The organism is Pantoea sp. GM_Pan_4 (assembly GCF_026541005.1).
Lineage (GTDB): Bacteria > Pseudomonadota > Gammaproteobacteria > Enterobacterales > Enterobacteriaceae > Pantoea > Pantoea dispersa.
This window is the reverse complement of record NZ_JALNUZ010000001.1, coordinates 849671-907341: the sequence shown is the minus strand read 5'-3', so window position 1 is coordinate 907341 and position 57671 is coordinate 849671. Positions and strand designations below refer to the sequence as shown.

Below are 57671 nucleotides of genomic sequence, written 5' to 3'. Positions count from 1 at the left end.
CGATGGCACTGGCGCTGCCAAAAATGGCATCCGCGCTGTCGCGCACGTTATTAATGGTACCAAGCAGCGCCTGCTGCATATGATTCAGGCTGGCGGCAATGGCCGCCATTTCACTGCGGCCTGCCACCTGCAGGCTGGCTGACAAATCGCCTTCGGCAAAGCGCTCGATCTGCTGCTGCACCTGCTGCATCGGTGCCAGCAGCACGCGGCGTACCAGCGTCCATACCGCCGCCACCATCAGCACCACCACCAGCGCGATGACGGCAATCATGATCAGCACCTGCTGATAGTTGCTGTCATTTTGCAGGCTGCGCTGATTAATCAGCTGCATGTTTTCATCGCGCCACTGCTGATAAGCCTGTTCCAGTTCATCCTGCGCCTGCTGCGCATCGAGGTTGCCGTAGGCCGCGTAGTTATTGGCTTTCAGAAACACGGCGGACTGCTGCAGCAGCGCGGCAAACGCTTTGAATTTATTGTCGATCAGATCGGCGGTCGACGCACTCTGGCCGTCGATGCGCGGATAGCTTCTATACTGATTGAAGTGCTGCTGCGCCGCTTCCAGCGAGGCACCGGCTGCCAGCAGCAGCTTGTTGATCGCCGCCAGCGACTGCTCGTCAGTCTGATTTTTCAGAATACGGATCGCCACGCGGTTGATGGTGACGCGGGTTTTCACCAGCGTTTGCCAGCCGTCGCCCAGCTCGCGCTGCTGATGAGACAACTGATTGCTGGCGGTGAAATTATGTTGTCCCGCGCGCAGCGAGGAGAAAAAGAGCGAGCCGGATATGGCCTGCATGGCTGTGAATACCACCAGAATAACCACAATGGCGGTCACAATTTTCATCTTGTTGAACATGTGAGCATCTCTTAGCAAATGAGCCGGTAGTTATGTTATCGGTGGAAAAAAGCATCACTAAAGTGCGGCAGCGAAATAATTCACCGCAGTAATGGTTACGGACAGGAGGCCAGGGGATGAAACCCTTCAATTACCAGCAGGATTTTAAACAGCTCGACTTCCGTCAGCATCCGGAGCTGTATCAGGTCGGGCGCGGCGAGCAGGGGGTGCTGATGGTGGAACCTTATAAGAGCGAAATTCTGCCGCACTGGCGCTTTCGCACCGTCGAGCTGGCGCAGCAGTCATCAGAAAAAATCATGCAGCTGTTCGAGGCGTATCGCGCGCAGGATGATTTTGTCGGTATGGATATGGCGCGCAAATTTATTCAGATGGGTTACACCCGCGCGCGCCGCTACAGCAATCATCAGGGCGGACGGAAATACGGTGCCGACGGCAAAGAGCTGCCGCGTACGGTAGAAAAAGAAAAGGCCGCTGCGGCGGCCGTGTTCAAAGCGTGCTGGGACCGGCTGCGCGCCGATAACGATTATCTGGCGCGCAAAAAAGCGCACCAGCAAAAGTACGGTTAAACGCGCGTGCCCCACAGGTCGTATTCGTCGGCGTGTTCGACTTTGACCCGCACCACCTCGCCGACCTTCACCTGGCGATCGCCATTCAGGTACACCGCACCGTCGATTTCCGGGGCGTCGGCCATGCTGCGGCCGACCGCGCCTTCTTCATCCACTTCATCGATGATCACCAGAATCTCGCGACCGATTTTCTCCTGCAGACGCTCTGCGGAGATCTGCTGCTGCAGCTGCATGAAGCGATCAAAACGCGCCTGCTTGACGTCGTCCGGAACCTGATCCGGCAGCTGGTTAGCCGTGGCGCCTTCAACCGGGCTGTACTGGAAGCAGCCAACTCGATCGAGGCGCGCTTCACGCAGGAAGTCGAGCAGCATCTGGAAATCTTCTTCGGTTTCGCCCGGGAAACCCACGATGAAGGTGGAACGCAGCGTCAGCTCCGGACAGATTTCACGCCAGCGTTTGATGCGCTCCAGCGTGCGCTCAACCGCGCCCGGACGCTTCATCAGCTTCAGGATGCGCGGACTGGCGTGCTGCAGTGGAATATCGAGGTAAGGCAGGATTTTGCCTTCGGCCATCAGCGGGATCACGTCATCCACGTGCGGATACGGATAAACGTAGTGCAGACGCACCCAGACGCCGAGTTTCGCCAGCTGCTCACACAGGCTGACCATGCTGGTTTTCACCGGCGAACCGTTCCAGAAACCGGTGCGGTGTTTAACATCGACGCCGTACGCGGAGGTGTCCTGCGAGATCACCAGCAGCTCTTTTACGCCCGCTTCCACCAGACGTTTAGCTTCATCGAGTACTGCGCCAATCGGACGGCTGTCCAGATCGCCACGCATTGACGGGATGATGCAGAAGGTGCAGCGATGGTTACAGCCTTCGGAAATTTTCAGGTAAGCGTAGTGGCGCGGCGTCAGTTTCACGCCCTGTTCCGGCACCAGGCTGAGGAACGGGTTGTGCTCGGGTTTTGGCACGTAAGTGTGCACGTGCGACAGCACCTGCTCGTAACTGTGCGGGCCGGTGATCTCCAGTACTTTCGGATGCACTTCGCGGATCTGATCCACTTTGGCGCCGAGGCAGCCGGTGACGATCACTTTGCCGTTCTCGTTCAGCGCTTCACCAATCGCTTCCAGTGATTCCTGTACGGCACTGTCAATAAATCCACAGGTGTTAACGATGACGATCTCCGCATCATCGTAGCGTGGCACCACGTCGTAGCCTTCTGTCCGCAGCTCCGTCAGGATGCGTTCAGAGTCGACGAGGTTTTTTGGGCAGCCGAGAGAGACGAAGCCTACACGCGGCGGATTTTTGACATGGCTCATAAGGATAAAAATTCATCATAATTAAGGTGGACAGGAGCGCGATTGTACAGAGGTTGACGGGGAAAATGTATAGGGAAGCGCTGTCGAAATCAGAGAAAAAGGCCACGCAAACGGTGGCCGGGGGAATTACAGCAATAATTGTTCCGGACGGCAGCTGTAGAGTCGGGCTAAGCGCTCGCGCGTTTTTTTCTGTGGTTTACTCTCTTTGCGTTCCAGTTGGGAAATTGCACTTTGCGTGGTCCCTAATTGTTCGGCAACATACTGCTGCGAGAGGTTACGGTAAACACGCCAGGCCGCCTGCAGACTGATATCCTGGCTGAGCATAATGCCAACCACGTCATGCGGCACGGTTTCATCATCATGTTCATCCGCTTCAATTGCGAGGGTTGTCCAGTTGCTTTCCGCATCTGAAAGCAGCTTTTCATACTCCGCGACAGGCAGAACCACGAATTGCGGTTCGCCTGCTTCATCATAAATATACTGTTTTGACATACGTTATCCGGGTAGCGTCAGGTCGCGGCCAATGTCATCAGGTACATAGCTGCGGGGTTTCCCCCGCAGAGTATCAGTAAGTATGAGAGGTTCTGCGTGCAACTTCTACAATCTCAAGAACGACAGGCTCTCCCTCTATCAACGCAAAGATAACCCGATAATCGCCCACCCGCAGACGGTAACGATTATCACTCTGCTGCAGCTTCCTGATGTCCAGGGCGACGGCCGGAAAGGCGATCAGCTGGGATGTCTTTTCAAAGATGCTTTTTTGATAGCGTTTGTCGATCTTCATCAGGTGTTTCAGGGCACGTTTAGACCAGGATACTTCAACCACAATGCACCTCTTTTCACCTGCCATCCCTGCAAGGGATAATTAGAAAATAAAGAGTAAATCTAATATTGTCAATCTAATAATCTTATATATAAGGGCAGGGCGTTTACCTGGCGCAACATTTTGTTTGGTGTACGCTTAGTGAGCATGGCGGACATCCGGGTTGTGCAAGCGGGTCGATTTTGCTTAAATATCGGGTTGGTAATTGTAAGTTATTATCGACATTACAGAATTTTAAAGCGCGCCAGCGGTGAGTTTCTCTCTGCCGGGGCTGAAGTGGATAATGTGAGAGCAGACAAATGCAAGAGATCGTCAAAGGTTTTCTGAATTTTCAACAGAATGTGTTTCCTGAAAGGAAGGATCTTTTCAAGAGTCTGGCGTCCAACCAGAATCCTAAAGCTTTATTCATCTCCTGTTCGGATAGCCGTCTGGTGCCAGAGCTGGTGACGCAGTCGGAGCCGGGCCAGCTGTTTGTGATCCGTAACGCCGGTAATATCGTCCCGCCGTTTGGTCCGGAGCCGGGTGGCGTGTCGGCAACCATTGAGTATGCGGTGGTCGCGCTGGGCGTAACCGAAATTATCATTTGTGGTCACTCCAACTGCGGTGCGATGAACGCGATTGCGTCCAACGCCGATCTCGAGAGCATGCCGGCGGTTGACCACTGGCTGCACTACGCCAATGCGGCAAAAGCGGTGGTGGAAGAGCGCAACTACGAATCGGTCGAGAAACGCCTCAACGAAATGGTGAAAGAGAACGTGATTGCCCAGCTCAACAATATCAAAACGCATCCTTCCGTTTCGGTCGCGCTGCGCAAAGGTAAGCTGCGCCTGCACGGCTGGGTTTATGATATTGAAAGCGGCGGCATTATTGCCCTGACCAAAGGCGGTGAATCCTTCATTTCACTGTCGGAAAACCCGGAAACCTGCTTCGAATAATCCTGCCTGCTACAAGCCCGGCCACTGCGGCGGGCTTAATGTTTTGTAAATCCTGCACATCCTTTCTTACTGGCTGACTACCCTTAACGGCAGACTGTGAAAAGGAGAATCCCATGCGTTTATGGCGTGTTGCGCTGCTGGCTGGCGCGCTCAGCGGTTCCTTTACCGCGCTGGCGGCTGATGTCCAGGTACAGGTGTTACAGGACAAGCTCGATCATCCGTGGTCGGTGGCGTTTCTGCCCGACCAGCAAACCCTGCTGATTACCGAACGTTCCGGACAGCTGCGCAGCTGGCAGCCGGGCCGGGGGCTATCGCAGCCGATTAGCGGCGTACCCGACGTGTGGGCCAACCGCCAGGGCGGTCTGCTGGATGTGGTGCTGGCGCCGGACTTCGCGCAAAGCCGTCGGGTGTGGCTCAGTTATACCACCGCCGATGACACCGGCCGCGCGGGCGGCGTAGTGGGTTACGGCACGCTCAGCGCAGATCTCCGTCAGCTGCAGGATTTTAAGGTGGTGCTGGAGCAAACGCCGAAACTCTCCGGCGGTGCCAACATCGGCACGCGGCTGGCGTTTGATCGCCAGGGCTATCTGTACATCGCGTTCGGCGATAACTTTGCCAGCCGCAGCGCGCAGCAGCTGGACAAACTGTCGGGCAAGATTGTCCGTCTGACGCAGGACGGCAAGGTGCCGGCGGATAATCCGTTTAACCATCGTCAGGGCGCACGCGCGGAGATCTGGTCTTACGGCGTGCGCAACCCGCAGGGGCTGGCGCTCAATCCGTGGACGCAGCAGATGTGGGAGAGTGAACACGGCCCGCGCGGCGGCGATGAGGTGAATCTGGCGGCGAAGGGCAAAAATTACGGCTGGCCGCTGGCGACGTATGGCATTGATTACAGTGGGCAGAAAGTGCCGGAAGCGCAGGGCAGCGCCGTTGCCGGCACTGAGCAGCCGCTGTTTTACTGGCAGCAATCGCCGGCCATCAGCGGCATGGCGTTTTACAATAGCGCGCGCTTTCCCCAGTGGAAAAACTCGCTGTTTATCGGTGCGCTGAAAGATAAAAGTCTGATCCGTCTGCGCGTTAACGGCGAGAAGGTTGAAGAGGCGCAGCGGCTGCTGGGTGACCGTGGCGAACGCATCCGCGATGTTCGCCAGGGGCCGGATGGTTATCTGTATGTGCTGACCGATGAGGCCAATGGCAAGCTGCTGAAAGTCGGGCTGGCGGATGCCGCCAGCGCCGCGCGCGGTTAATCAGCGCACCCAGTTACACACCTGCCAGCCGCGCTGCTGCGCTTCCTGCTGCAGCAGCGCATCCGGGTTAATCACCCATGCATGATCGGCATGCGACAGCAGCGGCAGATCGTTCATCGAATCGCTGTACGCCCAGGTGCGCTCAAAGCGTCGATCCTGCTGCAGCGCTCGCCAGTCGCTGAGTCGTGAAACTTTGCCTTCACGGTAAGTGGCGGTGCCGTAAATCTCACCGCTGTAGCGTTCATCGACCACTTCCACGCCAATCGCCAGCGCGCCGTGTACGCCCAGCCGTTCCGCAATCGGCACGGCGAGGTGATCGCCGCTGGCGGTAATAATCATTACCGTGTCGCCACGCTGCTGATGCCACTGAATGCGTTCGCGCGCGGCGGGAAAGACGCGCGGCAGGATATCGCGATGAATAAAGCGCCGCACCCAGCCTGCGACGGTGAGCGTCGCCATGCCGGTGAGCGGTGAGAGCGTGGTGCGCATGTACTCTTCAATCGACAGGCTGCCGGCGTGGTATTGCGCCATCAGCGCCTGCTCCTGACGAATGATCTCTTCCGGTGCAAACCCCTGCGAAACCAGCCAGCGCAGCCAGAGGCTGGTGCTGTCTTCACAAATCAGGGTTTCATCAAGATCGAAAACGGCTAAGTCCATCATGATTCTCCTCGGGCTGACTGGCATCAGGTTAGCGGAATTTTGTGACTGGCTTAACTGTTCTGCGAAAATTCGGAATTTCTCGCAATTTTTCCTCTGCCCTGACGCCCGCGCACTGGCAGCGCAGCGGCCTTAATGCCAGGGTTACTCTAACAAACTCTAAAAAACTTTACGGTTTGGCGGTTTTTTTCACCGGCGTGAACCGTTAGCGTTTGGTAAGACATGTCTTACCTGCACAAATCCGTGATTTTACAAGGACAATTGGGTCACGCTCATGAGAAAAACATCCCTGACTTCAGTCTGGCGGCCACTGGCGGCCAGTTCATTATTGTTGCTTTTCGTCCCTGTCACCACTCAGGCCGAGCAGGCACCCGCGGCACCGCAGATTGAGGCAAAGGCCTGGATTCTGATGGACTACAGCAGCGGTAAAGTGCTGGCAGAGTCCAATGCCGACCAGCGTCTTGATCCCGCCAGTCTGACCAAAATGATGACCAGCTACGTGGTCGGCCAGGCGCTGAAATCCGGCAAAATCACCAGTAACGACATGGTGACCATCGGCCAGGATGCGTGGGCCACCGGCAATCCGAAACTGCGCGGGTCGTCGCTGATGTTCCTCAAGCCGGGCGATCGCATCCCGGTCTCGGAACTGAATAAGGGCGTGGTGATCCAGTCGGGGAATGATGCCTGTATCGCGCTGGCGGACTATGTCGCCGGCAGTCAGGATGCCTTTATTGGCCTGATGAACAATTACGTTAAAGCCTTTGGCCTGCAAAACACCCACTTCATGACGGTGCACGGTCTGGACGCCGAAGGCCAGTACAGCACCGCTCGTGATATGGCGATTATCGGCCAGCGCCTGATTGGTGATGTGCCGGAAGAGTATGCGCTGAACAGCGAAAAAGAATTTACCTTCAATAATATCAAACAGATGAACCGCAACCGCCTGCTGTGGAGCAGCAACCTCAAGGTTGACGGCATCAAAACCGGGCATACCTCGGGGGCGGGCAATAATCTGGTTGCTTCAGCGGTGGACGGCGATATGCGCCTGATTTCGGTGGTACTGGGCGCGCAGACCGATGCCATTCGCTTCCGCGAGAGTGAGAAGCTGCTGACGTGGGGCTTCCGTTTCTATGAAACCGTTACGCCGATTAAAGCGGATAAACCGTTTGCCCAGCAGCGCGTGTGGTTTGGCGAAAACAGCCAGGTCAACCTCGGCGTGGCGAAGGATGCGGCGATCACTATCCCGAAAGGGCAGATGAAAAATCTCAAGGCCAGCTTTACCCTCAACGCACCGCAGCTGGAAGCGCCGCTGAAAAAGAACCAGGTAGTAGGCACTATCGATTTCCAGCTGGATGGCAAAACCATTGAGCAGCGTCCGCTGGTGGCGATGGAGGATGTACCGGAAGCCGGCTTTGTTGGCCGCATCTGGGATTTCATTATGATGAAATTCAACGGCTGGTTTGGTAAGTGGTTCAGTTAATCTCAGGACGGCGGGTCAGCCCGTGGCTAACCCGCCTGCCGGCTGAGTTTATCCGCGCACCCAGCCTTTTTTAATCGGCATCGCGAACAGGGCGCGGTAGAGTTGATGCGTCAGCGCCAGCATGCGCTGACCGTACAGCTGCCACGCCAGATGCGAAGCCAGACAGCCAAGCAACCCCACCAGAAAACCGCCCAGCATATCCAGCGGCCAGTGCACGCCGAGATACACGCGTGACCAGGCAATAGCGCTGCCAATCGCCAGCAAAACCACCCCGGACCACAGACGGTGCCAGAAAATAAACGCCAGCGCGAAGGTAAAAATCGTGGTGCCGTGATCGCTGGGATAGGAGTCATCAGCAGCGTGTGACAGGAACTGGTGACCGAAGCCAATGGCGAACGGGCGCGGGTGTGGCAGTAGCTGGCCCACGCACCAGGAGATGCTCAGCGCATAAATCAGCGCCATGCCGGTTTTCAGCACCAGCGCGCGCTGCGACTGCAGCTGATCGCGCGGTCCCCACAGCCACAGGGCGACAATCAGCAACGGCACAATCGCAATCACATCTTTGGCGATAAAGGTCGCCAGGCTGAGCAGCCACGCGGGTGAATCCGGCGTGGCGTTAATCCATAAAAAGAGGGTGTGGTTAAGAGCTTCCATCACGTTTCCTCGTCCTCGTCTTGTTTACCCAAAAAGAAATTGCGGCAAAAATCAGCAGCTGGCTGAGCCACACCCACCAGCCCGCCCACAAATTGTGGGAGAAAAAGTGCGCACCACGCATCACCTGGCCATAGCCCATCAGCAGGCCACAGGCGATACCCACTGCCAGCGCCAGCAGCGCGCGGCGTGGACGCTCCGGCCACCACAAAAAAAACAGCGCCATCAGCGCAAAGCCGCTGGAAGCATGGCCGCCCGGAAAGCACTGGCCGGGGCCACTGTTGGCCGGCACCGCCGCCAGCAGTGGAAAGCTCGCGGCATTGCCGCCGAACAGCGCCAAATCCCACGGACAGGAGTGCGCGCTGTGCGCCTTTAGCATGCCCACCACCAGCGGCCCCATACCAAACAGCAGGACCACCAGCACACGTCGGGCGTCGCGCTGTTGCAGACCGCGCAGTAACAGCAGCACCGCGCCAGCGATAATCACATCCTTCATCAGCCGATGGTTAATCAGATCCAGCCAGCGGTTGTGCTGCCACGGAAAACGCCGGGTGAGCGGATCAAACCAGCGCTGGCTGATGGCGATGTCGAGGCTTTCGTGGCGCGACCACCACAGAAACGCCAGCGCCAGAATTGCCAGCAAAATAAGGTTGATAGCGTAGAAGCGCGCGGACAGAGAATAAATAGCCGCGCTCCGAATCTCACTGCGGGTTGTTGGAGTGTTTAACTTTGATGAAAGTTGCATGAATATTTGCAAATAGCGAAACCAGAGTCACAGGGTGGCAAATCACGCTTAGGGAAACCTTAAGGGCGCGCGCGGCAGGCATAAAAAAACCCGCTAGCAGAAGGCTAACGGGCTCCTCAATTTGGGGATTTCAAAGAAAAGCAGTGGCACTTATTCAGACTGCATCGCGTCCGATTAGTTCTGACGCGTGTAAAAATATTTTTAAACAGGCAAAAGCGGCCAGATGATGACGATTAGCGTCCCCGCCAGCGTTAGCAAGACGTTGGCAATGGCGTAGGTGCCGGCATAGCCGAGCGCCGGAATGCTGCTGCGCGCGGTATCGCTGATGATCTCCATGGCCGGTGCGCAGGTGCGTGCGCCCATGATGGCACCAAACAGCAGCGCGCGGTTCATACGCAGCACGTAAGCGCCGAACAGATAGCAAATCACCACCGGTAACAGACTCACCAGCAGGCCGCTCAGCAGCATCAGCGCGCCCGCACTGCCGAGACCGTGCTGCAGCCCGCTGCCGGCGCTCAGGCCAACTCCGGCCATAAACACCATCAGGCCAAACTCTTTCACCATGGTCAGTGCGCCCTGCGGGATGTAGCCGAACGTCGGGTGGTTGGCGCGCAGGAAGCCGAGCATGATGCCGGCAAACAGCAGCCCGGCGGCGTTGCCCAGGCCAAAGCTGAAGTTACTGAACTGGAAGGTGATCATGCCGATCATCAGGCCGATGATAAAGAAGGCGCAGAACGCCAGCAGATCGGTCATCTGGCTGTGAATAGCAATGAAGCCGATGCGATCGGCCAGGCTTTTCACCCGGCGCGCTTCGCCGCTCACCTGCAGCACATCGCCTTTGTTGAGCATAATGCTGTCGTCGATCGGCATCTCAATCTGGCTGCGAATCACCCTGTTCAGGAAGCAGCCGTGATCGGTCAGTTTTAAATGGCTCAGGCGTTTATTCACCGCGTTGTGGTTTTTCACCACGATCTCTTCGGTGACGATGCGCATGTCGAGCAGATCGCGATCGAACACCTCTTTACCATTACGGAAACTGGCGTCGAGACGCGCATGGGCATCCGGATAGCCCACCAGAGAAATTTCGTCGCCGAGCTGCAAAACTGCATCACCGTCCGGGCTGGCGAGAATGCCGTTACGCCGCAGGCGCTCAATGTAGCAGCCGGTCTGACGGTGAATCCCCAGCTCGCGCAGGTTTTTGCCGCCGCTCCACTCAACCAGCTCCGGACCAACGCGGTAGGCGCGAATCACCGGCAGGAACACTTTACGCTGGCTGTCCGCATCCAGACCGCGCTCGCGCGCGATTTGCTGGGCGCAGGTCGGCAAATCCTGATGCTGCAGGCGCGGCAGGTAGCGTGCGCCGAAAATCAGGCTGACCAGCCCAATCAGATAGGTGAGGGCGTAACCCAGGCTGAGGTTATCCTGCATGCGACCCAGCAGCTGCGTGTCGCTGATGCTTTGCCGCAGCGTATCGCCTGCGCCCACCAGCACCGGCGTTGAGGTCATCGAGCCGGCCAGCATGCCGGCGGTGAGGCCGATATCCCAGCCAAACAGTTTGCCGAGCGTCAGCGCAATCAGCAGGGCGCTGACCACCATGACGATCGCCAGAAAGAAATAGTTCTTACCGTCGCGGAAAAAGATGGAGAAAAAGTTGGGACCGGCTTCCACCCCGACACAAAAAATAAACAGCATAAAGCCCAGACTTAAAGCGTCAGTATTAATCGCGAAGTGTTGCTGACCCAGAATCAGCGAAACCACCAGCACACCAATAGAATTACCGAGTTGTACGGAGCCAAGGCGTAATTTACCCAGGCACAGGCCGAGGGCTAATACGACAAATAATAACAGAACGTCATTTCCGCTTAACAATTCTGCGACGTTAATGTTCACGGTTTAACTTCTTATTTACCTGTAACGGGTTGATGGGAGGGGATTTTTTCGCTATCTTGTGACGGCAGTGCACGGCCCGGTCACCGAATGTTCTTAATCTGTGACCCACATAAAGCGGCGCCATTCTAATCATAATTAACACCCTCAGCTATCAGCAGTTTTCATTCCTTCTGCCTTCAGCTGTTTCTTTTTATTTCCACGTAAGCGCATCAGGGCAGTTAAAAGTTTCAATATTGTTAACGTCAAAGTTGAGGAGAAGTATGTTGCAGCGCAATAATCGCTGGCCAGCATCGGTTCTGGGCGTGATGCTTTATACGCTGGTGTTTATTTTTGCACATCATTTTTGGTCCGCCGCCGCGACGCAGGCGGTGCGTGGACAGCCGGAACTGCTGCTGTTTCTGCTGCCGGGCATCGTGATGGCGCTGCTGCAGCCGGACAGTCCGCTGATCGGTACATTGTGGATCGCGCTGGGCGGGACGCTGCTGGGCATGATGTGGGTGTGGCTGGTGATGCCGATGACGCACAGCTTGCTGCTGGTGACGGCGTGGAGCCTGAGTGCTCTATTCTGGGCGGGGTGCGGTGCGCTGCTGGTGCGCCTGTTGCGCATTATGCTGGCGATGCGCACCAGCTGAGTGAAGCGAAGACGGGCCCGCAGGCCCGTCAGGTCAGGCTTCGATGCCGAGGTTTTCTTTGGTCCACGCCGCAAATTCGGTGTAACCACCGATGTGCTGGTCGTCGAGGAAGATCTGCGGCACGGTAGAAACCGGTTTGCCGGCACGCGCTTCCAGGTCGGCTTTGGTGATGCCGGTCGCCTGGATATCGACGTACTGATAATTAAAATCGTCGCGCTCGCTGGTTAACTTCGTGGCTAACTCTTTTGCTCGTACGCAGTAAGGGCAGCTGGAACGGCCAAAAATCACTGCAATCATTGCTTCTCTCCTTCCGCTGCTGTTTTGTGACTTGTCTCACATCACAGCGTGAATAATGCGTCACATCATGCCCGCCCATCCTGCTTAAGAAAAGCAGAAATTGCCTGTTACTCTAATGCGCGCTGTCTATACCCGGTCACAATGCCGTACTACAGTATTCGGGTATCACCTGCAGCAGAAACAGATGAACACTGAGGAGCTCTGAACCATGCGTAATCTGGCGACGTTGCCCAAACCCGTGCTACTGCTGGAAGCGCTGGGCGTGCTGGCAGTGATTGGCGCGCTGCTGCTGGTCAACGACTGGCTGGCGGCACCGGCATTCATGGCGAAAAAACCGCTGGCAACGCTGCTGTTTTTCCTCGGCATTGCGCTGATGTTGCCGGCAGCGTGGCTGATGATGTGGCGCACCGCAAAGGCGATGGCACCGCAGTTGTTCAATCACAACCACAAAAAGAAGTAACCGGAGAGGATTATGACGCCGACTATTGATTTGCTTTGCAGCCACCGTTCCATTCGCGCCTTTACTGAGCAGGGGATTGATGACGCCCAGCGCAGCGCGATTATCGCTGCGGCGCAGGCGGCCTCGACCTCCAGTTTTTTACAATGTTCTTCCATTGTCCGTATCACCGACCGCGCCCTGCGCGAGCAGCTGGTGCAGCTCACCGGCGGCCAGCCGTGGGTCAGCGCCGCAGCGGAGTTTTGGGTATTCTGCGCCGACTTCAACCGCCACCAGCAAATCTGCCCTGAGGCCCAGCTGGGCCGTGCCGAACAGCTGCTGCTGGGTTGTGTCGATACCGCGCTGATGGCGCAGAACGCCATGGTGGCTGCGGAATCGCTCGGTTTAGGCGGCGTGTTTATTGGCGGCATTCGCAACAGCATCGCGCAGGTGACGGAGCTGCTGGGGCTGCCGAAGTTTGTGCTGCCGCTGTTTGGTTTCTGCATCGGCCATCCCGACGCGTCACCGGACGTCAAGCCGCGCATGCCGCAGGCGATGCTGGTGCATGAAAACCGCTACCAGCCGCTGGATAAAGCAGTGCTGGCGCAATATGACCAGCAAATCACCGCTTACTATCAGCAGCGCGACAGCAATCAGCGCTCGGAAAACTGGAGTGAACTGATTCAGCGTTTGATCATTAAAGAAACGCGACCGTTCATGCTGGATTACCTGCATCAGCAGGGCTGGGCAACGCGCTAAGCACAGGGACCGCTGCAATGAAGATGGCCATTCTCACCCGTGACGGCGCGCTCTACTCCTGTAAACGCCTGCGTGAAGCCGCGGAAGCGCGTGGCCATCAGGTGCAGATGATCGATCCGCTCTCCTGCTACATGAACATCAATTCCGACTCGCCGGCGGTGCACTATCGCGGTGAGGCGCTCGGCCATTTTGACGCGGTGATCCCGCGCATCGGCACCGCCACCACCTTTTACGGTACGGCGGTGCTGCGTCAGTTCGAGATGCTCGGCAGCTATCCGCTCAACGAGTCAGTGGCCATTACCCGTGCACGCGACAAGCTGCGCTCGCTGCAGTTGCTGGCGCGCGAGGGCATCGACATGCCGGTTACCGGCTTTGCCTCGTCGCCGGATGATACGCAGGATGTGATCGCCATGGTCGGCGGCGCGCCGCTGGTGGTGAAACTGGTGGAGGGGACGCAGGGGATCGGCGTGGTGCTGGCGGAAACCCGCCAGGCGGCAGAGAGCGTGATCGATGCGTTTCGCGGTCTCAATGCGCATATTCTGGTGCAGGAGTTCATCAAAGAGGCGCGTGGGCGCGACATCCGCTGCCTGGTGATTGGTGACGAGGTGGTGGCGGCGATTGAGCGGGAAGCGAAAGAGGGCGATTTCCGCTCTAATCTGCACCGCGGCGGCAGCGCCCGCGCCGTCACCATTACCGATCAGGAGCGCGAGATCGCGGTCAAAGCGGCCACGACACTGGGATTAGCCGTGGCGGGCGTGGATATTCTGCGCGCCAACCGGGGTCCGCTGGTGATGGAGGTCAATGCCTCTCCGGGGCTGGAGGGCATCGAAGGCAGCACCGGTTTAGACATTGCCGCCATGATGATCCGCTGGATTGAGCAGCACGCCTGTCCCGGTTATCGTCCGAAAACCGGGGGCTGAACCGCGCTTTTGCGCGGTTTTCGTGGCATCTGCAGCCATTTTTCCGTAAGCTAAGGCGCTTATTTATTCACCCCACAGGATACAACGATGGATTCACTGGTCGTTCCTGACATCGACATGCTACGTCGCTGGCTGGATCAACAAAATATCACCTGGTTCGAATGCGACGCCTGCCAGGCTTTGCATCTGCCGCATATGCAGAATTTTGACGGGGTGTTTGACGCGAAAATCGACCTGGTGGATAACGTTATCCTCTTCTCGGCGCTGGCAGAAGTAAAGCCCACCGCGCTGATCCCGCTGGTTGGTGAACTGTCGCAAATCAATGCCAGTTCGCTGACGGTGAAAGCCTTTATCGATATACAGGATGACAACCTGCCGAAGCTGATTGTCTGCCAGTCAATCAGCGTAAGCGCCGGCATCACCTTTGGTCAGTTCACCCACTTCATGAAGCAGAGCGAAGAGGGAATTTCGATGGTGATCATGGAAGCGTTCGCCAATCATCTGCTGATGATGGGCGAAGACGAGGAGCGTCCGCCGAGCGTCAGCAGCCACAGCATGCTGCACTGATTTTCCCCTCCTGCTAACTGCCGCTTTTTGCGGCAGTTTTCATTTCAGGTCCACCACTTTTTATTCTGCATTTTGCCCTTTATTGCCAGATATTAGTCGTGCTTTATGCCGCTTGTGCCAGAGTGCATAGCAGAAACATGCATAACTTATCGCAAAAAGGCGTTTTTTAAGCTGGGATCTGGCACGCAGGAATCAGGGGGGCTATTCTTGCGGGGCTGTCTGATACGTGCAACTACGGCGCAGCTATAGGTTTTTGCTATTAAACTCCCGCTGAATATTGATTCATTGTGTGGCTGTAATTTAACAGACAACGCAACGACCGGATCGCGTGTATGCAGCGTTGTGATGACCCGCTCAGGAGGAAGAAAAACATGATCAACCAGTCAAAAAAATGGTTGCCAGGTGTGGTTGCAGGTGTGCTGATGGCTGCGGCCGTGGGCGCTCAGGCAGAGGATAAAACGCTGCACGTTTATAACTGGTCCGATTATATTTCGGCCGACACCGTGCCCAATTTTGAAAAGCAGACCGGCATCAAAGTGGTCTACGACGTATTTGACTCCAACGAAGTGCTGGAAGGCAAACTGATGGCCGGCAGCACCGGCTATGACGTGGTGGTACCGTCGTCGAGCTTCCTCGCGCGTCAGCTGCAGTCTGGTGTGTTCCAGGAGCTGGATAAGAGCAAGCTGCCTAACTATAAAAACCTCGATCCCGATCTGATGGCGAAAGTGGCCCAGCACGATCCGGGTAACAAATACGCCATTCCTTACCTGTGGGGCACCACCGGCATCGGTTATAACATCGATAAAGTCAAAGCGGCACTGGGCGCCGATGCGCCGGTGAACAGCTGGGATCTGGTGCTGAAGCCGGAAAACCTGGAAAAACTGAAGAGCTGCGGCGTTTCGTTCCTCGATGCGCCAGAAGAGATTTTTGCCACCGTGCTGAACTACCTCGGCAAAGATCCGAACAGCTCTGACGCGAAAGATTACACCGGCGCGGCAACCGATCTGCTGCTGAAGCTGCGGCCGAATATCCGCTACTTCCACTCTTCGCAGTACATCAATGACCTCGCCAACGGCAACATCTGCGTCGCCATCGGCTGGTCTGGCGATATTCTGCAGGCTAAAGATCGCGCGGTGAAAGCCAACAACGGTGTCCATCTCGGTTACAGCGTTCCGAAAGAGGGCGCGCTGGCGTTCTTCGACATGATGGCCATTCCAAAAGACGCGAAAAATCTGGATGCGGCTTATCAGTGGCTGAACTACATCATGGATCCGAAAGTGATTGCCGACGTCTCCAACAAGATGAACTACGCCAACGGCAACAAAGCGTCGCTGCCGCTGATCAATGCGGATGTGCGCAACAATCCGGGTATCTTCCCGACGCCGGAAGCGATGGCCAAACTGTTTGTGCTCAAGGTCCAGGATCCGAAACTGGATCGTGCGCGTACCCGTGCATGGACTAAAGTAAAAAGTGGTAAGTAATTCGTTCTGAACGGATTCCCTTATCGGTAAACGACAACAGAGGCGCGGTGCTGGCCTCTGTTGTGTCATTTAGCGGCTGGCTGTGCCGCGCTATCCCGCTTAGCGCCGGAGACATGTGAGTGAACGACGCGATTCCCCGCCCCCAAAATAAAACGGCTAAGGCGTTAACGCCGCTGCTGGAAATCCGCAACCTGACGAAATCGTTTGACGGCCAGCACGCCGTGGATGATGTCAGCCTGACCATTTACAAAGGCGAAATTTTCGCACTGCTGGGCGCTTCCGGCTGTGGCAAGTCCACGCTGCTGCGGATGCTGGCCGGCTTTGAAATTCCCAGCAGCGGCCAGATTGTGCTGGATGGTCAGGATCTGTCCCACGTGCCGCCGTATCAGCGGCCCATCAACATGATGTTCCAGTCGTACGCGCTGTTTCCGCACATGACGGTGGAACAGAACATCGCTTTTGGCCTGAAGCAGGACAAATTGCCGAAAGGCGAAATCAGCAGCCGCGTGGCAGAGATGCTGGCGCTGGTGCATATGGAAGAGTACGCCAAACGTAAGCCGCACCAGCTTTCTGGCGGCCAGCGTCAGCGCGTGGCGCTGGCGCGTAGCCTGGCGAAACGTCCCAAGCTTCTGCTGCTCGACGAACCGATGGGCGCGCTGGATAAAAAACTGCGTGACCGCATGCAGCACGAAGTGGTGGATATTCTGGAGCGCGTAGGCGCTACCTGCGTGATGGTGACCCACGATCAGGAAGAAGCCATGACCATGGCGGGCCGCATCGCCATCATGAACCGCGGTAAATTTGTGCAGATCGGCGAGCCGGAAGAGATTTACGAGCACCCGACCAGCCGCTACAGCGCCGAGTTTATCGGCTCAGTGAACGTGTTTGATGGCCTGCTGCGCGAACGCCGCGACGAAGGCGTGGTGATCGACAGTCCGGGGCTGATGCATCCGCTCAAGGTGCAGACCGATGTGTCGATTGTGGACAACGTGCCGGTGCACGTGGCGCTGCGGCCGGAAAAAGTCATGCTGTGCGACGAGGTGCCGGCCGACGGCTGCAACTTTGCTGTGGGCGAAGTGGTGCACATCGCCTATCTCGGCGATCTGTCGATTTACCACGTACGGCTGCGCAGCGGCCAGATGATCAGCGCCCAGCTGCAGAATGCGCATCGCTACCGGAAAGGCGCGCCCACCTGGGGCGATGAAGTGCGCCTGTGCTGGGATGCCGACAGCTGTGTGGTCCTGACGGTTTAAGGAGGCGCTATGAGCCAGATTTCTCAACGCAGCGAGCCGGAGGTAGCGGGCACACCGCTGCAGCGCTGGGGCACGCGCATGAAAATGCAGCACGGTCGCAAGCTGGTGATCGCGCTGCCTTATCTGTGGCTAATCCTGCTGTTTATGCTGCCGTTCCTCATCGTGCTGAAAATCAGTTTCGCCGATATTGCGCGCGCCATTCCGCCGTACACCGATTTGGTGACCTGGGCGGACGACCAGCTCAACCTGGTGCTCAATCTGGGCAACTACCTGACGCTGACCGACGATCCGCTGTACGCCGAAGCTTATCTCACCTCGCTGAAGGTGGCGGCGATCTCAACGGTGATCTGTCTGCTGATCGGTTATCCGCTGGCGTGGGCGGTGGCGCACAGCAAGCCCTCCATGCGCACCATCCTGCTGCTGCTGGTGATCCTGCCGTCGTGGACTTCGTTCCTGGTACGCGTCTATGCGTGGATGGGACTGCTGAACAACAACGGGATCCTCAACCGCTTCCTGATGTGGCTTGGCGTGATCGATCATCCGCTGATCATCCTGTACACCAACACGGCGGTGTATATCGGTATCGTTTACTGCTACCTGCCGTTTATGGTGCTGCCGATCTACACCGCGCTGACGCGCATTGATTATTCGCTGGTGGAAGCATCGCTCGACCTCGGCGCGCGGCCGCTGAAAACCTTCTTCAGCGTCATCGTGCCGCTGACCAAAGGCGGCATTATTGCTGGCTCAATGCTGGTATTTATCCCGGCGGTGGGTGAGTACGTGATCCCGGAACTGCTCGGCGGACCGGACAGCATCATGATTGGGCGCATTTTGTGGCAGGAGTTCTTCAACAACCGCGACTGGCCGGTGGCCTCTGCGCTGGCGGTAATCATCCTGCTGATCCTGATTCTGCCTATCGTCTGGTTCCACAAACATCAAAACCGTGAAATGGGGGAGAAGGGATGAATCAGCTACCGGTAATCCGCTCTCCGTGGCGCACCGCGATTCTGGCGCTGTGCTTCCTGTTCCTGTATGCGCCAATGCTGCTGCTGGTGGTTTACTCCTTCAACAGCTCGCAGCTGGTGACGGTATGGGAGAGCTTCTCGTTTCACTGGTATCGCGTGCTGTTCCAGGATGATGCGATGCTGGATGCGGTTGGCCTGAGCCTGACCATCGCGGCGCTGTCGGCCACCATGGCAGTGGTGCTCGGCACCATGGCGGCGGTGATTATCGTGCGCTTCGGGCGTTTTCGCGGCCACAGCGGCTTTGCTTTCATGCTCACCGCGCCGCTGGTGATGCCCGACGTGATCACCGGTCTGTCGCTGCTGCTGCTGTTCGTGGCGATGGGTAACACCTTTGGCTGGCCGGGCGATCGCGGCATGCTGACCATCTGGCTGGCGCACGTCACGTTCTGCACCGCCTACGTGGCGGTGGTGATCAACTCGCGGCTGCGCGAGCTGGATCGCTCAATTGAAGAAGCGGCGATGGACCTCGGCGCTACGCCGCTGAAGGTGTTCTTCGTGATTACCGTGCCGATGATTGCCCCGGCAATCATTACCGGCTGGCTGCTGGCGTTTACTCTGTCGCTGGACGACCTGGTGATTGCCAGCTTCGTCACCGGGCCGGGCGCTACCACGCTGCCGATGGCGATCTTTGCCACGGTGCGGCGCGGCGTCAATCCGGAGATCAACGCGCTGGCCTCGCTGATTCTGTTTGTGGTCGGGCTGGTCGGCTTTATCGCCTGGCGCTTTATGGTGCACGAAGAAAAACAGCGATTGCGCGATATTCAGAAAGCAAAACGTGGCTGAGTGACGCAACATTTGCCAATATAAGCAAGGCTGACTCTGTCAGCCTTTTCTTATGGAGCGCGCGCAATGTCGGAAACGTTGAAAAACCTGGTGTTAACTTCCACGCCCGTGCCGGTGACCATTGCCGGCAGCGCCATTATCGCCACGCGCTGTATCAGCGTGCTGATGCTGGCCAATGAGCTGGGCTATGACGAAATCGCCAATTTCGTGCACCGCAGCGCGCAGGCGTGGGACTCCACGCTAATCTTTATCGCCAGCCAGCTAATTTTCCTGTTTGAATTGCGCTGTGCCTTTACCCTGATGCGCGGCAGTAATGCCGGGCGCTGGGGCTATGTGGCCACGCAGATCGTGGTGCTGCTGTACATGCTGATGGCGTCGGTGGGCTGGATCTATCCGGAGATTTTCAGCATTCCCGGCGAGAATAACGCGCAGATTATTCACCACACGCTGCTGCAGAAACTGCCGGATGTGCTGGTGCTGCTGCTGCTGTTTGTGCCGGCCAGCAGTCGCGCATTTTTCCGCAGCCGGTGATACAATCGGCCCCCGTTTTTGCTCCCGATTCTCAATACAGGCCTTTCCATGCATTGCGCGCTTTATCAGGCCGGTCGCTGTCGCTCATGTCAGTGGCTGGAAAAACCCTATCCGCAACAGCTGAGCGACAAGCAGACGCAGCTGACGCAGCTGCTGGACGGCATGCCGGTCGCCGACTGGCGGCCGCCGGTCACCTCGGCGCAGCAGGGGTTTCGCAATAAAGCCAAGATGGTGGTGAGCGGCAGCGTGGAAAAACCGCTGTTCGGCATGGTGGCGCGTGACGGCGAGCCGGTGGATCTCTGCGCCTGTCCGCTCTATCCCGCCAGCTTCGCGGCGGTATTCGACGTGCTGAAACCCTTTATCGCCCGTGCCGGTCTGACGCCGTACAACGTGGCGCGCAAACGCGGCGAGCTGAAGTTTTTGCTGCTGACGGAGAGTACTCAGGGCGGCATGATGCTGCGTTTTGTCCTGCGCTCGCACAGCAAACTGGCGCAGCTGCGCGCCGCGCTGCCATGGCTGCAACAGCAGCTGCCGCAGCTGCAGGTGATCTCCGCCAATATTCAGCCGGTGCACATGGCGATACTGGAGGGTGAGGAGGAGATTGCGCTGACGCCTGAGCAGGCGCTGCCGGAACGCTTCAACGACGTGCCGCTGTATATCCGTCCGCAAAGTTTCTTCCAGACTAACCCGCAGGTGGCGGCTGCGCTATACGCAACGGCACGCGACTGGGTGGCGGAGCTGCCGGTGCACAGCATGTGGGATCTGTTCTGTGGCGTTGGCGGCTTTGGCCTGCACTGCGCCACGCCGCAGATGCAGCTTACCGGCATCGAAATCAGTGCGGAAGCCGTCGCCTGCGCGCAGCAGTCGGCGCAGCAGCTGGGGTTAGAGCAGGTGAGTTTTGCCGCGCTGGATTCCACGCAGTTTGCCACCGGGCATACGAGCGTGCCGCAGCTGGTGCTGGTCAATCCGCCACGTCGCGGTATTGGTGCAGAACTGTGCGCCTGGCTGAGCCGCATGGCACCGGACTACATCCTGTATTCCAGCTGCAATCCCGCCAGCATGGCGCAGGACATTGCCCGCCTGGCCGACTATGACATCAGCCGCGTGCAGCTGTTCGATATGTTCCCGCACACTGCACATTTCGAGGTGCTGACGTTACTGCGTCGTAAGGGTGGAATCGCGTAGCGCCCGGCTGCGCTGAGGACGTGCAGAACCTGGCAGGCCCGGCGCCACGCAACTCCATAATGCTTATTCCGGGAACCACTTCTGATTGATCTGCTGCCAGCGACCGTTGGCTTTCAGCGCCGCCAGCGCGCTATTCAGCTGTTGCAGCAGCGCGCTGTTGCCCTTGCGCACCGCAATGCCGAGCCCGGTGCCGAAGTAGTCGCTGTCGGTAATGTGCTCGCCGACCGTGCTCAAATCCGCATTGGCCTTCAGCCACTGATTGACGACTGCGCTGTCACCAAATACGCCGTTGAGCCGGCCATTTTTCAGGTCGAGGATCGCGTTCTGGTAGCTGTCGTAGGCCACCGCAATCACTTCCGGATGCTTTTCCAGCAGGTATTTCTGATGGGTGGTGCCGTTTTCCACGCCGATGCGTTTGCCTTTCAGCTGGCTAAAGTCGCTATATTCACCTTTATGGGCGATGACAATCGCCGAATTGGCGTAGTAGGGCTGGGTAAAATCGACCTGCTTACTGCGCTCGGCGGTGATATCCATGCCGGAAATGACCGCGTCATAGCGACGGAATTTCAGCGAAGGAATCAGGCTATCAAAGGCATTGTTGGTGAAAGTGCACTCGGCCTGCATCTGCTGACACAGCGCTTTGGCGAGGTCGATATCAAAACCGACAATCTGGTTATTCTGATCGAGTGATTCGAACGGGGGATAGGTGGCTGAGGCAGCAAAGCGAATTTTCTCTGCCGCATAAGCATTCATTGCCAGTGTTGCCATCACTGCCGCAACAATCCATTTTTTCATTATAAGGCTCCTGTAAACCATGCCAGAGGCGAAACGATTTACACGATGCCAGTTAATGCATTTGTATGCAATAAATATGATTAAAAATTTATTTCGTTGCGATCAAATACAGTGAGGAAGGGCGCGGCGCTTTCCTTCGCACCGCGTCAGACGATCAGTTGCGGCGCTCAAACGCCAGCGCGCGCTTCTCGACCAGGCGCATCAGCAGCGTCAGCAGGCCGTTAACCACCAGATAAATCAGACCGGCGGCAGCATATACGGTGACGTCATAGGTGCGGCCATACAGCAGCTGGCCGTGGCCCATCACTTCCATCAGCGTAATGGTATAGGCCAGCGAAGTACTCTTGAACACCAGCACCACTTCGTTGGAGTAAGAGGAGAGGGCGCGCTTAAACGCGTACGGCAGCAGAATACGCAGCGTATCGCGGCGGCGCATGCCCAGCGCGGCGCAGGACTGCCACTGCCCGGCCGGAATGGCGCGCACCGCGCCGTAGAACAGCTGTGTGGTGTAGGCTGCGCTATTGAGCGACAGCGCCAGCATGGCACACAGCCACGGCTGCGACAGTAAATGCCAGAGCCACGGCACGTTCTGAATGCTGGGGAACTGGCCGGGACCGTAATAGATCAGGAAAATCTGCACCAGCAGCGGCGTGCCGGTAAACAGGGTGATATAGCCTTTGACCAGCCAGTTGAGCAGCGGCAGCTTCAGCGCCAGCACAATGGTGCACAGCAGCGCCAGCAGCAGCGCGGCGACCAGCGAGGCGGCCGTCAGCGTCAGGCTGGTATGCAGGCCTTTCAGTAGCTCAGGTAAATACGCCAGCATGCGTCAGGCCCCCCGCTCGAAACGCGTGGTACGTGATTCAATACGGCGCAGCACCGCCTGACTGAATAGCGTAATCACTAAATAGATCGCGGCAGCCACCAGATACCAGGTAAACGGCTCCTGGGTGCGCGTCGCAATGCTTTTGGTCTGCAGCATGAGATCGTTGACGCTAATCAGCGACACCAGCGCCGTATCCTTGAGCAGCACCAGCCACTGATTGCCGAGTCCGGGCAGCGCATGGCGCCACATCTGCGGCATAATCAGGCGGAAGAAAATCGCTGACTTTTTCATGCCCAGCGCCTGGCCTGATTCCCACTGGCCGGACGGCACCGCTTTCAGCGCACCGCGCAGCGTTTGAGAGGCGTAAGCCGAATAGAGCATCGCCAGCGCAATCACGCCGCACAGGAACGGGCTGACATCAAAGTTCTCAATCTGCATCTGCACCGGCAAGGTGAACAGGCCCAGATTGAGCTGGAAGCCGTCCGACAGCGTCAGCAGCAGCTGCGAGGCACCGAAATAGATAAACAGCACCACCAGAATTTCCGGCAGGCCGCGAATCAGCGTCACCAGCCCGGTACCGATCCACGCCAGCGGTTTCCAGCGCAGCGATTCCCAGCCAGCAAAAATCATCGCCAGCGCGAGGCCGGCGATCAGGGCACAAACGGCAAGGCCGACGGTCATGCCGGCGGCGCTTGCGAGTGGAATCATTTCATTCATCAGAAATTACTGCTGAAACCATTTGTTGTAGATGGTTTTGTAGGTGCCGTCGGCTTTGATCTTATCCAGCGCGCCGTTGAACTTCTGCTGCAGTTCGCTGTTGCCCTGACGCACGGCGATGCCGAGACCGGTGCCGAAGTAGGCTTTGTCGGTCACTTTCTCACCCAGCGCGGCGAGGTTGGCGTTCTGCTTCAGCCACTCGTTAACCACGGCGGTATCCCCGAACACTGCATCAATACGGCCATTCTTCAGATCGAGCACCGCATTCTGGTAGCTGTCGTAAGGCACGATGGTGATGTCGCTGTGCTTGTCAGAGAGGTATTTCTGGTGCGTGGTGCCGTTCTGCACGCCCACACGCTTGCCTTTCAGCGCCGCAACGTCCGCCAGCTTGCCTTTCTGCGCGATGAAGGTCGCAGAGTTGTCGTAGTAAGGTTTGGTGAACAGCACCTGCTTTTCACGCTCTGGCGTAATATCCATGCCGGCCATCACCGCGTCAAAACGGCGGAATTTCAGGCTGGGGATCAGGCTGTCGAAGGCCTGGTTGGTAAAGGTGCAGGTCGCATCGATCTCTTTGCACAGCGCATTGGCCAGATCGACATCAAAGCCCTGGATTTTGTTGTCGGAGTCGACAAATTCAAACGGCGGATAAGACGCCTCGGTCGCGAAACGCAGGGTCTGCGCGGCAGAAGCGCTCAGGCTCAGGCTGGCAAGCAGTGCAGCAAGTACAACTTTTTTCATTAGAAGCATCCTGACTTAGTGCGAAAGATAATGAGCAAACGCCTCGGTTTGCGGCTGTGTAAAGTGGCTGGCATCGCCCTGTTCAATGATGCGACCGTTCTCCATGTAGACCACGCGGCTGGCGGTTTTGCGCGCCACCTCAACTTCGTGGGTGACAATCACCTGCGTGATCTGCGTCTGGGCCAGCTCACGAATGATGCTGACGATCTGTGCCGTGATTTCGGGGTCGAGCGCGGCGGTCGGTTCATCAAACAGCAACACCTGCGGCTCCATCATCAGCGCGCGCGCAATTGCCACGCGTTGCTGCTGGCCACCGGAAAGGTGCAGGGGAAAACGATCGGCATACGGCGTCAGACGCAGGCGTTCCAGTAGTTTATCGGCGCGCGCGCGTGCCGCATCTTTGCTGAGCCCGAGCACACGACAGGGTGCTTCAATCAGGTTCTGCATCACGCTGAGGTGCGGCCACAGATTGTACTGCTGGAACACCATGCCGACATTCTGGCGCAGTTCGCGAATCGCGTTGTCGGACGGCGTCTGGCTAAAATCGAAGTGGTTGCCGGCAATCTGCAGGCTACCGGAACGCGGCAGCTCCAGCAGGTTGAGCACGCGCAGGAGTGAACTTTTACCCGCGCCACTCGGGCCGAGCAACACCAGCGTTTCGCCCTGCGGGCAGGCCAGGTTGATATCGAACAGCGCCTGATGGGCACCGTAAAAACAGTTGATGGCGTTTAGTTGAATACTCATGCGCAAAAAATGAATAGCAATTAGTGTCGCAAATCTTAACGTCACCAGAATAGTTATGCAATTGAGGTGGGTTAAAATTTATTAAAGAGCAATTAAACAGCAAAAGCGTAGCACAAAATCGGGCAGGGCAGCGGGGAAAGGGGCTGACGGGTAAGCGTCGGCTGTTGCACGGAAGCTTAGCGGCGCCGCAATGGTGCGGCGCGCTAATGGTTGCGGCTGAGTGCGGAAAAAATGCGCGACTATTTTTTCTCTTCCAGCAGCTGGCTGAGCGAGCCGCCACCGGCGTGTGGCCAGTCGCCGACGTAGCGCACATCATCCACCACCCAGCAGGTACCTTCGTGGATCATCAGCACTTCATCGCGCCAGCTTTTATCGCCGCGGCTCAGCGTCACACGCAGCGGGATGTTACGCGCGTCGCGGTTAGGAATGCTGGAGGCGCTGGCCACGTCAGCGGCGGTGGGTCCCTGTGCCAGGCTGGAGAACAGATCGCCCTGGCGCCACGCTGCCGGTGGGTTGCTCTGGCTGCTGGCATGCAGCAGTTTCTGATACAGGTTGTCGCTCAGGTACGGGCGATATTTTGCCAGCGTGGTGCTGTCCGGCAATCCCTGAGTTGGCTGGCTGACACGTAAATCGTAGAACTGCTGCGCCACGCTGTCCGGACCGCCGTCAACGCAGGGGGCGGTACGCGGCCCGTTGTCCTTGATCACCGGCTCAACGGTGGTACAGGCACTCAGCAGCAATGCAGCGGGAGCAAGCAGCGCAAAGGCTTTGTTTCTCATCTCGATTTCCTTATTGTTCACTGGCAAAGCGCCATTTTTAGCATAGAGTATAGCCGTGCTTTTACGCCGTACGAGCTATCGCCTCATGAATCACCACAGGAGAGAACGATGAAATTTTCGACTACGCCAACCCTGGAAGGGCACACCATCACTGAATATTGCGGCGTTGTGACCGGCGAAGCGATTCTCGGTGCCAACATTTTCCGCGACTTCTTTGCCGGCATCCGCGATATCGTCGGCGGCCGCTCCGGTGCTTATGAGAAAGAGCTGCGCAAAGCGCGGCAGATCGCCTTCGAAGAGCTGGAAGAACAGGCGAAAGCCATGGGCGCCAATGCAGTGGTTGGCATTGATATTGACTACGAAACCGTGGGCAAAGACAGCAGCATGCTGATGGTGAGCGTTACCGGTACTGCGGTGATCGTGCGCTAATGCGCGCGGTGTTACTGCTGGCGATGGCGCTGCTGCTCAGCGCCTGCCAGTCGACGCTGGAAGCGCGCAGCGGCTATTGGGTCGATAGCGCGCATCCGGCGCAGGGGGCCCGACCGCGCATCAAAGTGGTGGTAATCCACTACACGGCGGAGGACTTTCCCTCGTCGCTGGCGACCCTGACGGACCGCAACGTCAGCGCGCACTATCTGATTCCGCAGCAGCCGCCGCAGAAAAACGGCGCCGGGGTGATCTGGCAGCTGGTGCCTGAAAACCAGCTGGCGTGGCATGCCGGACCGAGCTTCTGGCGCGGCGCAACGCGCATTAATGACACCTCAATTGGCATCGAAATCGTCAATGCCGGCTATCGCCGCACGCTGACCGGCCGGCAGTGGCAGCCGTTCACCGCCGCGCAAATCACTGCCCTGACCGCGCTGGTGCGCGATATCAGCCAGCGTTACGGCATCAGTCCGGAAAATATTGTCGGGCACAGTGATATCGCGCCGCAGCGCAAGCAGGATCCCGGTCCGCTGTTTCCGTGGCAACAGCTGGCCCGGCAGGGGCTGGGAGCGTGGCCGGATGCCGCCACGGTACAGCGCTATCTGGCTAACCAGCCGCCGGATGCCCCGGTCGAGGCTGCAGCGCTACTGACTGCGCTGCAGCGCTATGGTTATGACGTTGCCGCTGCGCAAACGCCGCAGATGCAGCGCAAACTGATTGCGGCGTTTCAGATGCATTTCCGCCCGCGTGATTACCGTGGCGAAGCCGATGCCGAGACGCTGGCCATCGCCCGTGCGCTGCTGGCGAAATACGGCACGGCACCGTAGCCGCGCTTAGCGGCGTTACGGCTGCAGAAAGGCCTGCCAGCGCGCCACCAGCTGCTGTAATTGCTGGCGGCTGACATCCAGATGGGTGACGATGCGGGTCTGCGGACCTACGCTGAGCAGCACGTCGCCCGCCTGCATCCAGCGCTGTAGCGGTGCGACCTGCTCCGCCGGCACTTTCACGAACAGCATGTTAGTGTGCTGGCTCACCACTTCCACACCAATAGCGCTGAGCTGCGCGCCGAGCCATGCGGCGTTGTCATGATCCTCCTGCAGACGCGCCACGTTGTGCTGCAGCGCGTAGAGACCGGCAGCCGCCAGAATGCCGGCCTGGCGCATGCCGCCGCCGGTCATTTTGCGCCAGCGCCGCGCCTGCTCGATATAAGCTTCATCACCACACAGCAGGGAGCCGACCGGCGTGCCCAGCCCTTTCGACAGGCAGATGGTCAGGCTATCGCAGTAGCGGGCGATATCGATCAGCTGCACGCCCTGCGCCACCACGGCATTAAAGATGCGCGCGCCGTCAATGTGCAGCGCCAGCTGGCGCTCGCGGGTAAATTGCCACGCCTGTTCAAGGTAGCTCAGCGGCAGCACTTTGCCGTGATGGGTATTTTCCAGGCTCAGCAGGCGGGTGCGGGCAAAATGCATGTCGTCCGGCTTAATGGCGGCCGCCACGTCGTGCAGCGGCAGCGTGCCGTCGGCAGCCGCGAGGATCGGCTGCGGCTGGATGCTGCCGAGCACCGCGGCACCGCCAGCCTCATATTTGTAGTTGTGCGCCTGCTGGCCGACGATGTACTCATCGCCGCGCTGGCAGTGGCACAGCAGCGCCACCAGATTGGCCTGGGTGCCGGTAGGGAAGAACAGCGCAGCCGCTTTACCGCTCAGGCGCGCCGCTTCAGCCTCCAGCGCATTAACGGTGGGATCATCGCGATAGACATCATCGCCGGTTTCGGCCGCCATCATCGCATCCAGCATCGCGGCACTCGGGCGGGTCACGGTATCACTGCGTAAATCGATCACGTTGTTCTCCTGACATAAAAAAGCGGGCTAAACGCCCGCATGATGATTAATCCGGCAAGTCTCTTCGTTTTACCGCAGCCAGTTAGTTTTCGCCAGCTCGACGATTTCATCACCGCGGCCATTCAGGATCGCGCGCAGCATATACAGGCTGAAACCTTTAGCCTGCTCGGCTTTGATTTGCGGTGGCATCGACAGTTCTTCCTTGGCGGTGATCACGTCCACCAGCACCGGACCGTCATGGGCGAACGCCTGTTGCAGCGCGCCATCCAGCTCCGAGGCTTTTTCCACGCGGATCCCTTTGATGCCGCAGGCGGTGGCGATGGCGGCGAAGTCCGGGTTCTCCAGATCGGTGCCATCGGTGAGATAGCCGCCGGCTTTCATCTCCATCGCCACAAAGCCCAGCACGCTGTTATTAAAGATCACCAGCTTCACCGGCAGCTTAAGCTGCGCCAGCGAGATGAAATCGCCCATCAGCATGCTGAAGCCGCCATCGCCGCACAGCGCAACCACCTGACGCTGTTTATCGATGGCCTGTGCGCCCAGCGCCTGCGGCATGGCGTTGGCCATCGAACCATGGTTAAACGAGCCGAGCAGACGGCGCTTGCCGTTCATTTTCAGATAGCGCGCTGCCCACACCGTTGGCGTGCCGACATCACAGGTAAAGATAGCGTCATCGGCCGCATAGTGGCTGATCTGCTGGGCCAGATACTGCGGGTGAATCGCCTGCTTATCGTTGGCGGTCGCCAGATCGTCCAGCCCTTTGCGCGCATCCGCGTAGTGCTCCAGTGCGCGATCGAGGTGATGACGGTCGCTGTGGCTGGTGAGCTGCGGCTGCAGCGCCTGCAGCGTGGCTTTGATGTCACCCACCAGCGCCATGTCGACGTGACTGTGCGCGCCGAGGCTGGCCGGATTGATATCAATCTGAATAATGCGCGCGTCCGCCGGGTAGAACGGGCGATAAGGGAACTGGGTGCCGAGCAGCACCAGCGTGTCGGCGTTCATCATGGCGTGATAGCCGGATGAGAAGCCGATCAGCCCGGTCATGCCGACATCATACGGGTTGTCGTACTCGAGGTGCTCTTTGCCGCGCATGGCGTGTACCACGGGTGCTTTCAGCGTTTCGGCCAGCTTGACCACTTCCGCATGGGCACCGGCGCAGCCGCTGCCGCACATCAGGGTGATATTTTTCGCTTCATTGAGCGTTTCTGCGAGGCGCGTCAGTTCACTGACCGACGGCACCACCTGCGGCAGCTGCGGCGGATACCATTCGCTGCGCGCATTCTCCGGCGCCGCCTGCAGCGCCACGTCACCCGGCAGCACAATCACCGACACGCCGCGATTGAGGATGGCTTTACGCATCGCAATGCCGAGCACCTGCGGCAGCTGTTCCGGATTGGAGACCAGCTCGCAGTAATGGCTGCACTCGCGGAATAACTCCTGCGGATGGGTTTCCTGAAAATAGCCGCTGCCGATTTCACTGGAAGGAATGTGCGCGGCAATCGCCAGCACCGGAACATGGTTGCGATGGCAGTCAAACAGGCCGTTGATCAGATGCAGGTTGCCAGGGCCGCAGGAGCCGGCGCATACCGCCAGCTCACCGCTGATTTGTGCTTCCGCCCCGGCGGCAAAAGCGGCCACTTCTTCATGGCGCGTTGGCATCCATTCAATGGTGCCCATGCGGTTGAGGCTGTCGTTCAGTCCGTTGAGGGAGTCACCGGTTACGCCCCAGATGCGTTTTACGCCGGCGCTCTCCAGCGTTTTGGCCAGCAGGGCCGCCACAGTTTGCTTCATCGTTCGCTCCTTTCTGGTGTTGGCCATCCAGCCGGATGGCAAAAAACGTGTCAGAGAGAAAGCGTAGACGAAGCCGCAGCGCAGCGGGCGTGAAAAAATGCGCTGCGCGTCAGGCGGAAAACAGGGCGATGAGAATCGGCGCCAGCAGGTTCATGATAAAACCGTGCACGATGGCCGCAGGCACAATCTCCATTCCGCCGGCACGCTGCAGAATCGGCAGGGTAAAATCCATCGACGTCGCACCGCTCAGCCCGAGTGCCATACTGCGGTAGCGGTTGACCAGCACCGGAATCAGCAGCACCGCAGCCAGCTCGCGCAGCAGATCGTTAAAGAAGGCGGCGCTGCCGATCACCGGGCCGTACGCTTCGGTCATCAGAATGCCGGACAGTGAATACCAGCCGAAGCCGCTGGCCAGCGCCAGTCCGGTTGACAGCGAAACGCCGAGCAGCCACGCCGCCAGCACGCCGCCGCCCAGCGAGCCGCACAGGGACACCAGCGCTACCGTCATGCCGCGCCGGTTCAGGGTGATCTGGCGCAGCGTCATGCCGCTGCCGCGCAGCTGCACGCCAACCAGGAACAGCAGCACCACCAGCGCGATCTCGCTCAGGGTGGAGGCATGGCGCAGCGGCGCCCATTGGGTTAATCCCAGCAGGAAACCGGCCAGCACCGCCACACACAGCTTGAGTGACTCCAGCACCATGTGCCAGCGCGACGGCAGATTCTGCTGGCGATGCTGCTGACGCCATGGCCAGCGGCGATCCAGCAGCCACAGCGCCAGCAGCGAGCAGCTCAGAATGGCGCCCGCGGCAATCAGCGCGGTTTTAAACACGATCAGCAAGTTGGTGCCGAGATTGTCGAGAAAGGCGAGGCTGGTACCCATAAAAAACAGAATGGCGTAAATCAGCAAACTCAGCAGGCGGTTAACGCGCTGCAACAGCGCAGGCTGATGCCACGGCAGCAAATAGCCCACCATCAGCGGCACCAGAATGATAAGCAGTCCGGTATACATGAAAAATGACGTCCTTTTTTGCGAGACGCCACGCTAATGGAAAACGCCTGAAGTGTAAACCTTTTCTCCCGCTGCCGACTTGACCAACGCAGCGCGGCGGACCATGCTCTGGCAAAGCACGGAGGGACTGCGCGATGATTCTGGAACATATCGATATACACGGCTTTCGCGGCATTAACCGGTTGTCGCTGCCGCTGACCGACACCAACCTGCTGATTGGGGAAAACGCGTGGGGTAAATCCAGTTTGCTGGATGCGCTAACGCTGCTGCTGGCACCGGCCGCTGAGCCCTATATGTTCACGGAACAGGACTTCCATTTTCCGCCCGGTGAGGTGGAAGCACGCCTACATAAGTTGCAGCTGGTGTTTCGCTTTCGCGCGCAGGGCGATGAGCATGAAGCGCTGTTTGCGCCGTTCTGGCAGCAGGATGACGCGGGGCGCTACCTGCGCTTCAGTACGCTGGCGACGCGCCAGGGTAACGAAGTCAAAACCCGCTGGCGCTTTATTGACGCGCGTGGCGAGGTGCTGCCGCTGGCGGGCACCGACGCCGCGCTGGCGCAGTTGCGCGCGTACTATCCGGTGCTGCGCCTGCGTGATGCGCGCTTTGGCCGGCGGTCGCGCCATAGCGACAACGACACCCAGCGGCGCGCTGATACGCTGAGCGCGCTGGCTCAGGAGATGCATAGCCTGACGCGCGATCTGGTGGCGCGGCCGCAAACCCTGAGCGACGAGCTGTTGCGCCAGGGATTGCATACCATGCAGCAGCTGATGGCGCACTATTTTCTGGTCCAGCAACCGGACACGGGCGTCGCGCGGGTTGCGCCGGAGCTGCGTGACGGCAGTCAGGGCTGGCGTTCGCTCGATCAGCTCAATCAGCTGATCGCCGGTACCGAATCGCGCAGTCGCCAGGTGATTCTGCTGCGCATGTTCTCGCTCCTGCTGCAGGCGCACGGCAGCGATGCGCTGCCCACAGGCGCGCGCCCCTTGCTGCTGGTGGAGGATCCGGAAACGCGGCTGCATCCCATCATGCTGTCGGTGGCGTGGAATCTGCTGGCGCTGATGCCGCTGCAAAAAATCGCCACCACTAACTCCGGTGAGCTGCTGTCACAGGTGGCGCTGGAGCAAATCTGCCGACTGGTGCGCGAACCCGATCGCGTGGCGGCGAGGCGTATCGGGCCGGAAGGATTAAGTGCCGAAGAGGCGCGCCGTATCGGCTTTCACATCCGCGTCAACCGTCCGTCGGCGCTGTTTGCCCGCTGCTGGTTGCTGGTTGAGGGTGAAACCGAAGTGTGGATCATCAATGAGCTGGCGCGGCAGCGCGGCTACCATTTTGCCGCGGAAGGCGTGAAAGTAATTGAGTTTGCGCAGTCCGGGCTTAAGCCGCTGCTGAAATATGCGCGCCGCATGGGCATTGCCTGGCACGTGCTGACTGACGGCGACGAGGCCGGAAAAAAATATGCCGCCACCGCGCGCAGCCAGCTACAGCCGCATGAGCAGGAGAGCGACCATCTCACGCAGTTCCCGGCGCCCGACATCGAACACTTCCTTTATAAGCAGGGCTTTAGTGATGTCTATCACCAGATGGCGCACCTGCCGTTAAACGTGCCGATGAACGCGCGGCGTATTATTACCAAAGCCATTCATCACAGCTCGAAGCCGGAACTGGCGATTGCGGTGGCGATGGCAGCGGCCGAACGCGGGCCGCAGGCGATTCCGCCGTTGCTCGATCAGCTGTTTGGCCACGTCATGTGGCTGGCGCGCGGTCGGGCAGAGTAAAACTGACGCGGGACGCCAAAGAAAAATGCCAGCGTCTGCGGCTGGCATTTTTTTTCGGGAGTGGTCAGAATGAGAGCAGACGCGCGCCCGTCAGGAGAGTGACGATGCTTCACAGGGCACAATCAGACTGGCATGGTTGCCTTTCGGCCCTTCATGGACATCGAACTGAACGTGCTGGCCCGCTTTCAGCGTTCTGTATCCCTCCATCTGAATCGTGGAGTAGTGTGCGAAGATATCGTCGCCGCCGCCAATCGGACAGATAAAGCCGAAGCCTTTGGCGTTGTTGAACCATTTAACAGTACCCGTCTCCATGCTTTTACTTCCCTCGCAAGACATTTTGATAAGTAGGTGAGGTCATTGAAGCTGTGAGTCGAGTTTGTTTAAAACTCAATCAGCTTGTGTAAGTAGAATGTAGAGAAACGGACCTTATCGTCAAGCAAACGGCCCTGGCGCACGGGGAGAAATTCATCAAAATTTGAGGCAGTTAACGCTATTGCAAATTTTGTGATACAGGTCGCGCATGCGCTTTCAGGACCGATTTTTGCCACAGGAAAAGCGGCTTGACAGGCGTGTTAAACTTGAGGTGAGAGCACAGAAATGTGCGCTACCGTAACGCAGAATTTCAACGGAACATTATGGCAAACACAAACGACTGGCTTAACTTTGAACATCTGGCCGAAGACAAAGTACGCGAAGGGTTAAAGCCGCCTTCAATGTATAAAGTCATTCTGAATAATGACGATTATACACCTATGGAATTTGTTATTGACGTTCTGCAAAAGTTCTTTTCTTATGATGTTGAACGTGCAACGCAACTGATGCTGAAAGTTCACTACCATGGAAAGGCAATCTGTGGTGTATTCACTGCAGAAGTGGCGGAGACCAAAGTCGCCCAGGTGAACAATTACGCGCGGGAAAATCAACATCCGTTGCTGTGTACGCTGGAAAAAGCCTGAAGCTGTCTCCATATAGGATTCAGTCCGTCAGAGCGATAATTGGGGGAGGTGCCAAATGCTCAATCAAGAACTGGAACTCAGTTTAAACATGGCTTTCGCCAGAGCGCGCGAGCACCGTCACGAGTTTATGACCGTCGAACATCTGTTGCTGGCGCTGCTCAGCAACCCGTCGGCCAGAGAGGCACTGGAAGCCTGTACGGTGGATATTGCGGCTCTGCGTCAGGAACTCGAAGCCTTCATCGAACAAACCACGCCGGTGCTGCCTGCCAGCGAAGAGGAGCGCGACACTCAGCCGACGCTCAGCTTCCAGCGTGTGCTGCAGCGTGCGGTCTTCCATGTCCAGTCATCCGGTCGCAGTGAAGTTTCCGGTGCGAACGTGCTGGTCGCCATTTTCAGCGAGCAGGAGTCGCAAGCGGCTTACCTGCTGCGCAAACACGAAGTGAGCCGCCTTGATGTGGTGAACTTCATCTCCCATGGTACGCGTAAAGACGAACCGGGCCAGCCGCAAAACAGCGCGGAAAATCCGGTTAACGAAGAGCAAGCAGGCGGGGAGGAACGTATGGAAAACTTCACCACCAATCTTAATCAGCTTGCTCGCGTCGGCGGAATTGACCCGCTGATCGGCCGCGATAAAGAGCTGGAACGGGCCATTCAGGTGCTGTGCCGTCGTCGCAAGAATAACCCGCTGCTGGTGGGCGAATCGGGCGTCGGTAAAACCGCGATTGCGGAAGGGCTCGCCTGGCGCATTGTGCAGGGCGACGTGCCGGAAGTGATGAAAGAGTGCACCATCTACTCGCTGGATATCGGTTCGCTGCTGGCCGGTACCAAATACCGTGGTGATTTTGAAAAACGTTTTAAAGCGCTGCTGAAACAGCTGGAACAGGATAACAACAGCATTCTGTTCATCGACGAGATCCACACCATTATCGGTGCCGGTGCGGCATCGGGCGGCCAGGTGGATGCGGCGAATCTGATCAAGCCGCTGCTTTCCAGCGGTAAAATCCGCGTGATGGGTTCCACGACCTATCAGGAGTTCAGCAATATCTTTGAGAAGGATCGTGCGCTGGCGCGCCGTTTCCAGAAAATTGATATCACTGAGCCATCGGTTGAAGAGACGGTACAAATTCTTAACGGGCTGAAGCCGAAGTACGAAGCGCATCACGATGTGCGCTACACCGCCAAAGCGGTACGTGCGGCGGTTGAGCTGGCGGTGAAGTACATCAATGACCGTCATCTGCCGGACAAGGCGATTGACGTGATCGATGAAGCCGGCGCGCGTGCGCGTCTGGTGCCGGTCAGCAAGCGCAAGAAAACCGTCAACGTGTCGGACATCGAATCCGTGGTAGCGCGCATCGCGCGTATTCCGGAGCAGAGCGTTTCGGCCACCGATCGCGATACGCTGAAAAATCTCGGCGACCGTCTGAAAATGCTGGTGTTTGGTCAGGACAACGCGATTGAAGCGCTGACTGAAGCCATCAAGATGAGCCGCGCGGGTCTGGGGCAGGAGCGTAAGCCAGTCGGGTCATTCCTGTTTGCTGGTCCGACCGGGGTCGGTAAAACCGAGGTCACCGTGCAGCTGGCGAAGGCGCTGGGCATTGAACTGCTGCGCTTTGATATGTCCGAGTATATGGAGCGTCACACCGTCAGTCGTTTGATTGGTGCGCCTCCGGGCTACGTCGGCTTTGATCAGGGCGGTCTGCTGACCGATGCCGTCATCAAGCATCCGCACGCGGTGGTGCTGCTGGATGAGATCGAGAAAGCCCATCCGGATGTCTTCAACCTGCTGCTGCAGGTGATGGACAACGGGATGCTGACCGATAACAACGGCCGCAAAGCGGACTTCCGCAACGTGGTGCTGGTGATGACCACCAACGCCGGGGTGCGCGAGACCGAGCGTAAATCCATCGGCCTGATTCAGCAGGACAACAGCACCGACGCGATGGAAGAGATCAAAAAGATCTTTACGCCGGAGTTCCGTAACCGTCTCGACAACATTATCTGGTTCCGTCACCTCGATACTCAGGTGATCCATCAGGTGGTGGATAAATTTATTGTTGAGCTGCAGGCACAGCTGGATGCGAAAGGTGTGTCGCTGGAAGTCAGCGATGATGCGCGCGACTGGCTGGCCGAAAAAGGTTACGACAAAGCGATGGGCGCGCGTCCGATGGCGCGTACTGTGCAGGAAAACCTGAAGAAACCGCTGGCTAACGAGCTGCTGTTTGGCTCACTGGTAGATGGCGGATCGGTATCGGTTGGACTGGATAAAGAGAAAAACCAGCTCACCTACCACTTCATGAGTGCGGAAAAACGCAAAACCGAGGGCACCGTGCATTAAGCGGGTGCGCAGATAAGAAAAAGGCCGGATTAAAATCCGGCCTTTTTTTTCGCGCTTAGTTTACATCAGCAAACGCGAGGCGAGTGCAACAACTTAGCGACTACGGAAGACAATGCGGCCTTTGCTCAGGTCGTACGGGGTCAACTCGACAGTCACTTTGTCGCCCGTCAGGATGCGGATGTAGTTTTTACGCATTTTACCGGAGATATGAGCGGTAACCACGTGCCCGTTTTCAAGCTCTACGCGGAACATGGTGTTAGGTAACGTATCCAGTACGGTACCTTGCATTTCAATATTGTCTTCTTTGGCCATCGAATCCTCTGGGTGAACTACCAAACTGTTGAACCGGCAAGATAATGCCGAATTCCATGATTTATGTAAAGAAACGTTGGCTGTTTTTGCCAACGCTTCGCCGTGCGTCGCGCCGCTGCGCGTGCATTACGGATAAATTCGGGTGTTTTTGACGTCTGCGGGGGATTAGCGGGCTAAGAATCTGCAGCAATCGGCATCGGGTGCGCAACTGAAACAGCTTCGGGAACAGGGTGAGATTCCCAGCCTGGCAATTCCGGCTCGCCACAGCGAAGCGCGGACGACATACCAAACTCGCTTATTGTATCACTTTTGTCGGGAATTGTGTGCAAAACATCTGCGGGGACAGTCAAAAAAGGGTTTGTGTTTGCCAGCAGCCGGCCTGCACCGGTTGCCACGCCAGCGTTTGCACGTATTGCAGATAATCGACGCGCGGAATTTCAACTGCGCCCAGCGAGGCGGTATGCGGATTCAGCACCTGACAATCAATCAGCCGTCCCTGATGCGCAATAAAATGCTGTGAGAAAACCCACAGCGCGGTTTTGGAGGCGTTTTCCGCCCGGCTGAACATCGACTCGCCGCAAAAAATCTGTCCGAGCGCCAGGCCATACATGCCGCCAACCAGGCGTTGATCCTGCCAGACTTCGATTGAATGCGCATGGCCCAGCTCATACAGGCGCAGCCAGGCGCGTTTCACTTCAAAGGTGATCCAGGTGCCTTCCTGACGCCCGCTGGCGCAACCTTCCACCACCTGAGCAAAAGCGTGATTCATGGTGACGCGATAGGGCGAACGGCGATGGAAGCGCGCCATGCTGCGGCTGAGATGAAACGACTCCGGCAGCAGGACCGCACGTGGATCTGGCGACCACCATAAAATCGGATCGCCGGGCGAAAACCACGGAAAAATACCGCGCTGATAGGCATTCATCAGGCGGGCAGGGGAGAGATCGCCACCCATGGCCAGCAGGCCGTTTGGCTCACGCAGCGCCATCTCCGGCGGCGGGAAATTGAGCGAATCCCGGGAAAGTTGTACCAGTCTCATGGCGTCGGTCACCCTCAGGCTAAACGCATAGACTATAGCGCAAAGCGCTGCTGGAAACGCCAGTAGCGTCCCGCTTTTGAGATTAATTCGTCATGGCTGCCGGATTCGATAATCTGCCCACCGTCAAGCACACAGATGCGATCCATTTTTTCCAGTCCGCTCAGGCGATGCGTCACCATGATCAGCGTTTTTCCCTGGCTAACCTGCTGTAGCAAGGTGAGAATCTGCTGCTCGGTCGCGGCATCCAGACCCTCGGTCGGCTCATCCAGCAGCCACAGATCGCCATCGTGCAGCAGCGCACGGGCAATCGCCAGCCGGCGCAGTTCACCGCCGGACAGCGGTCGGCCGCCTTCTCCCATCCACGCATTCAGCCCTTCGCTGTGCTGCGTCAGATGCGCCAGCCCAACCCGCTGCAATACGTCAATCAGCTGTGCATCGCTGGCGTGTGGTGCTGCCAGTAGCAGATTAGCGCGCAGCGTCTGGCTGAACAGATGGACGCGCTGCGTGACAACGCTGATGCGCTGACGCAGGCTGGCTTCGTCCCACGCCGTCAGATCAATCCCGTTCAGGCGAATCGTGCCGCGCTGCGCTTCCCAGCCGCGCGTGATCAGCGCCAGCAGGCTGGATTTCCCGCAGCCGGTCGGGCCCAGCAGCGCCAGATGTTCACCGGCTGCTAACGTCAGGGAGAAATTGTGCAGCACCGCTTCTGGCCGCTGCGGATAGCTGAAATCGATCTGTTCCAGCGTCAGGCTGAGGCCGCGCTGCGTCGCAACCGGTTGTGTCGGGAAGTGAATGGCTGGCGGTTGATCGATGATCTCCTGCACGCGCTGCGCCGCGTGCGTCACCTGCGCCAGTGGCAGAAATGCGCCGGCCACCGGTGCCAGCGCTTCAAACGCGGCCAGCGCGCAAAACACAAACAGGGCAATCAGTGCACCCGGTGTGCTATTGGTGCCGACGCCGCTGGCGGCCAGCCACAGCAGCAGCGTAACGGTACTGCCGGCGATCAACGTAAGCAGGCTCTGCGCCACCGCCTGCAGCCGGTGTTGCTGCTGCTGCGCCTGTTGCCACGCACGTTCTTCCTGATCCAGCCGCTGTCGCCACAGCGCCGCCGCGCCGTAAATCTGCAGCTCGGCCAGTCCGCTGAGCCAGTGCGTCAGTTGCAGGCGCCAGCGAGCCTGGTAACGGGCAATCTGCGCGCCGGTGCGCGCGCCGAGCCGCCAGAATAGCGGCGGCATCAGCAGCAGCGTCAGCAACATGATCGCCCCAAGCAGCAGCGCCAGTCGCATATCGAGTAGCGCCAGGCCACAGGTCACCACCACAATCACCACCGCCGCACCCAGCAGTGGAGAAATAACGCGTAAATAGAGATGGTCGAGAGTATCGACATCGCTGACAAAGCGGTTCAGCAGTTCGCCGTGACGAAAGCGCGCCAGCTGCGCCGGTGCCAGCGCCATCAGCCGGCTGAAGGTAAAGACGCGCAGATGTTGCAGCACGCGGAAAGTGGCGTCATGGCTGACCAGCCGTTCAAAATAGCGCGCGGCGGTGCGGGTGATTGCCGCGCCACGCACGCCGGCTGCGGGCAGCATGTAATTGAAGCTGTACAGGCCGGCGACGCCAGCCAGCGAGGAGGCAGCAAGAAACCAGCCGGACAGCGTCAGCAAGCCGATGCTGGCGAGCAGCGTGACAATCGCCAGCACCACGCCAAGACCTAAACGCCACGGATGGCGGCGATACAGGCGCAGGAAAGGCAGTAACGTGCGCATCAGGCAATCTCCTTCTGACGATGCTGCGCCAGCTCGCGCAGCGGGCCGGCTTCTGCGATCAGCTGTTGCCAGTGGCCCTGCTGCACCAGTTGTCCGGCCTGCATCACCCATACTTCATCCCACTGGTCGAGAGCGTGCAGCTGATGGGTAATCATTAACGTGGTTTGCAGCTGTGCGGCCTGCTGTAGCGCGCCCATCACATGCTGCTCGCTCTGGCTGTCGAGCCCGGATCCCGGTTCGTCGAGCAGCAGCAGGCGGGCCGGTTTCAGCAGCGCCCGCGCAACGGCGATGCGCTGTGCCTGCCCAACGGACAGGCCGATGCCGCCATCGCCAACTGGTGTATCCAGCCCCTGCGGCAGACGCGACAAAAATTCACTGACGCCAGCGCGCTGCAGCACGGCGGTCAGCGTGGCCTCGTCCACCGGCGTGTCAGTGAGCTGGAGATTGTCACGCAGCGTCGCCGCCGGCAGCTGCGGATTTTGTCCTACCCAGGCCAGCTGCTGCTGCCAGCTGCTGCGGCTGATGTCGCGCAGTTCCTGGCCGTTAATGCACAGTGAACCCTGGTAGGGCAGAAAACCGAGCAGGACATTCATCAGCGCACTTTTTCCGGCCCCGCTTTGTCCGACCAGCGCCACGCGCTGACCGGGAGTAAGGCTGAAATTCAGCGGCTGTGACAGCGCCTCGCCGGTAGCGGTCATGATCACCAGATCCTGCGCCCGGAGGGAGAATGGTGCGTCAGCATCCTGCGTTTGCGAGGCCGCCTGCGGCGCCCGGTGAGGCGTTTCGCGCAGGAAGGTATCCAGCGCGTCTGCGCCGCCCACCGCCTGCGCTTTGGCATGGTAAAAGGTGCCAAGATCGCGCAGCGGCTGGAAAAATTCGGGGGCAAGAATCAGCGCGAGGAAACCGGCAAACAGCGTCACGCCGGTGCCGTAGTGGCCAAAATTGAGTTCACCCAGGTACGAGAAGCCGAAATAGACCGCGACCACGGCAATCGCCAGCGAGGCGAAAAACTCCAGCACCGCAGAGGAGAGAAAGGCGAGGCGCAGCACTTCCATAGTGCGCTGACGAAAATCCTGGGTACTGGCGGCAATCGCCTGCTGCTCAGCGTCCGCGCGGTGAAACAGGCGCAGCGTTTCGCGTCCGCGCAGCCGGTCATAGAAATCGCCGCTCAGACGCGCCAGCGCAAGAAAATTACGCCGATTGGCATCGGCCGCTCCCATGCCGACCAGCGCCATAAACAGCGGAATCAGCGGCGCGGTCGCCAGCAGAATCAGTCCGGCGGCCCAGTTAATCGGGAATATGGCGATCAGGATGGCGCAGGGCACAAAAACCGCCAGCGACATCTGCGGCAGATAGCGCGCGTAATACTCCTGCATCTCTTCAATCTGTTCCAGCAGCAGCGTTGCCCAGCTCCCGGCCGGTTTGCCCTGAATCCAGGCCGGACCGAGCGCGTTCAGCCGGTCCAGCACCTGTTGCCGCAGTGCACGGCGAATCGCCACGCCAGCCCTGAAACCGGCCATCTCACGACCATAGTGCAGCGCGGCGCGCAGTGCGAAGCACAGCAGTAGTAACAGGAAATCACTCACCAGTTCAGCGCGGGGTTGCTGTTCCACCAGCAGTTTTTGCAGCAGGGAAGCCAGTAGCCAGGCCTGGGCGATGAGAATTAACGCCGCAGCAAAACCTGCCAGCGAAGCCAGTCGCAGGCTGCGTGCGCCATGATGACGTTGCTGGCGTAACCAGCGCAGCAGTTCGTGTTGCCGTGATTTGTTCATGCGAAGCCGTTTGATCACCGTGACGAGAGGCAAAATCCGACGCTAAATGCCGGACAGACGGGTGGCAGAACTGTAGCACGCAGGCGATAAAAAAGGCGACCAAAAGTGGCCGCCTCAGTGCAATTATGATCAGATAATTAACAACTTACTTATCGTTTTTAACCAGACCATCCAGATAACGTTCCGCATCCAGCGCGGCCATACAGCCGGTACCGGCAGAGGTAATGGCCTGACGATAGATGTGGTCCATCACGTCACCGGCTGCGAACACGCCCGGCACGCTGGTCTGCGTGGCGTTGCCCTGCAGGCCGGACTGCACTTTGATATAGCCGTTTTCCAGATCCAACTGGCCATCGAAAATCGCCGTGTTCGGACTATGACCGATGGCGACAAACAGGCCCGCCACTTCCAGCGAGACCGGGGCTTCACCTTTGGTTGACGAGAGTTTCAACCCGGTGACACCCATCTGATCGCCTACCACCTCATCCAGCGCGCGGTCAGTGTGCAGCACGATGTTGCCGTTACGCACTTTCTCCATCAGGCGGTCAATCAGGATTTTCTCAGCGCGAAAGCTGTCACGACGGTGAATCAGGTGCACTTCGGAAGCGATGTTCGCCAGATAGAGCGCCTCTTCAACGGCCGTGTTACCGCCGCCAATAACCGCGACTTTTTGGTTGCGATAGAAGAAACCATCACAGGTGGCGCAGGCCGAAACCCCTTTGCCTTTGAATGCCTCTTCTGACGGCAGGCCAAGGTAGCGCGCTGAAGCACCGGTCGCGATGATCAGCGCATCCGCCGTGTATTCGCCGCTGTCGCCGGTCAGGCGGAACGGACGGTTCTGTAAATCAACCGTGTGAATATGGTCAAAGATGATTTCGGTGTTGAACTTCTCAGCATGCTCCTGCATGCGTTCCATCAGCGCAGGGCCGGTCAGATCGTGCGGGTCGCCCGGCCAGTTTTCGACTTCAGTCGTGGTGGTGAGCTGGCCGCCTTTTTCCAGTCCGGTAATCAAAACCGGGTTCAGGTTAGCGCGGGCGGCATAAACCGCTGCGGTGTAACCGGCAGGGCCGGAGCCCAGAATGAGCAGCTTACTGTGTTTGGCCGTACTCATGCGTTCCTCAGTGTGTGTCTGACAACATAGTTTTCGATTGTAGGGAAATTACTGTCGCAAAAAAAGGTTTCAGCAATTTTGTTAACAATCACTGCAAGCGGCGTAGACGATGAATGGCATTTCTGCACGCGCGCTGCGCCAAAAGGGGGCATTGCTCGGCAATTTGTGGTGCAGCTGTATAAAAATTCTCATTTAAAAACAGCAACCCAGTACGCTGTCTGGCATCTTGTACTGAATTTGGATGTTTTACTTTGACAATCGCCTGCGCTTTTGCGAAAACATTGTCAGAAGCAGAGAAAATTTAGCGGTTCGAAACAGAATTTCAGCTCTGTTTTGCGCAATTTCGCCAAATAAACTCAGCCTGACATTGGTAATGACGCATGATGTGGACAGACAGCATGCGTCATACGGATGGTCGCGTTACTGCACAGGCTTAAAGACTTCACTTCAGTAAGGCCCTGAACATTGAACGTTTTCAGGGTTTGGCAGGTAAAGGGAAGGAATTAAGAGAGACAATAATAATGGTAGACAACAAGAAACGCCCCGGAAAAGATCTGGATCGGATCGACAGAAATATTCTGAATGAACTGCAGAAAGACGGTCGTATTTCCAACGTTGAGCTTTCAAAACGTGTCGGCCTCTCGCCAACACCTTGTCTTGAACGCGTACGTCGCCTGGAACGCCAGGGTTTCATTCTGGGCTACACCGCGCAGCTGAACCCGCACTATCTCGATGCTTCACTGCTGGTATTCGTTGAGATTACTCTGAATCGCGGTGCGCCGGATGTGTTTGAACAATTTAACGCCGCTGTACAAAAACTTGAGGAAACTCAAGAATGTCACCTCGTTTCCGGTGACTTTGACTACCTGTTGAAAACCCGCGTGCCGGATATGTCCGCCTACCGTAAACTGCTGGGTGAGACCTTGCTGCGCCTGCCGGGCGTCAACGACACCCGTACCTACGTGGTGATGGAAGAGGTCAAACAGAGCAATCGTCTGGTGATTAAGACCCGGTAACGCAGGGCAGGTGCAAAGCTTGCAGGATTTCGGTACACTCCTGTGAATTCATACAGGACCAGCGTCAGGCAAGCCTGGCGCTGTTGCCTTCTTAATTTACAGGCACCTGGAGAGTTCTCTTGAGCCAGGAATATACAGAAGACAAAGACGTTTCATTACAACCACTGAGCAGCGGACGTCGGCTGCTGGAAGCGTTGCTCATCCTGGTGGCCTTGTTTGCCATCTATCTGATGGTGTCGCTGGTTAGCTTTAATCCCTCCGATCCCAGCTGGTCACAAACCGCCTGGCACGAGCCGATCCACAATCTGGGCGGCAGCGTGGGCGCATGGCTGGCCGATACCCTGCTGTTTATTTTTGGTGTGATGGCCTACGCCATTCCGCCAGTAATTATTGGTCTGTGCTGGATCACCTTCCGTCAGCGCGATCGCCAGGATTACATCGACTATTTTGCGGTGGGCCTGCGGCTGATTGGCGTGCTGGCGCTGGTGGTGACTACCTGCGGACTGGCTGCGCTGAACGTGGACGATATCTGGTATTTTGCCTCTGGCGGCGTAATTGGCAGCTTGGTGAGCAATGCGATGGCGCCGTGGTTCAGCGGTGCCGGCGGCACACTGACGCTGCTGTGCGTCTGGGCGGCGGGTATCACGCTTTATACCGGCTGGTCCTGGCTGGCGATTGCCGAAAAGATCGGCAGCGTGGTGATGGGCGTGCTGACCTTTGCCAGCAACCGCTCGCGCCATGATGAACCCTGGCAGGAAGAGGACGACTACGACGAGGCGCACTCCGACGAAGCGGTTCCGCCACTGCGCGCTGCGCCGGCTCAGGACGACGAAGATGACGTACTGCTGGCTAAGCCCCGACAGGTAGCGGAACCTGTGGCTGAAGTCGCCAGCGACGATCCCCTGCTGGCGAAAGCCAGTGCGGCTACCGCGGCTGCGCTGGCCGCCACCAGTGACGCCGCACGTCAGGTGCCGGCCGTCGCTGCACCTGAGCCATCCGCACCGGCGGTAAACGTGGCTCCACAACCTGCGCCGTCACAGCTGGCTGCGGCTGCTCCGGCATCGGCATCCGTTGCCAGTGCGCCTGCGGCGCCAGCTATTCCGCCAGCAGAACCTGCGCCAGCGGCTCCCCCGTTATACCGCTTCGAAGTGCCTGCTTCACCGGCCGCCGACGCCTTCTCGCTCGCTGAAGAAGACGATGGCCCGCGCATGGGTAACTGGCAGAGTGCCGATCAGGCCGCCACACCGCTGAATACGGCAGCCGCTGCCGCACTCGGTTCAGCGACGGCCGCCGCTGCTGCCCGCTCTGCGGCTTACACGCCAGCCTTTGATGTGGTGCCGGAGCGCGATTACAACCCGCAGGTGAAACAGGGCATCGGCCCGGAACTGCCGCGTCCTAACAAGGTTAAGCTGCCAACCCGGCGTGAGCTGGCCTCATACGGTATCAAACTGCCATCGCAACGCATGGCAGAAGAGAAGGCACGTGAAGAGGCCGACCAGCAGCAGCCGGAAATCAGCGCCAGCTGGCAAGTGCCACAGCCGCACGATGATGATAATGCTGCGCTGCAGGAAGCCCAGTTGCGCGAAGCGTTCCATTCGCAGCAGCAGCAGCGGTACGGCGACAGCTGGCAGCAGCAGCCGGCAGAGGAAGAAGATGAAGAGGCGCTGCAGCAGGCCCAGCTGGCGCAGCAGTTTGCTCAGCAGCAGCAACAGCGTTACAGCCAGCCTGAGCAGGAGAGCGCGCCGGTATTTAATCTGGATACCTCAGCCGCGTTTGATTTCTCTCCGATGAAAGATCTGGTTGATGACACGCCGAGCGAACCGCTGTTTACCATTGCCGCCACGCCAGAGCCGGACGTTCCGGCCCAGTGGCAGCAGCCAGCGGCACCTGAGCCGGCGGTACCCGCATCGCTGAGTGAGGAAACCAGCCCGTGGTCAACGCCAGACGACGAGGTTTACGCCGCGCCGGCTGAAACGCTGAAGCCTGTCGCCCCTACGCAGGACAGCCTGTTCCACCCCTTCCTGGTGCGTCACGAACAGCCGCTGGAGAAACCTTCCACGCCGCTGCCGACGCTGGATCTGCTGACGTCGCCGCCGGCCGAAGAGGAGCCGGTGGATATGTTCGCACTGGAACAGACCGCGCGTCTGGTTGAAGCGCGTCTGGCGGATTACCGCGTAAAAGCCGAAGTGGTGGGCATCTCTCCGGGGCCGGTAATCACCCGCTTTGAACTGGATCTGGCACCGGGCGTCAAGGCGGCACGTATTTCTAACCTGTCGCGCGACCTGGCACGTTCGCTCTCTGCCGTTGCGGTGCGTGTGGTTGAGGTGATTCCGGGCAAGCCTTATGTCGGCCTGGAGCTCCCCAATAAACATCGTCAGACCGTCTACCTGCGTGAGGTGCTGGACTGCGATAAGTTCCGCGATAACCCTTCGCCGCTGTCGGTGGTGCTGGGTAAAGATATTTCTGGTCAACCCGTGGTGGCCGATCTGGCGAAGATGCCGCACCTGCTGGTGGCCGGTACCACCGGTTCAGGTAAGTCGGTTGGCGTCAACACCATGATCATCAGCATGCTGTATAAAGCCACGCCGGAAGAAGTGCGCTTTATCATGATCGACCCGAAAATGCTCGAGCTGTCAGTGTATGAGGGCATTCCCCATCTGCTGACGGAAGTGGTCACCGACATGAAAGACGCGGCTAACGCGCTGCGCTGGAGTGTGGTCGAAATGGAGCGCCGCTATAAGCTGATGTCTGCGCTGGGCGTGCGTAATCTGGCCGGCTATAACGAGAAGATCGAGCAGGCGGCCGCAATGGGCCGGCCAATTCCGGATCCGTTCTGGAAACCGGGCGACAGCATGGACACCACGCCGCCGGTGCTGGAAAAACTGCCGTACATTGTGGTGCTGGTTGATGAGTTCGCTGACCTGATGATGGCGGTGGGCAAAAAGGTCGAAGAGCTGATTGCCCGCCTGGCACAGAAAGCCCGTGCGGCAGGTATTCACCTGGTGCTGGCTACCCAGCGTCCATCGGTGGATGTGATTACCGGCCTGATTAAAGCCAACATTCCGACGCGCATCGCCTTTACCGTGTCCAGTAAAATTGACTCGCGTACCATTCTCGATCAGGGCGGTGCGGAATCCCTGCTGGGTATGGGTGACATGCTCTACATGCCACCTAACTCGTCCATGCCGGTACGTGTTCACGGCGCCTTTGTGCGTGACCAGGAAGTGCATGCAGTCGTGCAGGACTGGAAAGCGCGTGGGCGACCGCAGTACATCGACAGCATTACCGCCGGTGAAGAGAGTGAAAGCGGTGCTGGCGGACTGGACGGCGATGAAGAGCTGGATCCGCTGTTTGACCAGGCGGTGGCGTTCGTGGTGGAGAAACGCCGCGCGTCGATCTCCGGCGTGCAGCGCCAGTTCCGTATCGGCTACAACCGTGCGGCGCGGATTATCGAACAGATGGAGGCGCAGGGCATTGTCTCGGAGCCGGGCCATAACGGTAACCGTGAAGTGCTGTCACCGCCACCTCACGAAATGTAAGACTTTTCTCCGCAGTGTTATGCCGGGCCAGTGTAAACTGGCCCGTTGTTTATCTGTGGTCCGATCCCCATATCATTGGGAGCTTTCGGCTTTTTCTCCTGTCGAACTGACGGAGCGGCGACTACGGTTAATGCAGTAAGTGTCAGGAAACCATGAATAAGGAATCGTATCAGATGAAATTTCGCGTTATTGCCTGTGGCCTGCTGGCCGGTTTTGTTGCTTCTTCTGCCCTGGCGGATGCTTCCAGCGATCTGCAGCAGCGCCTTAATAAAGTGAACAGCTTCCATGCCAGCTTCAGTCAGAAGGTGACTGACGGTAGCGGCGCAAATGTGCAGGACGGCGAAGGCGAACTGTGGGTAAAACGTCCGAGCCTGTTTAACTGGCACATGACTGCACCGGACGAAAGCGTGATTATCTCCGACGGTAAAAATCTGTGGTTCTATAATCCTTTTGTGGAACAGGCGAGCGTAAGCCTGCTGCAGAATGCCACCAGCAACACGCCGTTTATGCTGATTGCGCGTAACCAGCCCTCTGACTGGCAGCAGTACAACATTAAGCAGCAGGGTGATAATTTTGAGCTGACGCCTAAAAGCAGCGATGGCAACCTGAAACAGTTCACCATCAATGTCACTTCCGCAGGCACCATCAATCAGTTCAGCGCGATCGAGCAGGATGGACAGCGCAGCAGCTATCAGCTGAAGAGCCAGAAAAACGGCGCTATCAGCCCGGATAAATTCACCTTTACGCCGCCAAAAGGGGTAACGGTGGACGATCAACGTCAGTGAGGTGAGGGTGAGTAACCTGTCGCTGGATTTTGCACCGTCAAATGAGTTCAGACCGCTGGCTGCGCGTATGCGGCCAGCGACGCTGCAGCAATATATTGGTCAGCAGCATCTGCTCGCGGCCGGTAAACCGTTGCCGCGCGCTATTGAGGCGGGTCAGCTGCACTCCATGATCTTATGGGGACCGCCGGGTACCGGTAAAACCACGCTGGCGGAGATTATTGCGCATTACGGCAAAGCCGACGTCGAACGCATTTCAGCGGTGACTTCCGGCGTTAAAGAGATCCGCGAGGCCATTGAGCGCGCGCGGCAGAACCGCCAGGTGGGGCGTCGCACTATTCTGTTTGTTGATGAGGTGCATCGCTTCAACAAGAGCCAGCAGGATGCGTTTCTGCCACACATTGAAGATGGCACCATCACCTTCATTGGCGCAACCACGGAAAATCCCTCCTTTGAACTGAACTCGGCACTGCTGTCGCGCGCCCGCGTTTATCTGCTTAAATCGCTGACCAGCGCGGATATCGAACAGGTGCTGGATCAGGCGATGCAGGATAAAACACGCGGTTACGGCGACAGCGATATTCTGTTACCGGACAATACCCGGCGCATGATCGCTGAACTGGTCAACGGTGATGCACGACGCGCACTGAATACGCTGGAAATGATGGCCGATATGGCTGAGCTCAATGCGCAGGGACAGCGGGAGCTAACGCCACAGCTGCTGAATGAAGTATCGGGTGAACGCGCGGCGCGTTTCGATAACAAAGGCGACCGCTTTTACGATCTCATCTCGGCACTGCACAAATCGGTTCGTGGTTCAGCCCCGGATGCGGCGCTTTACTGGTACGCGCGCATCATCACTGCCGGTGGCGATCCGCTGTACGTGGCGCGGCGGCTGCTGGCGATTGCTTCGGAAGATGTCGGTAATGCTGATCCGCGCGCCATGCAGGTAGCAATTGCCGCGTGGGACTGTTTTACCCGCGTCGGGCCTGCGGAAGGGGAACGTGCAATTGCCCAGGCAATTGTTTATCTGGCCTGTGCGCCAAAAAGCAATGCTGTTTATACCGCCTTCAAAGCGGCGATGCGTGATGCGCGTGAGTTCCCGGATTACGATGTGCCGGAACATCTGCGTAATGCACCGACGAAGCTGATGAAAGAGATGGGCCTCGGCAAAGAGTACCGTTACGCGCATGACGAACCCAATGCCTATGCGGCCGGCGAGGTGTTTTTCCCGCCGGAAATGGCGCAGACGCGCTACTATCAACCCACCAATCGTGGCCTTGAAAGCAAGATCGGTGAAAAACTCGCCTGGCTTGCTGAACAGGATCAAAATAGCCCGATAAAACGCTACCGCTGATAAACGCGTTACGGTAAGGTGAGCAAGGATTTCAATGCATTCCGGTGGAATGCATCCCTCCATTCGTTCAATCAACCTTTTATTACACAGGATAAGCATGCTCGATCCCAATCTGCTGCGTAATGAGCCAGACGCAGTCGCAGAAAAACTGGCACGCCGGGGATTTAAACTGGATGTGGATACGCTGCGCTCCCTCGAAGAGCGTCGTAAGGTTTTGCAGGTAGAAACTGAAAACCTGCAGGCTGAGCGTAACTCCCGCTCCAAATCCATCGGTCAGGCCAAAGCACGTGGGGAAGATATCGAGCCGCTGCGTCAGGAAGTGAACGCGCTGGGCGAACGCCTGGATGCGGCGAAAGCAGAGCTGGATACCCTGCAGAACGAAATTCGTGACTTTGCGCTTGCGCTGCCTAACCTGCCGGCCGACGAAGTGCCGCTGGGTAAAGATGACAGCGAAAACCAGGAAGTGAGCCGCTGGGGCCAGCCGCGCCAATTCGATTTCCCGGTGAAAGACCATGTAGAGCTGGGTGAAGCGGTCAAAGGGCTGGATTTCGCCTCGGCGGTGAAACTGACCGGTTCGCGCTTTATCGTGATGCAGGGCCAGATTGCCCGTCTGCATCGCGCGCTGAGCCAGTTCATGATCGATCTGCACAGCCAGCAGCACGGTTATCTGGAAACTTACGTGCCATATCTGGTGAACCACGAGACGCTGTACGGTACCGGTCAGTTACCAAAATTTGGTGAGGATCTGTTCCATACCAAACCGCTGGGCGAAGAAGCAGGCAGCAGCAACTATGCGCTGATCCCGACCGCCGAAGTGCCGCTGACTAACCTGGTGCGCGATGAGATCGTTGAAGAGGAATCTCTGCCGATCAAACTCACTGCCCACACGCCTTGCTTCCGTTCCGAAGCCGGTTCTTACGGACGCGATACGCGCGGTTTGATCCGTATGCACCAGTTCGACAAAGTGGAGATGGTGCAGATCGTCGCACCGGAAACCTCCATGGACGCGCTGGAAGAGCTGGTCGGCCATGCGGAGAAAGTGCTGCAGCTGCTGAACCTGCCGTACCGTAAAGTGCTGCTGTGCACCGGCGACATGGGCTTCGGCTCAGCCAAAACCTATGACCTGGAAGTCTGGCTGCCGGCGCAGGACACCTACCGTGAAATCTCCTCCTGCTCGAATATGTGGGATTTCCAGGCGCGCCGCATGCAGGCTCGCTGCCGCAGCAAAACGGACAAAAAACCGCGTCTGGTGCACACGCTGAATGGTTCAGGCCTGGCGGTGGGGCGTACGCTGGTAGCCGTGCTGGAAAACTATCAGCAGGCGGATGGTCGCATTGCGGTGCCGGACGTGCTGCGCCCGTACATGGGCGGGCTGGAATATATCGGCTAACAGGCATTCATGCACTAACCCGGCTCAGGCCGGGTTTTTTATTTCTTAAGCGCGTCAGTCATTATTTTTTAACCGGAATTAATCAGAAATAAACGTTATCGTCATCGCTGCGCGTCAAACCATCAAAAATGTATAAATTCATGTAGATAGATTCAGACATAAGACCTTTCTGTAGTCCTGTAACCCGCTGAAGATAAAAATAATAAATTGTTCAGCAGCAAAATGTGCGGCGCTGTTTTTTTGCACATTGACTTTGCCATCGCCAATGGCAAACTGCGCGCAAATCTGTTCATTTCTTTTGGTTTTATTCCCTATGTCAACCTGGTCGCGCCCCGTCCTGCTGCTGCTTTGTGGCTTAATGCTGATGACGGTGTCTATTGCTGTGCTTAATACGCTGGTGCCGCTGTGGCTCACCCATGATCAACTGCCGACCTGGCAGGTGGGCATGGCGAGCTCTGCTTATTACACCGGCAACTTAGTGGGCACCTTGCTGGCGGGCTGGTTGATTAATCGCTATGGCTTTAATCGCTGCTTTTACCTTGCCAGCGTACTGTTTGCGCTGGCAACCATGGGCATGGTGCTGCTGGACGGCTTTTACAGCTGGACGCTGCTGCGCTTCACCGCGGGCGTAGGCTGTGCACTGATTTGGGTGGTGGTTGAGAGTGCACTATTGTGCAGCGGTACCGTGCGCAATCGCGGTCAGCTGCTGGCCGCTTACATGATCATCTACTATCTTGGCACCGTTGCCGGTCAGCTGCTGGTGAGCCGTGTCTCGACAGAACTGCTGCACGTCATTCCCTGGGTGAGCGCGCTGATCGTCTGTGCCGTGCTGCCCGTGGTGTTTGTGCAGGTCAACGCCGGTGCGGCTACTGAAGAAGCCTCAACCGGGCGTATCTGGAGCATGCTGCGCCGCCGCAGTTCGCGTTTGGGTATCAACGGCTGCATTATCTCCGGTATCGTGCTCGGTTCGCTCTACGGCCTGATGCCGCTTTATCTTTCGCATCAGGGTATGAGCGATGCCACTGTGGGTTACTGGATGGCGCTGCTGGTCAGTGCCGGGATTGTCGGTCAGTGGCCGGTAGGACGTCTTGCCGACCGCTTTGGTCGCCTGATGGTGCTGCGCGTGCAGGTGTTCGTGGTGATTCTGGGTGCGATTGCTATGCTGAGCGGAACGGCAATGGCACCGGCACTGTTTGTGCTGGGGCTGGCTGGCTTTACGCTTTATCCGGTGGCCATGTCCTGGGCGTGTGAAACGGTGGCGCATCATGAACTGGTGGCGATGAATCAGGCGCTGCTGTTCAGTTATACCGTTGGCAGTCTGGTCGGGCCGGGGATGACCGCGATGCTGATGCAGAACTATTCCGATCGCCTGCTGTTTGTGATGATTGCGGTGGTGGCGCTGGTCTATCTGGTGATGCTGCTGCGTAAAGCCGATCAGCATGCAACACCGGTGGCGCATGCCTGATGGCAGTGATTAAACGGGACATTCGCAACCTGTCGCAAATGTCCCGGCGGTAACCCCTCTGTTTCTTGCCGGCGAAACTTCAACTACAGGCCAACCGTCTTAATACATGACGTTATGGCCGTAACCGGCAAGAATATTTTTCACCCGCTCCATGGTCTCTTTCGTTGGCGGCTTCACGCCTTCCAGCTTGTACTCTTCACCCATCGCAATCCATTTATGCTTGCCGAGTTCGTGATAAGGCAGCAGCTCGATCTTCTCAATGTTACTCATGCCTTTAGTAAATTCACCGAGGCGATGCACCGAATCGTCATCGTCCGAATAACCCGGCACCACCACATAGCGAATCCAGGTCCTTTTACCGCGCTTTTGCAGATAGCGGGCGAAATCCAGCGTGCGGTGGTTTGACACGCCGACCAGAATCTCATGGATATCATCGTTGATCTGCTTGAGGTCGAGCATCACCAGGTCAGTTGCATCAAGCAGTTCATCGATCACCGGATCGTAACGGCGCACAAAGCCGTTGGTGTCGAGGCAGGTATGGATGCCCTCGGCCTGGCAGGCGCGGAACCAGTCGCGCACAAATTCAGCCTGCAGAATGGCTTCACCGCCGGATGCCGTCACGCCGCCACCAGACGCATTCATAAAGTGGCGATACGACAGCACATCCCTCATCAGCTCATCGACGGTGATTTCCTTACCGCCATGAGTGTCCCAGGTATCGCGGTTGTGGCAGTACAGGCAGCGCATCAGGCAGCCCTGGAAGAAGGTGATAAAACGGATGCCGGGACCGTCAACGGTGCCGCAGGATTCAAACGAGTGGATACGACCGATGGTTGACATTGCGATGTATTCTCCGGTTCAGCCTGGCGCGCAGGCGGCACAATCTGTGTTGTGCTCTGAGGATGTAAGTCGGTTTTGCCAGACTGCCTGCAAAAGCAGACTGGCAAAACTGGCTTGTGGAGAAAAGGCTCCCGCAGGAGCCTTTCGATTACAGTGAGGAGGATTACAGCGACTGAGTAAAGGTACGGGTAATCACATCCTGCTGCTGCTCTTTCGTCAGCGAGTTGAAACGTACGGCATAACCGGAAACGCGAATGGTCAGCTGTGGATATTTCTCAGGGTGCTCCATGGCATCCAGCAGCATTTCACGGTTCATGACGTTAACGTTCAGGTGCTGGCCGCCCTCGATACTGGCTTCGTGGTGGAAGTAACCATCCATCAGGCCAGCAAGGTTGGTTTTACGCACGTTATCATCTTTGCCCAGCGCATTCGGTACGATAGAGAAGGTATAAGAGATACCGTCTTTGGCGTAGGCAAATGGCAGTTTGGCCACGGAAGTCAGTGAAGCGACAGCACCTTTCTGGTCACGGCCATGCATTGGGTTGGCACCTGGTCCAAATGGCGCACCGGAGCGACGACCATCCGGGGTGTTACCGGTTTTCTTACCGTATACCACGTTGGAGGTGATGGTCAGTACCGACTGCGTTGGCACCGCATTACGGTAGGTCTGCAGTTTCTGAATTTTCTTCATGAAACGTTCAACCAGGTCACAGGCCAGATCATCCACGCGCGGGTCGTTGTTACCAAACTGCGGATATTCACCTTCAATCTCGAAGTCCACTGCCAGACCATCGGCGTCACGGACCGGTTTCACTTTGGCATATTTAATCGCTGAAAGTGAGTCCGCGGCGACAGACAGGCCTGCGATACCACACGCCATGGTACGATAAACGTCACGGTCGTGCAGTGCCATCAGCGCGGCTTCATAACTGTACTTATCATGCATGTAGTGGATGATGTTGAGTGACGTGACGTACTGTTTTGCCAGCCAGTCCATGAAGTGGTCCAGACGCGCCATCACGGTGTCATAATCCAGCACATCGTCAGTGATTGGCGCTTCTTTCGGGCCGACCTGCATTTTCAGCTTCTCGTCCACACCGCCGTTGATTGCGTACAGCAGTGTTTTAGCCAGGTTGGCACGTGCGCCGAAGAACTGCATTTGTTTACCGACAATCATCGGGCTTACGCAGCAGGCGATGGCGTAGTCATCATTGTCAAAGTCCGGACGCATCAGGTCATCGTTCTCATACTGCAGCGATGAGGTGTCGATGGAGACTTTTGCCGCATATTTTTTGAAGTTAACCGGCAGCTTCTCAGACCACAGGATGGTCATGTTTGGTTCCGGTGATGGACCCATGGTGTACAGCGTGTTCAGGAAGCGGAAGGTGCTTTTCGTCACCAGCGTACGACCGTCAACGCCCATACCAGCCAGTGATTCAGTGGCCCAGATTGGGTCGCCAGAGAACAGCTCATCGTATTCCGGCGTACGCAGGAAGCGCACCATGCGCAGTTTCATCACCAGATGGTCAATCAGTTCCTGTGCCTGCTCTTCGCTCAGTTTACCGGCTTTGATATCGCGCTCGATGTAAACGTCGAGGAAGGTGGACACGCGACCAAACGACATCGCGGCACCGTTCTGTGATTTCACTGCTGCGAGGTAACCGAAGTAGGTCCACTGTACTGCTTCCTGCGCGGTGGTGGCTGGCAGAGAGATATCAAAGCCATATTTGGCTGCCATCTCTTTGATCTGGCCCAGTGCGCGGTGCTGCTCAGAAATCTCTTCACGCAGGCGAATGGTGGCTTCGAGATCAACGCCATTTTCCATGTCACTCTGCAGTGAGTTGAACTGAGCCACTTTGTCTTTCATCAGGAAGTCGATGCCGTACAGCGCGACGCGACGGTAGTCACCGATAATACGACCGCGGCCATACGCATCTGGCAGACCGGTCAGCACGCCGGATTTACGGCAGCGCAGGATATCCGGGGTGTAAACGTCAAACACGCCCTGGTTGTGGGTTTTGCGGTAATCGGTGAAAACTTTCTTCAGCGCTGGGTCCAGCTCGCGGCCGTAAACTTTACAGGAGCCTTCCACCATTTTGATGCCGCCAAACGGGATAATGGCGCGTTTCAGCGGGGCTTCAGTCTGCAGACCAACGATGGTTTCCAGCGATTTGTTAATATAGCCCGCATCGTGTGAGGTGATGGTAGACGCTAAATCAGTGTCGAAATCAACCGGTGCATGGGTACGGTTTTCAATTTTGATGCCTTCCAGCACGCTGTCCCACAGTTTGGTGGTGGCTGGCGTCGCGCCGGCGAGGAATGCTTCGTCACCTTCATACGGCGTGTAGTTTTTTTGGATGAAGTCACGGACGTTGACGCTGTCCTGCCATTCACCGGCGCTAAATCCTTCCCAGGCTGACGCCATTTTTTCATTCAGTTCGGACATGATATACCTGCCTTATTTAGGGAGACTGTAACGTATGGCGCGCTGCTCAGCACGCCCGTACTTAATGACTCAGTGCGCGGACTCACCGTCGCGCAGATAGATAACCCAATAGGTCAACCCGACTAACAGACCGCCGCCAATGATGTTGCCGATGGTTACGGGAATCAGGTTATTAACAATAAAATCGCCAATGCCCAGTGCAGGAAATTGCGCCGCGCTGGCACCGGTCATTTGCCAGAATTCCGGGCTGGCAAAATCGCGAATCATGATGGCCATCGGGATCAGGAACATATTGGCGATGCTGTGCTCAAAGCCGCTGGCTACAAACATCGCAACCGGTAAAATCATCGCTACCATTTTGTCGAGCAGGCTACGGCCGGAGTAGCTCATCCACACCGCCAGACACACCATCAGGTTAGCCAGTGTACCGAGGCTTACCGCTTCGATAAACGTATGATGCATTTTGTGGTCGGCGGTCTGTAAGACATTTAATCCCCAGGCACCATTTGCGACCATATGCTCACCGGCCAGCCAAATCAGCGCCACAAAAAACAGCGCGCCGCACAGGTTGCCAACGTAGACATTGAGCCAGTGACGACCCAGTTGCAGCCAGGTAATGCGTCCGCTGGCTTTTGCCACCACGATCAGCACCGTTGAAGTAAACAAATCAGCGCCGCAGACCACAACCAGCATCAAACCCAGTGAGAAGCAGATGCCACCGATCAATTTGGCCATGCCGTACGGCATAGTGCCGCTGCCGGTGGTGGCGGTGATATAAAACACAAAGGCAATGGAAATAAAGACGCCAGCAGTGATAGCCAGAAAGAAGGTGGTTAAGGGATGTTTCGTCGCTTTATAGACACCGGCATCTTCTGCAACTTTTGCCATCGCCGCCGGTAATAATGAATTAAAAGGGTTGTCAGCTTTCACACTAACGCTCTCCAGAAATTGTCTGTAAAGATACTAACAAAGGAGTATAGGTCAGGAGTTGATGTGGATCATATTTGCCGAAACGGCAGGGTTAAGCAAAGCCGCAAAACGAGCAAAAAATCAATTAAAGCCTTGAAAATTATTAAATAAATAATTTTTAATTTATGCAAAATAAGTTGAAGGCGCGGCTGGCTTAAGGGCTATTTTGTTAAATGCTGTTTATCAATGATAGTGAATTGTTATTTATTATTTTCTGCGCCCGATGAATTTTCAGCGGCATAAAAAAAGGGCACTGGATACTGCCAGTGCCCGTTAATTTTCAGGCTAATTGGTCACAGACAAAATGCGCCGATTTATTTCGCAGACCAGTAACGACGTTTTGCCGCCTGTAATTTTTCATACGCGGCCAGCAGTGCCTGATGCGCCGGAAACGCGTGCATATCGCGGTCAACCACCTGCAGACCGTAGAATGGTGCCTCACCGCTGATGGCAGCCGAAGCGGCGTCAACGGCGGCTTCGCCATACATGCGCACAAAGGCGCGATGATACTGCAGCGGATCGCGATCTTCTTCCATCGCCAGCAGCAGCAGAGTCTGCAGGCAGCGATAGTAGTTGGCACGCTCAGGGCTGAAGATCGACTGGTTGAACTCCATGGTCCATTCCGTCCAGATCAGCGCCTGATCCAGATCGCCACCGGCCAGCGCCAGCATCGCTTTCAGCTCGCCAATACGCAGCGTGAACCAGCCGTTGTCTTTGCCGGTCGCCAGCCCCAGCAGTTCACGCACGCGGGTGAAGTCATCATGACCTTCTTCATCCAGCTGTTCGATCAGAGCCAGATACTCCTCGGGTTGCCACTGGGTTGCCGGCAGGGACAACAGCGTTTCACGCAGTGATGCACCCATGTTGTTGTTAGCCAGCAGCAGGTCTTCGGCAGGGTAAATATCAGACATGCCTGGTACGATAATGCGGCAGGCGTAAACGCCGAGGTGTTCGTAGTCGGCGATATACACTTCTTTATCTTCCGCGCGGAAGATCGCCATCAGCGTATCGAACTCTTCATGGGTGGTGCCGGCAAAGCTCCAGTCGACAAAGGGATAGTCGGCATCGTCTTTGAACATATCCCAGGAGATCAGACCGCTGGAATCAATGAAGTGGGTTTCAAGGTTAGCGTGTTCAGCCACTTCTTCATCATCGAAGGTGGGCGGGGTAAACACGTCGAGATCTTTCAGGCCGCGGCCCTGCAGCAGTTCGGTGACGGTACGTTCCAGCGCGACACCAAAGTCCGGATGGGCGCCAAAAGAGGCAAAACAGGTGCCGTTAGCCGGGTTGAACAGCACCACACAGATCACCGGATAGTTGCCGCCCAGCGAAGCGTCATAGGAGAAAATCGGGAAACCTTCCGCTTCAAGACGATTGATAGCCTCCACCACGCCAGGATAGCGCTGCATCACCGCTTCAGGAATTTCCGGCAGGCTGATGGATTCCGCAATAATGCGGTTTTTAATATGGCGCTCAAACACTTCGGATAAGCCCTGTACGCGCGCTTCATTGGCGGTGTTGCCAGCGGACATGCCGTTAGACACATACAGGTTGCCGATGATGTTCATCGGAATGTAAACAGTTTGCTGATCGGACTGGCGGGTAAATGGCAGGCCGCAAATACCGCGATCGGCATTACCAGACTGCAGATCCACCAGGTCAGACGCGCTCAGGCTCTGTTCCGGATCGTAAAACTTACGCAGGCGTGCATCCAGAATGCCTTCCGGCAGGCTGTCATCGTCGGTCAGCGGGAACCATTTCTCGTTCGGGTAGTGCACGAAGTCGCCGTTAGCGATGGTTTCGCCCAGCCAGAAATCGGCAAAGAAGTAATTGGTTGAGAGGCGCTCAAAATATTCGCCCAGCGCTGAGGCCAGCGCCGCTTTTTTACTGGCGCCTTTACCGTTAGTAAAACAGAGCGGGCAGTCGCGGTCGCGAATGTGCACAGACCAGACGTGCGGCACCGGGTTCAGCCAGGAAGCTTCTTCAATGTTGAAACCCAGATCCTGCAGTTTCTGCTGGAAGCGTGCGATGGAGTCTTCCAGTGCGGCGTCTTTACCTGGAATAAACGTTTGCGTCATGGTGGCGCTCTCTCAAGTCGAT

General features: G+C 57.5%; 54 protein-coding genes (1 of these 54 cut by a window edge). 26 read left to right on the top strand and 28 right to left on the bottom strand.

Features of this window, described 5'->3' with window-relative positions; all coding sequences use genetic code 11:
* Positions 1 to 853, bottom strand: the 5' portion of a protein-coding gene (locus OXR61_RS04430; protein ID WP_021508398.1) for a methyl-accepting chemotaxis protein. Its footprint begins 815 nt before the window's first position; the window shows 853 of its 1668 coding nt (coding positions 1-853); the start codon lies at positions 851 to 853; the stop codon falls past the left edge of the window.
* Between the two features lie 116 nt (positions 854 to 969).
* Between OXR61_RS04430 and OXR61_RS04425 the strand changes: the two genes are divergently transcribed.
* On the top strand, positions 970 to 1419 hold the full coding sequence (locus OXR61_RS04425) for a DUF4385 domain-containing protein (protein WP_021508397.1): 450 nt from the start codon (positions 970 to 972) through the stop codon (positions 1417 to 1419).
* On the opposite strand, the gene rimO is transcribed toward OXR61_RS04425, so the two are convergent.
* The 3 genes from rimO to OXR61_RS04410 form a co-directional block, all read right to left on the bottom strand.
* Positions 1416 to 2741: a 30S ribosomal protein S12 methylthiotransferase RimO gene (rimO, locus tag OXR61_RS04420; RefSeq protein ID WP_021508396.1), complete on the bottom strand. Its 1326-nt coding sequence runs from the start codon at positions 2739 to 2741 to the stop codon at positions 1416 to 1418. The genes OXR61_RS04425 and rimO overlap by 4 nt on opposite strands.
* Before the next feature lie 126 nt (positions 2742 to 2867).
* Positions 2868 to 3233, bottom strand: a complete 366-nt coding sequence (locus OXR61_RS04415; protein ID WP_021508395.1) for a helix-turn-helix transcriptional regulator — start codon at positions 3231 to 3233, stop codon at positions 2868 to 2870.
* Between the two features lie 73 nt (positions 3234 to 3306).
* On the bottom strand, positions 3307 to 3567 hold the full coding sequence (locus OXR61_RS04410; protein ID WP_031279864.1) for a type II toxin-antitoxin system RelE/ParE family toxin: 261 nt from the start codon (positions 3565 to 3567) through the stop codon (positions 3307 to 3309).
* Positions 3568 to 3863: 296 nt separating this feature from the next.
* On the opposite strand from OXR61_RS04410, the gene OXR61_RS04405 reads away from it, so the two are divergent.
* Positions 3864 to 4499, top strand: coding sequence for a carbonic anhydrase (locus OXR61_RS04405; protein ID WP_021508393.1), 636 nt, complete (start codon positions 3864 to 3866; stop codon positions 4497 to 4499).
* 113 nt (positions 4500 to 4612) lie between these two features.
* Positions 4613 to 5746 (top strand): PQQ-dependent sugar dehydrogenase, encoded by a 1134-nt coding sequence (locus OXR61_RS04400; protein WP_021508392.1) that lies wholly within the window; start codon positions 4613 to 4615, stop codon positions 5744 to 5746.
* On the opposite strand, the gene OXR61_RS04395 is transcribed toward OXR61_RS04400, so the two are convergent.
* Positions 5747 to 6403: an HAD family hydrolase gene (locus tag OXR61_RS04395; protein ID WP_021508391.1), complete on the bottom strand. Its 657-nt coding sequence runs from the start codon at positions 6401 to 6403 to the stop codon at positions 5747 to 5749.
* 274 nt (positions 6404 to 6677) lie between these two features.
* On the opposite strand from OXR61_RS04395, the gene OXR61_RS04390 reads away from it, so the two are divergent.
* Positions 6678 to 7883 carry a serine hydrolase gene (locus OXR61_RS04390; protein WP_031279863.1) on the top strand — a complete coding sequence of 402 codons (1206 nt, stop codon included), beginning with the start codon at positions 6678 to 6680 and terminating at the stop codon, positions 7881 to 7883.
* Between the two features lie 48 nt (positions 7884 to 7931).
* Here OXR61_RS04390 and ybjG read toward each other — a convergent pair whose 3' ends face one another.
* The 3 genes from ybjG to OXR61_RS04375 form a co-directional block, all read right to left on the bottom strand.
* On the bottom strand, positions 7932 to 8537 hold the full coding sequence (gene ybjG / locus OXR61_RS04385; RefSeq protein ID WP_021508389.1) for an undecaprenyl-diphosphate phosphatase: 606 nt from the start codon (positions 8535 to 8537) through the stop codon (positions 7932 to 7934).
* On the bottom strand, positions 8524 to 9279 hold the full coding sequence (locus OXR61_RS04380; protein ID WP_071813614.1) for a phosphatase PAP2 family protein: 756 nt from the start codon (positions 9277 to 9279) through the stop codon (positions 8524 to 8526). Before OXR61_RS04380 ends, ybjG begins: the two co-directional genes overlap by 14 nt.
* Before the next feature lie 201 nt (positions 9280 to 9480).
* Positions 9481 to 11169, bottom strand: coding sequence for an aspartate:alanine antiporter (locus OXR61_RS04375; protein WP_021508387.1), 1689 nt, complete (start codon positions 11167 to 11169; stop codon positions 9481 to 9483).
* A 260-nt stretch (positions 11170 to 11429) separates the two neighbouring features.
* Here OXR61_RS04375 and ybjM point away from each other — a divergent pair, with 260 nt between their 5' ends.
* Positions 11430 to 11801, top strand: coding sequence for an inner membrane protein YbjM (gene ybjM / locus OXR61_RS04370; protein WP_021508386.1), 372 nt, complete (start codon positions 11430 to 11432; stop codon positions 11799 to 11801).
* Between the two features lie 33 nt (positions 11802 to 11834).
* Here ybjM and OXR61_RS04365 read toward each other — a convergent pair whose 3' ends face one another.
* A complete protein-coding gene (locus OXR61_RS04365; protein ID WP_010618314.1) occupies positions 11835 to 12098 on the bottom strand; it encodes a GrxA family glutaredoxin in 264 nt (87 codons plus the stop codon).
* A gap of 208 nt (positions 12099 to 12306) precedes the next feature.
* Here OXR61_RS04365 and OXR61_RS04360 point away from each other — a divergent pair, with 208 nt between their 5' ends.
* From OXR61_RS04360 to rlmC, 10 genes are all read left to right on the top strand, one after another.
* Entirely contained in the window at positions 12307 to 12558 is a 252-nt protein-coding gene (locus OXR61_RS04360; RefSeq protein ID WP_021508385.1) for a DUF1418 family protein, read from the top strand.
* Between the two features lie 12 nt (positions 12559 to 12570).
* A complete protein-coding gene (nfsA, locus tag OXR61_RS04355) occupies positions 12571 to 13293 on the top strand; it encodes an oxygen-insensitive NADPH nitroreductase (RefSeq protein ID WP_021508384.1) in 723 nt (240 codons plus the stop codon).
* A gap of 17 nt (positions 13294 to 13310) precedes the next feature.
* Positions 13311 to 14213 (top strand): 30S ribosomal protein S6--L-glutamate ligase, encoded by a 903-nt coding sequence (gene rimK / locus OXR61_RS04350; RefSeq protein WP_021508383.1) that lies wholly within the window; start codon positions 13311 to 13313, stop codon positions 14211 to 14213.
* A gap of 87 nt (positions 14214 to 14300) precedes the next feature.
* On the top strand, positions 14301 to 14780 hold the full coding sequence (locus OXR61_RS04345; RefSeq protein ID WP_021508382.1) for a YbjN domain-containing protein: 480 nt from the start codon (positions 14301 to 14303) through the stop codon (positions 14778 to 14780).
* 371 nt (positions 14781 to 15151) lie between these two features.
* Complete coding sequence (potF, locus tag OXR61_RS04340; protein ID WP_021508381.1) at positions 15152 to 16261, top strand: spermidine/putrescine ABC transporter substrate-binding protein PotF; 1110 nt, start codon at positions 15152 to 15154, stop codon at positions 16259 to 16261.
* Between the two features lie 119 nt (positions 16262 to 16380).
* Positions 16381 to 17514, top strand: a complete 1134-nt coding sequence (potG, locus tag OXR61_RS04335) for a putrescine ABC transporter ATP-binding subunit PotG (RefSeq protein ID WP_021508380.1) — start codon at positions 16381 to 16383, stop codon at positions 17512 to 17514.
* Between the two features lie 9 nt (positions 17515 to 17523).
* Positions 17524 to 18480, top strand: coding sequence for a putrescine ABC transporter permease PotH (gene potH / locus OXR61_RS04330; protein ID WP_021508379.1), 957 nt, complete (start codon positions 17524 to 17526; stop codon positions 18478 to 18480).
* Positions 18477 to 19322 carry a putrescine ABC transporter permease PotI gene (potI, locus tag OXR61_RS04325; protein ID WP_021508378.1) on the top strand — a complete coding sequence of 282 codons (846 nt, stop codon included), beginning with the start codon at positions 18477 to 18479 and terminating at the stop codon, positions 19320 to 19322. Before potH ends, potI begins: the two co-directional genes overlap by 4 nt.
* Positions 19323 to 19388: 66 nt before the next feature.
* Positions 19389 to 19853 (top strand): YbjO family protein, encoded by a 465-nt coding sequence (locus OXR61_RS04320; RefSeq protein WP_021508377.1) that lies wholly within the window; start codon positions 19389 to 19391, stop codon positions 19851 to 19853.
* Between the two features lie 48 nt (positions 19854 to 19901).
* Positions 19902 to 21038 carry a 23S rRNA (uracil(747)-C(5))-methyltransferase RlmC gene (gene rlmC / locus OXR61_RS04315; protein ID WP_267410909.1) on the top strand — a complete coding sequence of 379 codons (1137 nt, stop codon included), beginning with the start codon at positions 19902 to 19904 and terminating at the stop codon, positions 21036 to 21038.
* Positions 21039 to 21101: 63 nt separating this feature from the next.
* Here rlmC and OXR61_RS04310 read toward each other — a convergent pair whose 3' ends face one another.
* The 6 genes from OXR61_RS04310 to OXR61_RS04285 all read right to left on the bottom strand — a co-directional run bounded on the left by OXR61_RS04310 (position 21102) and on the right by OXR61_RS04285 (position 25634).
* Positions 21102 to 21833 carry an arginine ABC transporter substrate-binding protein gene (locus OXR61_RS04310; RefSeq protein ID WP_021508375.1) on the bottom strand — a complete coding sequence of 244 codons (732 nt, stop codon included), beginning with the start codon at positions 21831 to 21833 and terminating at the stop codon, positions 21102 to 21104.
* Between the two features lie 154 nt (positions 21834 to 21987).
* Positions 21988 to 22656, bottom strand: coding sequence for an arginine ABC transporter permease ArtM (artM, locus tag OXR61_RS04305; protein WP_021508374.1), 669 nt, complete (start codon positions 22654 to 22656; stop codon positions 21988 to 21990).
* Between the two features lie 3 nt (positions 22657 to 22659).
* Complete coding sequence (artQ, locus tag OXR61_RS04300) at positions 22660 to 23373, bottom strand: arginine ABC transporter permease ArtQ (protein WP_021508373.1); 714 nt, start codon at positions 23371 to 23373, stop codon at positions 22660 to 22662.
* A gap of 6 nt (positions 23374 to 23379) precedes the next feature.
* Positions 23380 to 24111, bottom strand: a complete 732-nt coding sequence (artJ, locus tag OXR61_RS04295; protein WP_021508372.1) for an arginine ABC transporter substrate-binding protein — start codon at positions 24109 to 24111, stop codon at positions 23380 to 23382.
* A 15-nt stretch (positions 24112 to 24126) separates the two neighbouring features.
* Positions 24127 to 24855 carry an arginine ABC transporter ATP-binding protein ArtP gene (gene artP, locus OXR61_RS04290; protein ID WP_021508371.1) on the bottom strand — a complete coding sequence of 243 codons (729 nt, stop codon included), beginning with the start codon at positions 24853 to 24855 and terminating at the stop codon, positions 24127 to 24129.
* A gap of 239 nt (positions 24856 to 25094) precedes the next feature.
* The gene (locus tag OXR61_RS04285; protein ID WP_267410905.1) at positions 25095 to 25634 is read right to left on the bottom strand and encodes a lipoprotein; all 540 of its coding nucleotides are present in this window, start codon (positions 25632 to 25634) and stop codon (positions 25095 to 25097) included.
* A 108-nt stretch (positions 25635 to 25742) separates the two neighbouring features.
* On the opposite strand from OXR61_RS04285, the gene OXR61_RS04280 reads away from it, so the two are divergent.
* Both OXR61_RS04280 and OXR61_RS04275 read left to right on the top strand, forming a co-directional pair.
* Positions 25743 to 26063 (top strand): heavy metal-binding domain-containing protein, encoded by a 321-nt coding sequence (locus OXR61_RS04280; protein ID WP_021508369.1) that lies wholly within the window; start codon positions 25743 to 25745, stop codon positions 26061 to 26063.
* A complete protein-coding gene (locus OXR61_RS04275; protein WP_021508368.1) occupies positions 26063 to 26887 on the top strand; it encodes an N-acetylmuramoyl-L-alanine amidase in 825 nt (274 codons plus the stop codon). Before OXR61_RS04280 ends, OXR61_RS04275 begins: the two co-directional genes overlap by 1 nt.
* A gap of 15 nt (positions 26888 to 26902) precedes the next feature.
* Here OXR61_RS04275 and ltaE read toward each other — a convergent pair whose 3' ends face one another.
* The 3 genes from ltaE to OXR61_RS04260 form a co-directional block, all read right to left on the bottom strand.
* A complete protein-coding gene (gene ltaE, locus OXR61_RS04270; RefSeq protein WP_021508367.1) occupies positions 26903 to 27904 on the bottom strand; it encodes a low-specificity L-threonine aldolase in 1002 nt (333 codons plus the stop codon).
* A 69-nt stretch (positions 27905 to 27973) separates the two neighbouring features.
* Positions 27974 to 29695 (bottom strand): ubiquinone-dependent pyruvate dehydrogenase, encoded by a 1722-nt coding sequence (gene poxB, locus OXR61_RS04265; protein ID WP_021508366.1) that lies wholly within the window; start codon positions 29693 to 29695, stop codon positions 27974 to 27976.
* 109 nt (positions 29696 to 29804) lie between these two features.
* On the bottom strand, positions 29805 to 30704 hold the full coding sequence (locus OXR61_RS04260; protein ID WP_021508365.1) for a lysine exporter LysO family protein: 900 nt from the start codon (positions 30702 to 30704) through the stop codon (positions 29805 to 29807).
* A gap of 134 nt (positions 30705 to 30838) precedes the next feature.
* On the opposite strand from OXR61_RS04260, the gene OXR61_RS04255 reads away from it, so the two are divergent.
* The gene (locus OXR61_RS04255) at positions 30839 to 32479 is read left to right on the top strand and encodes an ATP-dependent endonuclease (protein WP_021508364.1); all 1641 of its coding nucleotides are present in this window, start codon (positions 30839 to 30841) and stop codon (positions 32477 to 32479) included.
* 90 nt (positions 32480 to 32569) lie between these two features.
* Here the strand turns inward: OXR61_RS04255 and cspD are convergent, their stop codons facing one another.
* Positions 32570 to 32791 (bottom strand): cold shock-like protein CspD, encoded by a 222-nt coding sequence (gene cspD / locus OXR61_RS04250; protein ID WP_058757774.1) that lies wholly within the window; start codon positions 32789 to 32791, stop codon positions 32570 to 32572.
* Between the two features lie 323 nt (positions 32792 to 33114).
* On the opposite strand from cspD, the gene clpS reads away from it, so the two are divergent.
* Positions 33115 to 33435, top strand: coding sequence for an ATP-dependent Clp protease adapter ClpS (gene clpS / locus OXR61_RS04245; RefSeq protein ID WP_021508363.1), 321 nt, complete (start codon positions 33115 to 33117; stop codon positions 33433 to 33435).
* Positions 33436 to 33490: 55 nt separating this feature from the next.
* Positions 33491 to 35770 (top strand): ATP-dependent Clp protease ATP-binding subunit ClpA, encoded by a 2280-nt coding sequence (gene clpA / locus OXR61_RS04240; RefSeq protein WP_021508362.1) that lies wholly within the window; start codon positions 33491 to 33493, stop codon positions 35768 to 35770.
* A gap of 93 nt (positions 35771 to 35863) precedes the next feature.
* Here the strand turns inward: clpA and infA are convergent, their stop codons facing one another.
* The 5 genes from infA to trxB all read right to left on the bottom strand — a co-directional run bounded on the left by infA (position 35864) and on the right by trxB (position 41767).
* A complete protein-coding gene (gene infA / locus OXR61_RS04235) occupies positions 35864 to 36082 on the bottom strand; it encodes a translation initiation factor IF-1 (RefSeq protein ID WP_002211347.1) in 219 nt (72 codons plus the stop codon).
* Positions 36083 to 36428: 346 nt separating this feature from the next.
* Positions 36429 to 37121: a leucyl/phenylalanyl-tRNA--protein transferase gene (aat, locus tag OXR61_RS04230; RefSeq protein WP_031279861.1), complete on the bottom strand. Its 693-nt coding sequence runs from the start codon at positions 37119 to 37121 to the stop codon at positions 36429 to 36431.
* A 32-nt stretch (positions 37122 to 37153) separates the two neighbouring features.
* Positions 37154 to 38884 (bottom strand): cysteine/glutathione ABC transporter ATP-binding protein/permease CydC, encoded by a 1731-nt coding sequence (cydC, locus tag OXR61_RS04225; RefSeq protein ID WP_021508360.1) that lies wholly within the window; start codon positions 38882 to 38884, stop codon positions 37154 to 37156.
* Entirely contained in the window at positions 38884 to 40656 is a 1773-nt protein-coding gene (gene cydD / locus OXR61_RS04220) for a cysteine/glutathione ABC transporter permease/ATP-binding protein CydD (RefSeq protein ID WP_021508359.1), read from the bottom strand. Before cydD ends, cydC begins: the two co-directional genes overlap by 1 nt.
* A gap of 145 nt (positions 40657 to 40801) precedes the next feature.
* On the bottom strand, positions 40802 to 41767 hold the full coding sequence (gene trxB / locus OXR61_RS04215) for a thioredoxin-disulfide reductase (protein ID WP_021508358.1): 966 nt from the start codon (positions 41765 to 41767) through the stop codon (positions 40802 to 40804).
* 521 nt (positions 41768 to 42288) lie between these two features.
* On the opposite strand from trxB, the gene lrp reads away from it, so the two are divergent.
* The 6 genes from lrp to OXR61_RS04185 all read left to right on the top strand — a co-directional run bounded on the left by lrp (position 42289) and on the right by OXR61_RS04185 (position 51316).
* The gene (gene lrp, locus OXR61_RS04210) at positions 42289 to 42783 is read left to right on the top strand and encodes a leucine-responsive transcriptional regulator Lrp (protein ID WP_006118610.1); all 495 of its coding nucleotides are present in this window, start codon (positions 42289 to 42291) and stop codon (positions 42781 to 42783) included.
* Between the two features lie 119 nt (positions 42784 to 42902).
* Positions 42903 to 46322, top strand: coding sequence for a DNA translocase FtsK 4TM domain-containing protein (locus OXR61_RS04205; RefSeq protein WP_021508357.1), 3420 nt, complete (start codon positions 42903 to 42905; stop codon positions 46320 to 46322).
* A 173-nt stretch (positions 46323 to 46495) separates the two neighbouring features.
* Positions 46496 to 47107, top strand: coding sequence for an outer membrane lipoprotein chaperone LolA (gene lolA / locus OXR61_RS04200; RefSeq protein WP_010618286.1), 612 nt, complete (start codon positions 46496 to 46498; stop codon positions 47105 to 47107).
* Between the two features lie 7 nt (positions 47108 to 47114).
* The gene (locus OXR61_RS04195) at positions 47115 to 48461 is read left to right on the top strand and encodes a replication-associated recombination protein A (RefSeq protein ID WP_021508355.1); all 1347 of its coding nucleotides are present in this window, start codon (positions 47115 to 47117) and stop codon (positions 48459 to 48461) included.
* Between the two features lie 97 nt (positions 48462 to 48558).
* On the top strand, positions 48559 to 49851 hold the full coding sequence (gene serS / locus OXR61_RS04190) for a serine--tRNA ligase (RefSeq protein WP_021508354.1): 1293 nt from the start codon (positions 48559 to 48561) through the stop codon (positions 49849 to 49851).
* 313 nt (positions 49852 to 50164) lie between these two features.
* Entirely contained in the window at positions 50165 to 51316 is a 1152-nt protein-coding gene (locus OXR61_RS04185; RefSeq protein WP_031279859.1) for an MFS transporter, read from the top strand.
* Between the two features lie 99 nt (positions 51317 to 51415).
* On the opposite strand, the gene pflA is transcribed toward OXR61_RS04185, so the two are convergent.
* The 4 genes from pflA to ycaO form a co-directional block, all read right to left on the bottom strand.
* Complete coding sequence (pflA, locus tag OXR61_RS04180) at positions 51416 to 52156, bottom strand: pyruvate formate lyase 1-activating protein (RefSeq protein ID WP_021508352.1); 741 nt, start codon at positions 52154 to 52156, stop codon at positions 51416 to 51418.
* Between the two features lie 163 nt (positions 52157 to 52319).
* On the bottom strand, positions 52320 to 54602 hold the full coding sequence (gene pflB / locus OXR61_RS04175; RefSeq protein ID WP_021508351.1) for a formate C-acetyltransferase: 2283 nt from the start codon (positions 54600 to 54602) through the stop codon (positions 52320 to 52322).
* A gap of 69 nt (positions 54603 to 54671) precedes the next feature.
* Positions 54672 to 55532 (bottom strand): formate transporter FocA, encoded by an 861-nt coding sequence (gene focA / locus OXR61_RS04170; RefSeq protein WP_021508350.1) that lies wholly within the window; start codon positions 55530 to 55532, stop codon positions 54672 to 54674.
* Between the two features lie 353 nt (positions 55533 to 55885).
* Positions 55886 to 57649, bottom strand: a complete 1764-nt coding sequence (gene ycaO, locus OXR61_RS04165) for a 30S ribosomal protein S12 methylthiotransferase accessory factor YcaO (RefSeq protein WP_021508349.1) — start codon at positions 57647 to 57649, stop codon at positions 55886 to 55888.
* Positions 57650 to 57671 lie beyond the last annotated feature (22 nt).

Coding starts and splice junctions, on each gene's coding strand:
- OXR61_RS04425 (WP_021508397.1), top strand. CDS start 970: ATGAAACCCTTCAATTACCAGCAGGATTTTAAACAGCTCGACTTCCGT.
- rimO (WP_021508396.1), bottom strand. CDS start 2,741: ATGAGCCATGTCAAAAATCCGCCGCGTGTAGGCTTCGTCTCTCTCGGC.
- OXR61_RS04415 (WP_021508395.1), bottom strand. CDS start 3,233: ATGTCAAAACAGTATATTTATGATGAAGCAGGCGAACCGCAATTCGTG.
- OXR61_RS04405 (WP_021508393.1), top strand. CDS start 3,864: ATGCAAGAGATCGTCAAAGGTTTTCTGAATTTTCAACAGAATGTGTTT.
- OXR61_RS04400 (WP_021508392.1), top strand. CDS start 4,613: ATGCGTTTATGGCGTGTTGCGCTGCTGGCTGGCGCGCTCAGCGGTTCC.
- OXR61_RS04395 (WP_021508391.1), bottom strand. CDS start 6,403: ATGGACTTAGCCGTTTTCGATCTTGATGAAACCCTGATTTGTGAAGAC.
- OXR61_RS04390 (WP_031279863.1), top strand. CDS start 6,678: ATGAGAAAAACATCCCTGACTTCAGTCTGGCGGCCACTGGCGGCCAGT.
- ybjG (WP_021508389.1), bottom strand. CDS start 8,537: ATGGAAGCTCTTAACCACACCCTCTTTTTATGGATTAACGCCACGCCG.
- OXR61_RS04380 (WP_071813614.1), bottom strand. CDS start 9,279: ATGCAACTTTCATCAAAGTTAAACACTCCAACAACCCGCAGTGAGATT.
- ybjM (WP_021508386.1), top strand. CDS start 11,430: ATGTTGCAGCGCAATAATCGCTGGCCAGCATCGGTTCTGGGCGTGATG.
- OXR61_RS04365 (WP_010618314.1), bottom strand. CDS start 12,098: ATGATTGCAGTGATTTTTGGCCGTTCCAGCTGCCCTTACTGCGTACGA.
- OXR61_RS04360 (WP_021508385.1), top strand. CDS start 12,307: ATGCGTAATCTGGCGACGTTGCCCAAACCCGTGCTACTGCTGGAAGCG.
- nfsA (WP_021508384.1), top strand. CDS start 12,571: ATGACGCCGACTATTGATTTGCTTTGCAGCCACCGTTCCATTCGCGCC.
- rimK (WP_021508383.1), top strand. CDS start 13,311: ATGAAGATGGCCATTCTCACCCGTGACGGCGCGCTCTACTCCTGTAAA.
- OXR61_RS04345 (WP_021508382.1), top strand. CDS start 14,301: ATGGATTCACTGGTCGTTCCTGACATCGACATGCTACGTCGCTGGCTG.
- potF (WP_021508381.1), top strand. CDS start 15,152: ATGATCAACCAGTCAAAAAAATGGTTGCCAGGTGTGGTTGCAGGTGTG.
- potH (WP_021508379.1), top strand. CDS start 17,524: ATGAGCCAGATTTCTCAACGCAGCGAGCCGGAGGTAGCGGGCACACCG.
- potI (WP_021508378.1), top strand. CDS start 18,477: ATGAATCAGCTACCGGTAATCCGCTCTCCGTGGCGCACCGCGATTCTG.
- OXR61_RS04320 (WP_021508377.1), top strand. CDS start 19,389: ATGTCGGAAACGTTGAAAAACCTGGTGTTAACTTCCACGCCCGTGCCG.
- rlmC (WP_267410909.1), top strand. CDS start 19,902: ATGCATTGCGCGCTTTATCAGGCCGGTCGCTGTCGCTCATGTCAGTGG.
- OXR61_RS04310 (WP_021508375.1), bottom strand. CDS start 21,833: ATGAAAAAATGGATTGTTGCGGCAGTGATGGCAACACTGGCAATGAAT.
- artM (WP_021508374.1), bottom strand. CDS start 22,656: ATGCTGGCGTATTTACCTGAGCTACTGAAAGGCCTGCATACCAGCCTG.
- artQ (WP_021508373.1), bottom strand. CDS start 23,373: ATGAATGAAATGATTCCACTCGCAAGCGCCGCCGGCATGACCGTCGGC.
- artJ (WP_021508372.1), bottom strand. CDS start 24,111: ATGAAAAAAGTTGTACTTGCTGCACTGCTTGCCAGCCTGAGCCTGAGC.
- artP (WP_021508371.1), bottom strand. CDS start 24,855: ATGAGTATTCAACTAAACGCCATCAACTGTTTTTACGGTGCCCATCAG.
- OXR61_RS04285 (WP_267410905.1), bottom strand. CDS start 25,634: ATGAGAAACAAAGCCTTTGCGCTGCTTGCTCCCGCTGCATTGCTGCTG.
- OXR61_RS04280 (WP_021508369.1), top strand. CDS start 25,743: ATGAAATTTTCGACTACGCCAACCCTGGAAGGGCACACCATCACTGAA.
- OXR61_RS04275 (WP_021508368.1), top strand. CDS start 26,063: ATGCGCGCGGTGTTACTGCTGGCGATGGCGCTGCTGCTCAGCGCCTGC.
- poxB (WP_021508366.1), bottom strand. CDS start 29,695: ATGAAGCAAACTGTGGCGGCCCTGCTGGCCAAAACGCTGGAGAGCGCC.
- OXR61_RS04260 (WP_021508365.1), bottom strand. CDS start 30,704: ATGTATACCGGACTGCTTATCATTCTGGTGCCGCTGATGGTGGGCTAT.
- OXR61_RS04255 (WP_021508364.1), top strand. CDS start 30,839: ATGATTCTGGAACATATCGATATACACGGCTTTCGCGGCATTAACCGG.
- cspD (WP_058757774.1), bottom strand. CDS start 32,791: ATGGAGACGGGTACTGTTAAATGGTTCAACAACGCCAAAGGCTTCGGC.
- clpS (WP_021508363.1), top strand. CDS start 33,115: ATGGCAAACACAAACGACTGGCTTAACTTTGAACATCTGGCCGAAGAC.
- clpA (WP_021508362.1), top strand. CDS start 33,491: ATGCTCAATCAAGAACTGGAACTCAGTTTAAACATGGCTTTCGCCAGA.
- infA (WP_002211347.1), bottom strand. CDS start 36,082: ATGGCCAAAGAAGACAATATTGAAATGCAAGGTACCGTACTGGATACG.
- aat (WP_031279861.1), bottom strand. CDS start 37,121: ATGAGACTGGTACAACTTTCCCGGGATTCGCTCAATTTCCCGCCGCCG.
- cydC (WP_021508360.1), bottom strand. CDS start 38,884: ATGCGCACGTTACTGCCTTTCCTGCGCCTGTATCGCCGCCATCCGTGG.
- cydD (WP_021508359.1), bottom strand. CDS start 40,656: ATGAACAAATCACGGCAACACGAACTGCTGCGCTGGTTACGCCAGCAA.
- trxB (WP_021508358.1), bottom strand. CDS start 41,767: ATGAGTACGGCCAAACACAGTAAGCTGCTCATTCTGGGCTCCGGCCCT.
- lrp (WP_006118610.1), top strand. CDS start 42,289: ATGGTAGACAACAAGAAACGCCCCGGAAAAGATCTGGATCGGATCGAC.
- lolA (WP_010618286.1), top strand. CDS start 46,496: ATGAAATTTCGCGTTATTGCCTGTGGCCTGCTGGCCGGTTTTGTTGCT.
- serS (WP_021508354.1), top strand. CDS start 48,559: ATGCTCGATCCCAATCTGCTGCGTAATGAGCCAGACGCAGTCGCAGAA.
- OXR61_RS04185 (WP_031279859.1), top strand. CDS start 50,165: ATGTCAACCTGGTCGCGCCCCGTCCTGCTGCTGCTTTGTGGCTTAATG.
- pflA (WP_021508352.1), bottom strand. CDS start 52,156: ATGTCAACCATCGGTCGTATCCACTCGTTTGAATCCTGCGGCACCGTT.
- pflB (WP_021508351.1), bottom strand. CDS start 54,602: ATGTCCGAACTGAATGAAAAAATGGCGTCAGCCTGGGAAGGATTTAGC.
- ycaO (WP_021508349.1), bottom strand. CDS start 57,649: ATGACGCAAACGTTTATTCCAGGTAAAGACGCCGCACTGGAAGACTCC.